Genomic DNA, 57,671 nt, shown 5'->3' with positions numbered 1-57,671 from the left:
CTCACTGATCACGATCGTTGTCTCGTATGCGAAATCGTTCTCCATCAATTTCAGTGCATCGAGCTCATTGTCACGATAAAACGGATCCGGGATCAGGCCTTTCTCCAAAAGGGTGCCGTAAACGGTAGACGGTACCTTCGTTTCAATTGGAGTTTCCGGAATATCGTAAACATTTTTTCCGAGGACAGTTAATGTCCAATTGTCTTTCAGACATATTGTATGCATTACAGTATGTCCCCCTTTCTTCATAGTTTCTGCTTTTTCGCGTAGTTTCGCCACGCTTTTCACTTTATTTTTATCTTACTGCTTTTTTAACCAAAATGGTACAAAAAAGCTCTTGAAAAATAGGAAAAATCTCCAAATGCGAAACGATTTTAGAAAATTTCGGAAACAGTGAGACAAATTCTCAATCATCACTTTGACAGATCTGGAAAATGTGATAGAATAAAAATGTCGGCATCCTGAAAAAAAATGCCGGCAGTATTTTTCGAAAAGAAAGATGAGGAAAAAATTATGATACCAGAAAGATTAGCTGCTCTCCGCGAAAAAATGAGAGCATACGGCGTGGACGCTTATCTGGTTCCGACCGCCGATTATCATGAATCCGAATATGTAGGAACTTACTTTAAAGCAAGAACGTATATTACCGGTTTTACCGGTTCTGCCGGAACTGCTGTGATTACGCAGGACGAAGCGTGCCTCTGGACCGATGGCCGCTACTTCGTACAGGCAGCCAAAGAACTTGCCGGAACCGGCGTTACCTTAATGAAAATGGGCCAGGAAGGCGTTCCGACGGTAGAGGAATACCTGGCGGCAAATACAAAAGAGGGCATGACCATTGGTTTTGACGGCCGCGTTGTCAATGAAATGCTCGGCGAAGCACTGGAGAAAACACTTCCGGAGCGTTTTCTTTCCTATCGAAGCGACCTGATCGGTGAGATCTGGTCGGACCGCCCGGCACTTTCCGCAGAACCCGTGTGGATCCTTGATGCAAAATATACCGGTGAATCCGCTGCGGAGCGTCTTGCAAAAGTACGCGAAAAGATGAAAGAGAACGGTGCCGAAGTGCATATTCTGACTGCACTGGATGATATCGCCTGGATGCTGAATATCCGTGGAAACGATATTCCATGCAACCCGGTTGTCCTCTCCTATCTCGTACTGACAGAAACCGAGAGTCATCTGTTCATTCAGGAAGAAACCTTAAATGAGAAAGTAAAACAGTATCTTGCTGATCTTGACATTTCCCTTCATCCATACGATGCTGTTTATGATTTTGTTTCCGGCATCACAGGAAAAACCATTCTTCTGGAGAAAGCCAAAGTCAACTACACGATCTGCCAGAGTGTCATGGGCAGCAATACGATTGTCAATGTCATGAACCCGGCTTCTTCTTTAAAAGCAGTCAAAACACCGGTTGAGATGGAAAACATCCGAAAAGCCCACATCAAAGACGGCGTTGCCGTTACCCGTTTCGTATACTGGTTAAAGAAGAATATCGGTAAGATCCCAATGAATGAGGTTTCCGTTGCTGAAAAACTGGAATCCTTCCGGAAGGAGCAGGAAGGCTTTATTGAGCCAAGCTTCGGAACGATTTCCGCTTACGGCCCGAATGCTGCTATGTGCCATTATCAGGCAACGAAAGACGATTTCTCTGTTCTGCAGCCAAAAGGCATGTACCTGGTGGACTCCGGCGGACAGTATTATGAGGGAACGACCGATATTACCAGAACAATCGTAGTTGGACCGCTGACCGAGGAAGAAAAAGAACATTTCACCATCACTGCGATGGGAACCCTTCGTCTTGGAAATGCAAAATTCCTCCACGGCTGCATCGGTATCAACCTTGATTACCTTGCAAGACAGGCATTCTGGGAGAGAGGTCTTGACTTCAATCACGGAACCGGCCACGGCGTCGGCTATCTCTTAAATGTCCATGAGCGTCCAAACGGTTTCCGCTGGAAAATGGTTCCGGAGCGCATGGAAAATGCCGTTCTCGAGGAAGGTATGCTGACCTCCGACGAACCAGGTATCTATATTGAAGGAAGCCACGGTATCCGTACCGAGAACCTGATGCTCTGCCGCAAAGCAGAAAAGAACATGTATGGCCAGTTCATGCGCTTTGAGTTCGTTACCATGGTTCCGATCGACCTCGACGGTATCGATACGCAGTATATGACGGAGAAAGATGTCGAGCTGCTGAATAATTACCACAAAGAAGTGTATGAGAAGATTTCTCCTTATCTGGAAGGGGACGAAAAAGAGTGGCTGAAAGAAGCTACCCGCCCGATTTCCAAATAAGTTCTTTCTATAACATCAAAAAACCGATGTTCTGTGCGTGTTATTTTCACAGAACATCGGTTTTTCTCATTTCTTTTCCTTATAATACTTTCGATAAAAATTCTCTCAGGCGCGGGTGCTGCGGATTTGCGAAGAATTCCTGCGGCGTATTCTCCTCCTGAATATTTCCCTCGTTGATAAAGACGACGCGGGTTGCCACCTCTCTGGCAAAACCCATCTCGTGTGTAACAACGACCATGGTCATGCCCGATTCGGCAAGCTCTTTCATAATTTCCAGAACCTCTCCTACCATCTCCGGATCGAGTGCAGAAGTCGGTTCGTCAAACAGCATGACATCCGGATTCATCGCAAGGGCGCGCGCGATGGCGATTCGCTGCTTCTGTCCGCCGGAAAGGCTTCCCGGATAGGCATCTGCTTTATCCGGCAGTCCGACACGGGTCAGAAGCTCCATCGCTTTTTTCTCTGCTTCTTCCGGTGTCATTAGTTTTAATGTCACCGGAGCGAGCAAGATATTTTCCTTAACGGTTTTGTGCGGAAACAGATTGAACTGCTGGAATACCATTCCGATCTTCTGACGCACATGGTCAATGTCAGTTTCCGGCGCCGTGATGTCAACGCCCTCGAAGTAAATTTTTCCGCCGGTTGGAATTTCCAGACGGTTTAAGGAGCGCAGAAACGTCGATTTTCCGGAACCGGAAGGACCGATAACGGCGACAACTTCTCCCTGACGGATCTCTGTGCTGATTCCGTCTAAAACTTTATTATCCTCGAAGCTCTTCTGCAGATTTTCAACTTTAATTAATACTTTTTCGTTAGTGGTCACTCTTACGCAGTCTCCTTTCCAGTTTGCCCATGAAATAGGTCAGAATCATAACAAGAATCAGATAAAAGATCGCTGCGGAGAGAAGCGGAACCAGCGCATCGTACGTACGGCTCTGTACCAGGGTTGCTGCTTTTGTAATATCGATGGTTCCAATATAGCCGATGATGGCGGTCTCTTTCAACAGCACGATCATCTCGTTGATCAGCGCCGGAAGAACATTTTTAAACGCCTGCGGAATGATAATCAGACGCATGGTCTGTGCCGAATTTAAACCAAGGCTTCGTCCCGCTTCCGTCTGTCCTTTATCCACAGACATGATTCCGGAACGGAAGATCTCGGCAACGTACGCACCGGAGTTAATACCGAATGCAATTCCGCCGATCACGATATTGTTCAGGTTTACGGTTGCAAAAATAACGGAATAGAAAAACAGAATCTGAATCATGGACGGCGTTCCGCGGATAATCGTCAGATAGACGCGTGCCACAATGTTCAGAAGTTTTAATTTACCGGTCTGCTCGTGTGTCGAACGGATCAGCGCGATGAGAAGTCCGAGCACAACACCGATGCACAGTGCAATTACTGTGACAAGCAGCGTCGTCTTCAGACCGGTCAGCCACCACTCTGTAGCACCGTTGTCTACAAAGTAGCGGTTAAACTGATGCTGTAAATTTTCCATAGAATACATCTCTCCTTTGTGGTTTCATTTCCTGCAAAAAGAGCGGCTGCACCATTTTGCCTGGCGGACAGCCGCTCTTTTTCCTCTTATTAGATTACTTTCTTACAATAACAACCTGCGTTGCATTTGCGTAAGTATCGGTGAAATCAACACTCTCCTCACGCTCCGGAGTAACGGTCATTCCGGCTGCGCCGAAATCTGCTTTTCCACTGTTGACAGATGCAAGGATGGTTTCAAATGACATATCCTCGATTTTCAGCTCATAACCAAGCTTGTCGCAGATTGCTTTGGAAATGTCGGCATCGATACCAACGATATCATTTCCCTCTTTGTACTCCCACGGCTCGAACTCTGCGTTGGTTGCCATGGTAAGCGTTCCCTTGGAGTGGTCTGCGTCTGCCGGGGATTCATACGGATGCTGTCCGACTTCATCACCAATGTAGTTGCTCATGATTTCATCCAGCGTTCCGTCCTCTTTCAGCTCTGCCAATGCAGTGTTGAACTCGTCTCGCAGGGTATTGCCCTTTTTAAAGCACATGGCATATTCTTCGGTATCAAAAATGCCTTCTACAATTTTCAGATCATCGTTTGCTGCAACGAATTTTTCTGCCGGCAGGGAATCGATGACAACACAGTCAATCTTTCCGTTTTTCAGTGCCTGAATAGCATCGGCGCCTTTGTTGTAACGCTGCATCTGGGAATCTGCATTAACGGCATCGCTCGCCTGAGAATCACCTGTTGTTCCGGTCTGTACACCAATCTTCAGATCTGCCAGATCCTCTACGGATGTTACTTCTACTTTCTTTGCGGTAGATGCAGAACTTCCGCATCCTGCCATCGAAACAGCAAACAAAACGGACATTGCAAGTGCTGTTGCTTTTTTTGCAAAATTCATTTTCATAATAATCTCCTTCTCTCCTCGTGTAATGTATATTTATTCACTTTCCCTTATTATAACAGCATCTTTCCGAAATGCAAGGAAAAACGGAAAAAAAAAGCAACAGAAATACAAAAGACAGCCCGGGGGTTCTTCCATGGCTGTCTTTCCGTTTTTGTATTCAGTCCGTATTTTTTCCGTCTGCTGCTGTGCAGCGCAGGATCCGCTGAATGCTCTTTTCCGATAAAGCATATTCCTCTACGAGTTCGGAAACTCTGCTTCCATTTTGATGTTTCTCGCAAATTTCCCGGTTTCTTTTTTCATAATGATTCTTTTTAAGATTTTCTTCATCGCCGTCTTTTTCTTGCAGACCACGCTTTGTAAAAACAGAGTGTCACCATCCTGTTCCAGCACAACGAAACAATCCAGATCCGTTGCATAAAATACCTGTTCAAAACCAGCTGATAAAAATTGCTGCAAGGGCAATCCATTCAGCAAGATCTATCACATTCAAACCAGATAGTTACTCACATACACAATACCTCTTTCCAGACTCCCCGGACTTCCGCGGAATGCCCACGCTGCGGCATCACTCGCCAGAAGAACGGCACAGGAAAGCTGCACCAGAAGCATCCGGTATTTTTTCTTTTTCTGATCCATATCCCTGCTCAAAACCATACAGAGGGCCGCAATATTTGTTTTGTCCTTCCTAAAACGGCAGAAGAAAACCCTCTCATACCGCCTTTCTCTGCGTATATGAGAGGGTTCCTGTTCTTACGCCTGTCCCAGTACGTGGTCGGAAATTCTTCCGTAGACGGAGATCAGGTAGAGGCCGCAGATGCCGACAACCGCGTAGATGATGCGGCTCAGCCACGTCATGTTTCCGAAGATCAGGGCGACGAGGTCGAGGCGAAAGAATCCGATCAAGCCCCAGTTGACGGCTCCGATGATTGCAACGGTGAGTGCGGTGTAATCCAGTCCTTTCATGTAAAGAAACCTCCTTTTTCCGGATTTTGTATCGTCTTTTTATCTCTTCCGGTTTCTTTATAAAGAATTTCCCAAAAGGATGCAGATTATGCATTTTCTTTGATTTTTCGGGCAGAAAAATGGAGACCATTTCCAGGCCTCCATTCGTGCAATTTTGTTTTCTTTATTCAGACAGCAGCTTCTGCAGCAGCTCTCCTGCTGCTGCCGGGTTGGCTTTGCCTTTCATTTCTTTCATGACCTGGCCGACCAGAAATCCAAGGACTTTTGTCTTTCCGGATTTGTACTGCTCTACCGGGCCAGGGTTGTTTTCCAGAACTTTTCTCGCGGTTTCTTCCAGAAGGCCGGTGTCGTTTACGGTTTTCAGTCCGTGCTCCTCGACGTATGCTTCCGGATCGACATCCTCTGCAAAGATCTGCTCAAATACCTCTTTTGCCACCTGGTTGTTGACCGATCCGGCTTCTGCCAGTTCGATCAGGGATGCCAGATGCTTCGGTGAAAACTGCAGATCCTCCGGCTCCTGGCCGTTCTCCTTTAAGAGACGTAAGGTCTCGCCCATCAGCCAGTTTGCCACTTTTTTCGGTTTGCCGCAGAGCGCCGTCGTCTCCTCAAAGAGATCGGACAGCTTCTTGGAACCGGTCAGAATGCCCGCATCGTACTGCGGCAGTCCGTACTGCTCCACATAGCGTGCCTGTTTTTCCGGCTGGAATTCCGGCATGGATTTCACAATGCGGTCGATCCACTCGTCGGAAATGTGCACCGGCGGCAGATCCGGGTCCGGGAAGTAGCGGTAATCCTTCGCATCCTCTTTCGAACGCATCGCGTAGGAATACTCTTTGTTGTCGTCCCAGCGGCGGGTCTCCTGGACAACGGCTTTTCCTTCCTCGATCAGCTCGATCTGTCTTGCACGCTCTCCCTCGATCGCTCTTCCGATGGCCTTAAAGGAGTTCAGGTTCTTCATCTCGGTACGTGTTCCGAATTTCTCACTTCCGACCTCACGGACCGAAAGGTTGACATCGGCACGCATCGAGCCCTCCTGCAGTTTGCAGTCGGATGCGCCGAGATACTGAATCATCATACGCAGTTTTTCCAGATAAGCGATAACTTCCTCCGCGGATCTCATATCCGGCTCGGAGACGATCTCGATCAGCGGAACGCCGCTTCGGTTGTAATCGACGAGAGAACAGTCCTCCCACTCATCGTGAATCAGCTTTCCTGCATCTTCCTCCATATGGATCTCGTGGATGCCAATTTTCTTCTTTCCCGCTGCGGTGTCGATCTCCACATATCCATCGTGGCAGATCGGCAGATACAGCTGGGAAATCTGATAGTTCTGCGGGTTGTCCGGGTAGAAATAGTTCTTCCGGTCGAATTTGCAGAGCTGGTTGATTTTGCAGTTTGCAGCCAGTCCGACGCGCAGGGCGTAATCGACAACCTTCTTATTTAATACCGGAAGGGATCCCGGCATACCGGTGCAGACCGGGCAGGTGTGGGTGTTCGGCGCACCGCCGAATGCGGTAGAGCAGCCGCAGAAAATTTTTGTTCGCGTCGCAAGCTCCACATGTACTTCAAGTCCGATGACGGTTTCATACTGTTTTGACATTGTTTTGCTTCCTCCTTACCGTTTTTCTGGCTGCCCGAATGCACCGCGTGCCTGCTCATAGGTGTACGCTGCACGGAACAGTTTTTTCTCTGAGAAACAGTCTCCGATAAGCTGCATGCCGATCGGAAGACCCTTGTCATCCATGCCGCACGGAACGGTGATGCCCGGAAGACCGGCGAGGTTGACGGATACGGTGTAAATATCGCCCAGATACATCTGCAGCGGATCGGAAAGCGATTCTCCAAGGCGCGGTGCCGTCGATGGTGCTGCCGGGCTTAAAATCATATCGTATTTCTCAAATGCGCGGTCAAACTCCTGTTTAATCAGGGCTTTCGTGCGCAGCGCTTTCAGATAATACGCATCGTAGTAACCGGAGCTCAACACGAAGCTTCCCAGCATAATCCGTCGTTTCACCTCCGGACCGAAGCCCTCGGAACGGCTCTTCTTATACATATCGTGGAGTCCTTCGTACTCTTTGGCACGGAAGCCGTATTTCACACCGTCGAATCGTTCCAGGTTGGAGCTTGCCTCGGCGGATGCAATGACGTAGTAAGCCGGAATCGCATAATCAATGAGGTCGAGATCGAAATACTCTACTTCTGCTCCGCGTGCCTTCAGGACATCGGCAGCCTTTAAAATGGATTCCTTTACCTGCGGATCCAAACCTTCGCCGAAATAGCTGTTCGGAATACCGATTTTCAGATCGGAGACATCTTCTTTTAAAGCGCTCATGAAATCGTAATCATCGCGTTTCATTGATGTCGCATCTTTTGCATCATACGAAGCAACGGTCTGCAGCAGTGCTGCACAGTCTGTCACATCCTTTGCGACCGGTCCGATCTGGTCGAGGGAGGAACCGTAAGCGATCAGTCCATAACGGGAAACGGTGCCGTACGTCGGTTTCATGCCGGTTACGCCGCAGAAGGAACTTGGCTGACGGATCGATCCGCCAGTATCGGAGCCGAGTGCCATCGGTACTTCTCCTGCTGCAACGGCTGCACAGGAACCGCCGGAGGAACCGCCTGGAACGTGTTCGGTGTTCCACGGGTTTTTCGTCACGCCGTACGCAGAAGTCTCTGTCGTACTTCCCATCGCAAACTCATCCATGTTCGTCTTTCCAATGATAACGGCTCCCGCCTCTTCAAGCCGTGTAATAACCTCCGCATCGTACGTCGGAACGAAATTCTGCAGGATCTTTGACGCACACGTCGTCGCAAGACCCTTCGTACAGATGTTGTCCTTGATCGCGATCGGAACGCCGGCCAGCGGACCGGTGAGCTCTCCTGCGTCAATTTTCTTCTGCACTTCTGCTGCGCGTGCTCTCGCACCCTCTTCATCCACAAGAAGGAAGGCGTGAATCGCATCCTCAGACGCTCTGACTGCCGCAAGGGACGCTTCCACAGCGTCCGATACGGTGATCTTTCCTTCTTTGATCGCGGCAGAAAGCTGTACTGCTGTCATATCTTTGATTTCCATATCGAATCTCCTCCTGCTATTCTACCGTTTTCGGAACCTTGTACTGGCCCTCTTTGACTTCCGGTGCATTGGCAAGCATTGCATCGCGGTCGTCGCCATTGGTTACTTCATCCTCGCGGAATACATTTCCCATCTCGAAAATGTGGGTCATCGGCTCGACCTTGCTGGTGTCGAGCTCGTTTAATTTATCTACATAATCCAGCATTTTCTGCATATCCTGCCGTGCGGATTCTTTTTCCTCATCCTTTAATTCCAGCTTTGCCAGGATGCCGACATATTCCATCGTTTCATCTGAAATCACATTTGCCATTTCACTCATTCTCCTTTTTTATTTTCCAGCAGGATCCGCTTACGGCTCCAGTCTTGTAAGATCACGCGGGAACAGCGTTGTCTCGCGGACGTTGTCCTCACCGATCAGCTTCATGGTCAGACGCTCCAGACCGATGCCAAGACCTCCGTGCGGCGGCATACCGTGTTTGAAAGCACTCAAGTACTGCTCCATGCCCTCTTCTGTCATGCCGCGGGCTGCGATCTTTTCAGAGAGCATCTTGTAATCGTGGATACGCTGGCCTCCGGTTGTAATCTCCAGACCGTGGAACAGCAGGTCGAAGCTCTTTGTGTATCTCTTATCCTCCGGGTCGTCCATCGCATAGAACGGTCTCTTTTTCGACGGATATTCGGTGACAAATACGAAGTCTGCATCGTACTCCTCTTTGAAATACTGGCCGATCAGAAGCTCCTCCTCCGGCTCAAGGTCGAACGGGTTGCGGATCTTTCGGTTGTATTTCTCGGCTACCAGCTCTTTCGCTTTCGTGAACGGTACAGTTGGGATTTCTTCTGTCTTTGGAAGCATAACTTTCAGGATCTCCAGCTCTTTTGCGTAATCCTTTTTAAGAAGCTCCACCATGTACTGTAAAAATCCGGTTTCCATTGCCATGATGTCGGTGTAATCCTCGATGTAGCCCATCTCAAAGTCAAGGCTGGTATATTCGTTCAGATGACGTTTCGTGTTATGTTTCTCTGCACGGAAAACCGGTCCGACTTCAAAGACACGGTCAAACACGCCGACGAGCATCTGTTTGTAGAACTGCGGGCTCTGTGCCAGGACAGCCGGGCGGTGGAAATATTCCAGCTTGAAGATGTTTGCGCCGCCCTCAGCGCCTTTCGCGCCGATCTTCGGTGTATGGATTTCGGTGAATCCCTGGGAATGAAGGAAATCACGGAACGCCCGTACCACGCCTTCCTGGATGCGGAATTTTGCACGCTCTCTGACGTTTCGAAGAGCGATCGGCCGCATGTTCAGCATTGCTTCAAGGGAGGTGTTCATTTTCCATTTGTTGACTGCGAGCGGCATTGGCTCGGTCGGCTCGGAAAGAACGGTGATGGTCTGCAGCCTGACTTCGACGCCGCCCGGTGCGCGGTCCTCTTTTTTGACCGTTCCGGTTACGGCAACTGCCGATTCCTCTTTCAGATCTTTCAGCGGGAAGTTAACGCTTCCTTCTTCGTACACACACTGAACGAGTCCCTCGCTCTTTCTTAAGATGACAAAGGCAACCTCGCCCATGTCACGGATGATGTGTACGGCTCCTTCGAGTTTTACTTCTGTGCCTTCCGGTGTCTCCAGCAGAGTTTTTACGGAGATGTCTTCTTTTTTCTTTACGCCTGTCATAAATTCCATGTCTTGTTCTCCTCTCTTTCTCGCCTGTCCCGGATTGCTTTTCAAATAAAAAAGTCCCGGAACAGTTTTTTAACTACTGTTCCGGGACGGGATATTTTATGTTCCCGCGGTACCACCCGCATTGCGTTTTTCTCTCCGGTTTTCCGGGGGAAAACGCCCACTCATTTATACTTAACGCGTATCACGGATCTGCCTACTTGATTTCCTGTTCGGATCTCATGTTCAGCAGACCGGCTCCGGAATGTTCCCCATTGTATGTTTCCTCCATGCTGATGCTCTCAGTCGGTGACATCGGCTTCCTGTCAGATTCCGCATACGGAGTTTCCTTCACTGCCTTTTTCATACTGTGCATTATAGCACAGCAGTTTTGCATTTGTAAACACCTAATTTTTACGGATTTTATATAAATTCTAATACATTTTTCGTGAATTTTATCTATATAAAATTATTTTTTCGTGTGTTTATAAAATTGCGCAGAAATTTCGTTTTATTGGTATTTCGCACACAATTTACAGTTTTTTGATTCTCTCCACTGCCTCTACTGTATTCTCATACGTACCGAATGCAGTCAGACGGAAGTAGCCTTCTCCGCTCGGGCCGAAGCCTGATCCTGGTGTTCCGACTACGTTTGCGTCTGCAAGCAGGTGATCAAAGAACTCCCAGGAAGTCATATTTCCCGGTGTTTTCAGCCAGATATACGGAGCGTTGACACCGCCGGATACGGTGTAGCCTGCGCCCTTTAATCCGTCGTAGATGACTTTTGCGTTCTTCATGTAGTAAGCAACCTGCTCTTTTAACTGTGCTTTTCCTTCCGGAGAGTAAACAGCCTCGCCGGCTCTCTGGATGATGTACGGAGCTCCGTTGTATTTCGTTCCGTGACGGCGTGCCCACAGGCTGTGCAGAGTCACATCGCCGGATTTGATGTCTTTCGGGATAACGGTGAATCCAAGACGCATACCGGTAAAGCCTGCGTTCTTGGAGAAGCTGCGCATTTCGATGGCACATGTTCTTGCACCCTCGCACTCATAGATGGAATGCGGAATGTCTTTTTCTGAGATATATGCCTCGTATGCAGCATCATACAGGATGATGGCTCCTACTTTATTTGCATAATCAACCCATTTCTGCAGCTCGGCTTTGGAAACCATAGCGCCGGTCGGGTTGTTCGGGAAGCACAGATAAATCAGATCCGGGGTTTCTTTCGGGAGCTCCGGGGTGAAGTTGTTTTCTGCGGTACACGGCATGTAAATCACATTCGTGAAACGCTCGGTTGCTGCGTCGTAGTCACCGGCACGGCCTGCCATTACGTTGGAGTCTACATAAACCGGATAAACCGGGTCGCATACAGCGATCTTGTTGTCCAGGCTGAAGATCTCCTGAATGTTGCTGCAATCGCATTTTGCGCCGTCCGATACAAAAATTTCATCAGATGAGATATCGCATCCTCTGTCCTGATAATCATTTTTTGCGATGGTATCGCGAAGGAAAGCATATCCAAGATCTGGTGCATATCCGTGGAAGGTCTCTGCGTGTCCCATCTCATCCACTGCTCCGTGCAGCTTTTCAATGATCGCCGGTGCGATCGGCTGGGTTACGTCGCCGATTCCAAGACGGATGATTTTCGCATCCGGATTTGCCTCGATGTAAGCTGCAACTTTTTTTGCAATGGTGGAAAACAGATAGCTTCCCGGCAATTTCAGATAATTGTCATTGATTTTGAACATTATTATGTCGCTCCTTTTCACTTTTTCTTACTCTGTCAAAAGCGTCAGCACCATCTGTGCCGTTTCAACCAGATTGGTGCCGCTGTCCATGCTGCATTTCTGCATGTAGCGATGGGCCTCCGACTCGGTCATGTGATTTCGTTCGATCAGAAGGCTTTTTGCACGATCGATGATGTGCTGTTCCTCGGCGCTGCGCACCTTGGGCTTTGCCCGCTCTTTCTTTCTGCGCCGTGCCGCACTCTGCAGCATCATCTCCAGTGTATTGACCAGCTCGTACACGGAAAGCGGCATCGTAACCGCCATGATTCCGGTTCCCTCCACCGCACTTAATGCGCGGCTCGATGCAATCAGAAGCATCTGGAAGCCGGACGGCATACACTCATTCAGATCCGTAAAAAACATATCCGGGAGCTTGTAGCCGCAGATGACGATACCGCCGTTTAAGTTGTTCATCTCTCCGAGCGCCGCTGCCGCTGTCGAACAGACAGCATCGATTTCATATCCTCTTTTTGCCAGAATATCCCGGATGCGCTTTCCATCTTCTATTTTGGGAAGTACTATCACTATGCTGCTCATGCATTTTCAGGCCCCTTCGTCGTCTAAATACGGTACAGATATTTCTCGGTCTCCCAGTCGGATACCTGGCGGAGATACTCATGCCACTCTTCTTCTTTGGCATTGATATATCCATCCACAAATTCCTGGCCGAGTACCTGACACAGAAAATCGTCTTTCTTTAACTCTGCGACCGCTTCTCCAAGGCTTCCCGGGAGAAGGGTGATCTGCATCGCGTTTCGTTCTTCTTCTGTCAGATCGGAAATATTGCGGTCCACCGGGGACGGCGGAACGATTTTCTGTTTGATACCGTCAAGTCCTGCTGCCATGCAGACAGCAAGTGCCAGGTACGGATTGGCTGCCGAATCCGGGCATCGAAGCTCAATGGCCATGATACCGTCTCCCGTCAACGGAATGCGGATCAGCGGGCTTCTGTTCTTTGCAGACCATGCCACGTAGATCGGTGCACCGTATCCCGGTGTCAGACGTTTGTAGGAATTTACAAGCGGGTTGGTAATCGCTGCGATTCCGCTGATGTGTTTCATCAGTCCGCCCATAAAGTAATATGCCTCTTTGCTGAGCCCGTATTCATCGGATTTGTCGGCAAACACATCTTTTCCCTCCTGAAACAGGGAGAAGGAAAGATGAAGACCCGATCCGTGAACTCCGGTTTTTGGTTTTGGCATAAAGGTTGCGTGAAGGCCATGACGTTTTGCAATCGTACGGATAGCAAATTTGGCAGTCATCAGCTGATCTGCCGTCCGAAGTGCTGCAGCCGGACAGAAATCCAGTTCGTGCTGGCCTGCCGCTACCTCGTGGAAGGAAGACTCAACGTCGATTCCCATTTCTTCGAGGGTCAGCACCATATCGCGCCGCGCGTTTTCTCCCAGGTCCAGCGGTCCCAGATCCAGATAACCGCCTTTGTCGTGCGTTACACTCGTTGCTCCGCCGTCCTCATCGGTGTGGAACAGGAAAAATTCACACTCCGGTGAGATTTCAAACTCATAGCCCATCGCTTTCGCTTCGAAAATTACCTTCTGAAGGATGGTTCGGGAACTCTTTGCATAAAGATTCCCCTCTCTATCATACACATCACAGATCAATCTTGCAACCTTTCCTTGCTGCGGACGCCACGGAAGTATTGCAAAGGTGTCGAGATCCGGGTGCAGAAACATGTCTGCTTCCTCGATGGTGACAAATCCTTCGAACGAAGAGCCATCGAAAACGCACTGATTATTCAGGGCTTTTTCCAGCTGTCCGGCGGTGATGGCCATATTTTTCATCATTCCAAACATATCGGTAAACTGCAGGCGGATAAATTCAACATCTTCTTCCTCCGCCATCTGAAGGATCACTTCCTTCGTATACTTTGCCATATCGATTCTCTCCTTTATCAAAGACGATTCTAAACGAAAAGGGTGCTTTCACGCGGCAGGGCAGAAAGACACCTTGCGTAAAAACACCCTTGTTTTGGGCATATTATAGCAGTTTTTCGCGTGTTTTGTCAAGAAAAACTTAGAGATTCGTGTATCCCATCAGGGATTCATCGACTGTCTTTGCTGCCTCGCGTCCCTCACGGATCGCCCATACGACCAGGGACTGGCCGCGGTGCATATCGCCTGCGGTGAAGACATTTTCTTTTGTTGTCTGGTATTTTCCGTCATCTGTCTTCACGTTGGTGCGCTGGTTGACTTCCACTTTAAATGCATCGGTCACATATTTCTGGGATCCTAAAAAGCCTGCTGCAATAAGAACGAGATCTGCCGGGAGAATCTCTTCGGTTCCCTCAACCGGAACCATCATCATGCGGTCGGATTTCTCATCTTTTTTCGGTGTCAGTTTTACGGTCTTGATCTGGCAGACTTCACCTTTTTTGTTTTTGATAAATTCCGTTACGGTTGTCTGGTAAATCCGCGGATCATGGCCGAATACGGCGATTGCCTCTTCCTGGCCGTAATCCGTCTTGCAGATCTTCGGCCACTCCGGCCACGGATTGTTCTCGGCACGCTGATCCGGTGCTTTCGGCATCATCTCAAGCTGTGTCACAGATTTGGCACCGAGACGGATGGAAGTTCCGACACAGTCATTACCGGTGTCGCCGCCTCCGATGACAACAACGTGTTTGCCCTTTGCATCGATGTAGGCATGATCCTCAAACTTGGAATCCAGAAGACTCTTCGTTACGGAAGTCAGGAAATCGACAGCAAAGTAGATGCCCTTTGCATCTCTTCCCTCTGCCTTGATATCTCTTGGATTTGCCGCACCGCAGCAGAGCAGGACACGGTCAAATTCTTTTAAGAGTTTGTCAGCTTTTACATCTTTTCCGATATCAGCATTCGTCACAAACTCAATGCCCTCGGCCTTCATCAGATCCACACGGCGGTCGATGACGCTCTTATCGAGTTTCATGTTCGGAATACCGTAGCGCAAAAGTCCGCCCACGCGGTCGCGGCGTTCAAAGACCGTAACAGAATGGCCGCGGCGGTTGAGCTGCATCGCTGCTGCAAGGCCGGAAGGACCGCTTCCTACAACGGCAACGCGTTTTCCGGTGCGCACTTTCGGCGGGTGCGGCGTAATCAGGCCGGTTGCCCATGCGTTTTCGATGATCGCGCGTTCATTTTCCTTCGTGCAGACCGGGTCTCCGTTTACGTTGCATGTACAGGCTGCTTCGCAGAGTGCCGGGCAGACGCGGGAGGTAAATTCCGGAAAACAGTTTGTCTTGGTGAGGCGGCGGTATGCCTGCTCATAGTTTCCAAGATACACAAGGTCATTCCACTCCGGAACGAGGTTCTGCAGCGGACAGCCGGAGGCCATTCCCGCAATCATGGTTCCCGCCTGGCAGAACGGTACACCGCATGCCATACAGCGGGCAGCCTGCATCTGCTGCTCCTTTTTCGGGAGCTGCAGATGAAATTCCTTAAAGTTTTTGATACGCTCAAGCGGGGCAACGGTGTTTCCCGTCTTGCGCTGATATTCCATAAATCCAGTTGGCTTACCCATAATTCTTCTTCCTCCTACTTACGCATGCTTTCGTAAAATGCTTCAATCTGTGCCTGTTCGCTGCTAAGACCCTTGTCTTCCATCTGGGCACTCAGCATCATCATGCGCTTATAGTCATTCGGAATGATCTTCTTGAATTTCGGCAGATATTCGTCAAAGTGTGTGAGAATTTCTTTACCTTTTTCAGAGCCGGTGTGTGTGACGTGTTTTTCAATCATGTTTTTCAGCTCTGCAATATCGTATTTGCTTTCTACCAGTTCAATCGAAATCATTTCCTTGTTCAAATTGCGGTACAGGTTGCTCTTTTCATCCAGGACATAAGCGATACCGCCGCTCATGCCGGCTGCAAAGTTCTTTCCGGTTGCGCCGAGGACAACGACACGGCCGCCGGTCATATACTCGCATCCATGCTCACCGACACCCTCGACAACGGCGTAAGCACCGGAGTTTCTGACACAGAAACGCTCTCCTGCGATACCGTTGATGTACGCCTCACCGCTCGTTGCGCCGTAGAGGGCAACGTTTCCGACGATGATGTTTTCTTCCGGTTTATACTTTCTTGCTTTCGGCGGGTAGACAACCAGTTTTCCGCCGGAGAGGCCTTTTCCGAAGTAATCGTTCGAATCGCCCTCAAGTTCCAGGGTCAGTCCTTTTGGAATAAATGCTCCGAAGCTCTGTCCGCCGGCACCCTTGCACTGTACGGTGTACGTATCCGGCTCCAGAGAGGTGCCGAATTTTCTGGTGATCTCGGCACCAAGAATCGTTCCCACGGTACGATCGGTGTTGGTGATCTCGACTTTGACGGTCTTCTTCTCTTTCTTATCCATTGCCGGACCGAATTTCTTTAAGAGTACCTTCTCATCCAGGGTTGCGCCAAGTTTGAAGTCGTAAACATCTTTCGGATCGAACGTTACCTTCTCGCCTGCTTTTGCAAACGGATTGTTCAGGATCTGGCTTAAGTCTACGCGGTCTGCGTGCTCGTTTGTCACTTTATCATTTCTCTTTAAGAGGTCGGAACGGCCGACCATCTCGTCAACGGTGCGGAAGCCAAGTTTTGCCATGTATTCCCGCATCTCTTCTGCGATGAAGCGCATGAAGTTGATGACGTACTCCGGTTTGCCGCGGAAACGTTTGCGCAGCTCCGGGTTCTGGGTTGCAATACCCATCGGGCAGGTATCGAGGTTGCAGACACGCATCATAACGCATCCCATCGTTACAAGCGGTGCGGTCGCAAAACCGAATTCCTCGGCGCCAAGGAGTGCTGCAATCACAACGTCACGGCCGCTCATCAGCTTACCATCGGTCTCGATCATGACACGGTTGCGGAGGCCGTTTTTGATCAGCGTCTGATGGGTCTCGGCAAGGCCTAACTCCCATGGAAGTCCTGCATTGTGGATGGAACTTCTCGGTGCTGCTCCCGTTCCTCCATCATATCCGGAAATCAGGATAACCTGTGCTCCGGCTTTTGCAACACCGGCTGCGACAGTACCAACACCTGCTTCGGATACCAGTTTAACGGAGATTCTTGCATTCACATTCGAATTTTTCAGGTCATAAATCAGCTGTGCAAGGTCCTCGATGGAGTAGATGTCGTGGTGCGGCGGCGGGGAAATCAGGGATACACCCGGTGTGGAGTGACGTGTTTTTGCAATCCACGGGTAAACCTTTCCGGCCGGTAAGTGGCCGCCCTCGCCCGGTTTTGCACCCTGGGCCATCTTGATCTGGATCTCTTTTGCACTGACAAGGTATTTGCTGGTAACGCCGAATCTTCCCGATGCTACCTGTTTGATCGCGGAGCATCTCTCCGGGGATTCGAGACGGTCATCACTCTCACCGCCCTCACCAGTGTTGGATTTTCCATGCAGACGGTTCATGGCAATTGCCAGTGTCTCATGTGCCTCCTGGGAAATAGAACCGTAGGACATCGCACCTGTTTTGAATCGTTTTACGATAGAATCTACGCTCTCAACTTCTTCGAGCGGAACGCCCTGTTCCGGATAATCGAAGTCCATCAGGCTCCGCAGATAGCCGCTCTCCTCGCTGTCGACCATTGCTGTGTACTCTTTGAACATCTTGTAGTCGCCGCGTCTTGTGGACTCCTGCAGTGTATGAATGGTGCGCGGATTGTAGCGGTGCTCCTCGCCCTGGCTTCTCGATTTATGACGGCCGATACTGTCCAGTGTCAGATCGGTAGACAGCTCCAGCGGATCGAATGCCTGGGAATGACGCTCATCGACATCTTTTGCAATGTCTTCCAGGGTAATACCGCCGACACGGCTGACCGTACCGGTGAAGTATTTGTCGATGACATCTGCTGAGATACCGATGGCCTCGAAGATCTGGGAACCCTGATACGACTGGATCGTGGAGATACCCATCTTCGCTGCGATTTTTACGATACCAGAGATGACCGCGTGGTTGTAATCTTCAACGGCTGCGTAGTAATCTTTCTTGATCATGCCCTCTTCGATCAGCTCATGGATCGTGTCGAGTGCCAGATACGGGTTGATTGCGCAGGCACCGTAGCCGAGCAGTGTTGCGAAATGGTGCACCTCGCGCGGCTCGCCGGACTCCAGAATAATCGCAAGAGAAGTTCTCTTTTTCGTTTTTACCAGATGCTGATGAACCGCAGATACAGCCAGGAGGGATGGAATCGCCACATGGTTCTCATCGACGCCGCGGTCAGAGAGAATCAGGATGTTGGCTCCTGCCCGGTGTGCACGGTCAACCTCGACGAAAAGGCGGTCCATCGCACGGTCAAGCGGTGCGCTCTTGTAGTAGGTGATCGGAACGGTCACTGCCTTGAAGCCTTCGACTTTCATGTTCTTGATCTTCAGCATATCGGTATTGGTCAGGATCGGATTGTTGATCTTTAATACCTGGCAGTTCTTCGGCTCCTCCTCAAGCAGGTTTCCGTCACGTCCGACGTAAACGCTTGTGGAAGTTACGATCTCCTCACGGATGCAGTCGATCGGCGGGTTCGTTACCTGTGCGAAGAGCTGTTTGAAATAGTTGAACAGCGGCTGATGCTCATGGGAGAGAACGGCAAGCGGGGTATCGATACCCATCGAAGCGGTTGCCTCGACACCGTTTAATGCCATCTTTCCGATGGAGGAACGGTACTCCTCGTAGGTGTAGCCGAACGCTTTCTGCAGGCGCATCCGCTCTTCTTTCGTGTACTCTTCGACCGGCAGATTCGGGATTTTGATATTCTTTAACTGTACCAGATAACTGTCGAGCCATTCGCCGTACGGCTGTTTCTTTGCGTAATATTCTTTGACTTCCTCATCGTTTAAGACTTTTCCCTGTACGGTGTTGACGAGAAGCATCTTGCCCGGATGGAGACGCTCTTTTAAGACGATTTTTTCTTCCGGAACTTCCAGAACACCGACCTCAGAGGAGAGGATCAGAAATCCATCGTTAGTGATGTAGTAACGGGAAGGACGAAGACCGTTGCGGTCGAGCACTGCTCCCATCACATCTCCGTCGGAGAACAGGATCGATGCCGGTCCGTCCCACGGCTCCATCATCGTTGCATAATACTGATAGAAATCACGTTTCTCCTGGGAAATCGTATCGTTGTTTGCCCACGGCTCCGGGATCGTGATCATGACAGCCAGCGGAAGATCCATACCGCTCATGGTCAGGAACTCGAGTGTGTTGTCGAGCATTGCAGAGTCAGAACCCTGGGTGTTGACAACCGGCAGAACCTTGTGCAGTTCATCCTGCAGCATCGGGGAGGACATCGTCTCCTCACGGGCCAGCATCTTGTCGGCGTTTCCGCGGATGGTGTTGATCTCGCCGTTGTGTACGATGAAACGGTTCGGATGGGCTCTCTCCCAGCTTGGGTTCGTGTTCGTGCTGAACCGGGAATGCACCATGGCGATTGCAGATTCATAATCGACATCCTGCAGATCGCGGAAGAAGGTGCGGAGCTGTCCTACGAGGAACATACCTTTGTATACGATGGTACGGCTGGAAAGGGATGGCACGTAGGTGTTGTCGTTGCTCTGTTCGAAAACACGGCGTACGACGTACAGACGACGGTCGAAAGCGATTCCCTTTTCCACATCCTCCGGTTTTTTGATGAATGCCTGCATGATGTAAGGCATACACTCTCTTGCCTTATGGCCGAGAACTTCCGGAACGGTCGGCACGGTTCTCCATCCAAGGAGTTCCAGTCCCTCTTTTTCCACGATGATCTCAAACATCTTTTTTGCCTGGTTCCGTTTCAGCTCATTTTGTGGGAAGAAGAATACGCCGACGCCGTATTCCCGTTCTCCGCCTAATGAAAAACCGAGGGTCGAACAGGCTTTGGAAAAGAATTTGTGCGATATCTGCAACAAGATTCCTACTCCGTCTCCTGTTTTACCCTCGGCGTCTTTGCCGGCTCTATGCTCAAGATTTTCTACGATTTTTAATGCGTTTTCTACGGTCGCATGGGATTTTTCACCTTTGATATTCACGACGGCTCCGATACCGCAGTTGTCGTGTTCAAAGGAAGAACGGTATAGCCCTTCTTCTCCCATGACACGCTCTTTGCTCTGTGTCATACGGCTTCCCTTCCTTTACTTTCCTTATTTTCGGTTATCCTTTGTCTTTTCTGAAAAGAATGGAGGGGAATCTTTTGTTCCCCGCCGTTCTTTCTGGATTGCCCTTACTATACTCTATTTTTTTCGTCCTGTAAAGAGCAAATTTAATTTTTATATAATTTTTTATATTTTTTCTTAACTTTCTTAGGTTATTACTGCATTTTACCTAATTTTTCATACCATTTATCGATTATTTTGCCGCATGGTACTCGGCTGCTGCTGCGATCAGGCCGCGGAACAGCGGATGCGGACGGTTCGGACGGGATTTGAACTCCGGATGTGCCTGCGTTGCGATGTAGAACGGATGATCTGAAAGCTCTACCATCTCAACGATTCTTCCGTCCGGAGAAACACCGGAGAGAACCATGCCGTTTTCGGTCAGTGCTTTCCGGAAATCGTTGTTTACTTCATAGCGGTGGCGGTGACGCTCGGAAATCTCTTTCTCACCGTACAGCTCCTGTGCTTTCGATCCGTCTGCCAGGACGCATGGATATGCGCCGAGACGTAACGTACCGCCGATATCCTCGATTCCATCCTGATCCGGCATCAGTGCGATCACCGGGTGCATGGTGTTCGGGTTCATCTCGATGCTGTGTGCGTCGTGGTAACCGAGAACGTTTCTTGCATATTCAACAATCGTCAGCTGCATGCCGAGGCAGAGGCCGAGGAACGGAATCTTGTTCTCTCTTGCATATCGAATCGCTGTGATCATGCCTTCGATACCGCGGTTTCCGAATCCGCCCGGTACCAGAACACCGTCCACATCGCTCAGATACTCTGCCACGTTCTCCTCGGTTACCAGCTCGGAATCCACCCATTTCAGGTGTACGTTTGCATGGCTTGCAATTCCGCCGTGTTTTAATGCCTCAACAACGCTCAGGTATGCATCATGCAGCTGGGTATACTTTCCGACGAGCGCAATCGTCACCTCTTTGTTCGGATGGCGGAGTGCTTCTACCATATGGGTCCAGTCGGACAGATCCGGTTCCGGGCATGGAAGGTGAAGGCTCTCGCAGACAACCTGCGCCAGGTTCTCTTTCTCCATGGCAAGCGGAGCTTCATACAGATACTCCACGTCCAGGTTCTGCAGAACATGGCTTGACGGAACGTTGCAGAACAGAGCAATTTTATCTTTGATCTCGGTGGTCAGCGGATGCTCGGACCGACATACGATGACATCCGGCTGAATACCGATTCCCTGCAGCTCTTTTACGCTCGCCTGCGTCGGTTTTGTTTTCATTTCACCGGAAGCTTTCAGATATGGAATCAGGGTAACGTGGATCAGAATGGCGTTCTCGTGTCCGACGTCATGCTGGAACTGGCGGATTGCCTCCAAAAACGGCTGGCTCTCGATATCGCCGACGGTTCCGCCGACCTCAATGATGGCAATACGCTCCTCATCTACTTCTTTTCCGCGGTAGAAACGGCTCTTGATTTCGTTTGTAATGTGCGGAATGACCTGTACGGTGCCTCCGCCGAAATCACCGTGGCGTTCTTTCTGCAGAACAGACCAGTATACTTTTCCGGTCGTCACGTTGGAATTTTTATCCAGGCTCTCGTCGATGAAACGCTCGTAGTGGCCGAGATCGAGGTCTGTCTCTGTGCCGTCATCGGTAACGAAAACCTCGCCGTGCTGAATCGGGTTCATCGTACCCGGGTCAACGTTGATGTACGGGTCAAATTTCTGCATCGTCACTTTGTATCCTCGGGCTTTTAAAAGCCGTCCAAGGGACGCCGCCGTGATTCCCTTTCCAAGGCCGGAGACTACTCCGCCTGTCACAAAGACATATTTTACTGCCATATTGATTTCCTCCTGCTTTTCTCTTCTGATATTTTCTTTTCCGTCACAAGTTTCTCTAAAAGGAAATGTCGCCTGCCGGCGACATCTCTATGATGAAAGCCAGTTACTCCGCGCCTGCGTCGCTCCCGTAACTGCTGACAACATTCGTAATCCGGGCTATCGCCCTACTTACTCATGTCGTCTTGCCCGGCCAATATCTATGAATTCGCTCATGCAAGCATGGCTCATCCATAGCTGCTGTCCGGGGCTTTCATTCAAAATCAAAAACGATTATAACACATCTCGAATTTCCTGCAACTTTTTTTTACTATTTTTTATTATTTTCGACATTTTCCACGAAATCCTAAATTTCTGCACCATATTTTATACATATCACGATTTTCTTGACATCATCCACAAAAATGAGTATGATAATCAATGTTTTTAAAACATGCAGGTCTACAACTGAAAAAAGGAGAATACCTATGCAGCCATCGTCAAACAATTGTTATGATACCGGTCTCCGGGAGGAATGTGGTGTTTTCGGCATTTACGATCTGGATGGTGCCGACGTCAGTCCTTCGATCTACTATGGCCTTTCCGCCCTGCAGCACAGAGGACAGGAGTCCTGCGGAATTGCCGTCTCTGACACCAGCGGTCCAAAGGGCCATGTGAAATCCTACAAAGGCCTTGGCCTTGTCAACGAAGTTTTCAAAGAATCCAAATTAGAAGAGCTGTCCGGCAATATCGGCATCGGCCATGTCCGGTACTCTACCACCGGTTCCACTACCGTAGAGAATGCACAGCCGCTCGTTCTGAATTATCTGAAAGGCTCCCTTTCCCTTTCGCACAACGGAAATCTGGTCAACGCTATGGAACTGCGCGAGCAGATGGAAAACACCGGCGCAATTTTTCACACTTCGATTGACTCTGAAATCATCGCCTACGGCATTGCGCGGGAACGCGTTCATTCCAAAACGGTAGAAGAAGCGATTCTGCGCACGGTAAAAGAAATCCGCGGCGCCTATGCCCTTGTCATCATGAGCCCGAGAAAACTCATCGGCGTGCGCGACCCATATGGCTTAAAACCGCTCTGCATCGGAAAGCGGGACAACGCCTGGGTTCTCGCCTCGGAAAGCTGCGCCCTCACTTCGATCGGCGCCGAATTCGTCCGCGATGTCGCTCCGGGAGAAATTGTAACGTTTGACAAAACCGGAAATCTGAAATCCGAATTTATGCCGGTTGACGTAAAAAAAGCGCATTGTATTTTTGAATATATTTATTTTGCCCGCCTCGACAGCAAAATAGACAATATCAGTGTCTACGAGGCCAGAATCCGCGGCGGTGCAACTCTCGCAAAGACCTACCCGGTTGACGCAGACCTCGTCTGTGGTGTCCCGGACTCCGGACTTGCCTCCGCAAAGGGCTATTCCGAAGAATCCGGCATCCCGTTCGGTCTTGCGTTCCACAAAAACAGCTATGTCGGCCGTACCTTCATCAAGCCGACCCAGAAGGAACGGGAATCCAGCGTCAAAATCAAGCTGAGCGTTCTCGAATCTGTTGTAAAAGGAAAACGGATCGTGCTCGTCGACGACTCCATTGTCCGTGGAACAACGATTTCCAACCTGATCACGATGCTTCGCAAAGCCGGCGCGACCGAAGTCCATGTCCGTATCAGCTCTCCGCCGTTCCTGTATCCGTGCTATTTCGGCACCGATGTTCCTTCGAACAAACAGCTGATCGCAAGCTCTCACTCCACGGAGGAGATCCGCCAGCAGATCGGAGCCGACTCTCTTGGCTACATGCCGATCGAGGAACTCCAGAACATGGTCGGCGATCTGCCGATCTGCCGTGCATGCTTCGACAGCCATTACCCAATGGAAGTACCGAAACAGGATATCAGCGCTCTTCTCGAAAGCTGATTCTATTTCGTCCCCCTTACCGCGCAGACACTGCGTCAGGTAAGGGGGCTTTTTTGTTTCATGCATACTTTGACGTAATGTTTGCATACAATAGCATCAAAAACAAAGGATCTCTTCATGGATCTTACAGACATCATTTATTCCAACGATTACATCAACATTCTGATCCAGAATTACGTGGCACAGTCCGAGCGGTACCAGATGCTGTTTCCGGAATCAAGTGCTCTTCTTACGCTGAACCCGCAGTATTCCGTTCTCTTTCTCGAGCGGAGTCTGCTGCCGGAAAATCTCTTCGGCGCAGTTCCCTTTACCGGGCTTCCAAAACTTTTTACGCCGCTCTCCACGCTCTCACTGGAAGTCTCCGGGATTGTCCAGACGCAGAATCTCTACGGCGGCGGATATACAGGCAAAAATGTAATCTTCGGTTTTCTGGACACCGGCATTGATTACCGCCACCCCGCATTTCTGCATGCCAACGGACAGAGCCGGATTCTCGCCGTCTGGGATCAGACGGACTGGACGGGAACGCCGCCGGCGCAGTTTCCTTACGGCAGTCTCTATACCAAGTCCGATCTCGACGCGGCACTTGAAAGCGGCGATCCACTCTCCCTTGTTCCAGTCACCGATCCCGACGGGCACGGCACGTATGTCGCAGGCGTGGCCGGCGGTACTCCGGATGCCTCCGCCGGATTTCTCGGCGTCGCACCGGAGGCAGATTTTGCCGTTGTTAAATTAAAACCCGCCAAACAGAATCTGAAAGATTTTTATCTTGTGTCCTCCAATGCTCCCGTCTTCGAGGAAGATGACCTGCTCTCCGCCATGCACTTTCTGAATGAAACCGCAGCTGCGGAAGGAAAACCGCTCGTCCTCTGTCTGGCACTCGGGACGAATCAGGGCAGCCACTCCGGCACGCTCCCCGTTTCTCTGACCTTGGCGCGCTACGGCAACACGCCTGGTGTGATCCCCGTCTGCGCGACCGGCAACGAAGGAAATGCATCACACCATTATTATGGCTCTGTATCCGAAACTTACACCCCGAAAAATGTAGAGTTTCTCGTTTCTGAAGGAAACCGCGGTTTCACCCTGGAACTCTGGGGACAGGCTCCACAGCTTTTTTCTGTCGGTTTCCGCTCTCCCGGCGGCGAGACGATTCCGCGGATTCCCGTCTCTTTGAATCAGGAACAGCGGATCACCTTCGTTCTGGAGCGCACCGTGATCTACGTCAACTACGAAGTGGTCCAGGCCACGACCGGCAGCCAGCTCATTCTGATCCGCATGCTGGATCCGACCCCCGGTATCTGGACGCTTCAGGTTTACCGCGCTTTTCCATCGCCGCCGGATTTCCACATCTGGCTCCCGATCACCGGATTTTCCACCTCCGATGTGACATTTCTGGAACCGGATCCATACACGACACTGACGACACCTTCTGCCACGGTTCCTGTTCTTTCTCCCTCCACGTATCAGGCAGCAAACAACAGTTTTTCCCCGGAATCCGGCCGCGGCTTTACCCGGCTTGGTGAAATCAAGCCCGACTTTGCTGCTCCCGGCGTCTCCGTTACCGGACCGGGACCGGCCGGCTCCTATGTAAGCTTCAGCGGTTCGAGTGCGTCCGCCGCCATTACATCCGGCGCCGCTGCTCTTTTTCTGCAATGGGGCATCCAGCGCACTCCCGCCCGCTATTTCACGGCACAGGAGGTAAAAAACTACCTGATCCGCGGTGCAGACCGAACTGATACTATTACGTATCCGAGCAGAGAATGGGGATATGGCCGATTACAGTTATATCAAAGCTTCACAAGCCTTATGACAAACTGATTTTCCCGCTCACAGGTTTGCTTCTATGGTATATCCGTTTGTTGATGCAAACTTTTAATGTGCAACTGCCTTGTTTTTGATTGTTTTCCGTTGTATCATTACGTATTATCATTATATTTATAAAACTAAAAGGGGGATTCCTGACTATGAATTACGAACGCTTGAACGATCTTCGCCTTCTTGGACTTACGATTGCCTACTACCGAAGAGCAAAAGGAATGACGCAGGCCGAACTTGCCGAGGCGGTACATATCAGTCGTACCCATATGAGCAACATCGAAGCGCCAAATACAAAAACCTCTATTTCGTTGAATCTTCTGTTCGATATCGCTGAGGCACTTGACATTCCGGTGAAAGAGCTTTTTGATTTTCAGGGACGCAGTCTGTAGGGTCTTTGAATTTTTCTCTTTAAGAGTAACCCCGCCCGGCAGTTTTTCATATCATGAATTGTAAGCAAAATGATTCCTTTGGAGGAACAAACATGAGTGATTTAGCTGCTACAAACTGTGGATGCGGATGTGACAACGGCTGTGGCTGCGATAATGGATGCGGTGTTTCCAACAACAACCTGTTCGGAAACAATGGCTGCAGTATTATCTGGATTCTGCTTCTCCTCTCCTGCTGCGGCGGATGTGGATGCGGAAACAACAACAATGGCTGCAATTCCGACTGCTGGCTCGTTCTGATTCTTCTGTTCTGCTGCGGCGGATGGAACAACAACGGCTGTGGATGCGGCAACAGCAATAACTGCGGATGCGGCTGCTGACCTTTTTTCAGTCCTCCCAGATGTTCGGGCAGAAAAAGCCCCGGGTGCGGATCAACCGCCCCGGGGCTTTTTTTCACCAGAATTCTCTTTCAACGAAACCGTTTCGGTTTCCGTGCTTCTCTTTCCCGCTTTTCCATCTCTTCTCTTTTTTCTTTTTTTCTCATACATTCCAGATCTATTTCATAAAAGGCATTCCCTTCGAGTACCTGTTTTCTTTTTGCTGTTTCTTTTCCATCCATTTTCCGGCGGTCTCCTTTTTCTTTCTTCCTCTTATCATATGTTTTTTCCCGCCTTCTGTCATTTTTTCCGGCCTGGAACATAAGATAAAGAGAAATAAAAAGACAAATGCAGGAATGCTGCCAGGAAGGATCTTAATTTGAATCAGGAACAGGAACAAAATGTGGAACAGATGACACCGCTGGACCAGATGATCGCACAGGATCAGCTTCAGATGCTGAAGGCTGCCATTCCCTACGCCTCCTTCGGCCTGCAGCCCTCCCTTGCGATTTTGAGCAAATGGCTCGAGCTCCAGCGGACCATTCAGCTTTTTTCCCGTCCGGCCGACCTTTCCATGATGTCTGTTGATGCCCCGCACGTCTCTCCGCTTGAGATGCTGCAGGATATTTCCCGTTTTGCCGCCGGTCCGCAGCGGGATCTTCTCTCCCAGATGTTTCAGACCATGCAGATGGTCCAGATGCTTCAGAATATAAATCCCGGAAATGAGGAGGATCTGCTATGAGTTCGGATGATAAGCAAAACGACTGGTCGCAGGACCCCTCTCTTTCCGGAATTGACTTTGCCCGGCTTCAGGCACTGCAGCAGATGGCCTCTCAGAGCCGCGGAAAATCCCAGGCGGAAATGATGCCGTTTCTTCTCTCCCTGATGCAGGGAAATCAGGGCGGCGCACAGTTTTCCGCCTCCGAGGCGGACCTGATCATCTCTGCCATCAAAGCCGGAAAATCCAAACAGGAAGCGGCAAAAATTGACCAGATGGTACGCCTCTTCCGCTCCGCTGCTTCCGGGAAAAAACGCTGAAAAACTACAAACCAAAAAACGCTGCCGGTCTGGAATCCCAAACCGGTCAGCGTTTTTATTCTGTGCTTTTTCCTGCCTAGTTCTGCATGGAAAGCACGTTTTTATTTTTTACCAGGTAATCAATCAGAGAAACAACGGTCAGAATCAGTGCAACCCAGATCAGCACGGTATTCAGCACGGAAAGTGCCGGAATGTCGGCGATCAGAAGAATGATCATAATCATCTGGCTGATTGTTTTCGATTTTCCCCACCAGCTTGCTGCGATGACAATTCCATTGTCCGAAGCAACCAGGCGGAAACCGCTGATGATAAATTCTCTTGCGATGATAATAATAACCATCCACGCCGGAAGCTTGTCCAGCTCTACAAAGCAGATCAGTGCAGAGCATACCAGCAGCTTATCTGCCAGCGGATCCATAAACTTTCCGAAATCGGTAATCAGATTGTCACGTCTTGCAATGTAGCCGTCCAGAGTATCCGTGATGCTGGCAGCGGCAAAGATTACCAGTGCAATCCATTTGGACGCGCTTCCGCCCACGCCAGACAGCAGGAAGAACACGAAAAACGGAATCATAATTACCCGCAGAATCGTTAATTTGTTTGGTAAATTCATTGGCTTATCTCTCCTATCAGATCATATTCCAGAGCGCCGGTAATTTTCACTCTTACGAAATCGCCGGATACGAGTGTTTCCGGTGTATTGACAAATACATAGCCGTCTACACCCGGTGCGTCCGCCTGGCTTCTGCCCACATAGGCATCCTCATCCGCCACTTTGCCCTCGATCATAACAAGAAGCTCCTGGCCGATCCTGCGCTCGCCGAGTTCTGCAGAGATATCCTGCTGCAGCTCCATCAGTTCTGCCTGACGGTCCAGTTTTACCTCCTCGTCGATCTGATGCTCCATCGTAGCAGCCGGTGTTCCCTCCTCCGGAGAGTAGGTGAATACGCCGAGACGGTCGAACTCCATGTCGTTGATAAACTCGAGGAGTTCTTTGTGCTGCTCTTTTGTCTCTCCCGGGAATCCTGTGATCAGCGTGGTGCGCAGTGTGATATCCGGCATCTCGCTTCTCAGGAAATCAATTTTGTCGATCAGCTCCTGTTTGGATGTTCTGCGACCCATGCGGCGCAGGATCTCATCGTTGGCATGCTGAATCGGCAGATCCAGGTAGTGACAGACTTTCGGCTCTTCCTTCATCGTCTGAACGAGTTCCGGATAGATGTCCTCCGGATAGCAGTACAGAATCCGGATCCAGTAGAGCTCCTGAATTTTGCAGAGCTCTTTTAACAGAAGGTGGAGAGACGGCTTTCCGTACAGATCGATACCATAAATGGTTGTCTCCTGCGCAACGAGAACGAGCTCTTTGACACCCTGTTCTGCCATCGTCTTCGCTTCTGCTATCAGTTCCTCCATCGGAACGGATCGGTACGGTCCGCGCAGCTTCGGAATGATGCAGTAGGTACAGTGCTTGTCACAGCCCTCTGCAATTTTCAGATATTCGTAATGGCCGCCTGTCGTTACAACGCGCTGTGCGTCAATTTTCGGCAGTCCTTTCAGATCGGCATACTCCTGGAAGCGGTCGCCGCCGAGGACATCCTGAATGGCATCCAGGATTTTGTCATAGCTGTTCGTTCCAAGTACGGCGTCAACCTCCGGAATCTCCTCAATGATTTCATCGCGGTAGCGCTCTGCCATACAGCCCGTTACCAGAAGAACCTTACAGCTTCCCGCTGTACGGTACTTCGCCATTTCAAGAATATTTTGAATGCTTTCTTCTTTGGCGTCGTGGATAAAGCAGCATGTGTTTATCACGATAACCTCTGCATCTTCCTCGGAATCGGTGATCTCGAAACCATGCTCTACCAGAAGACCCAGCATATGCTCGGAATCTACCAGGTTTTTATCGCATCCAAGGGAAATAAACAGAATTTTCATATTATTCAATTACTGGCTCCTCTTTTGTTTCCTCTTCCGCTTCAACTTCAGATTCCGGAAGGATTGTAACCTCTCCTTTGTACATCTCCTCTACGGCGATGGAGAGCGGTTTCATGCCTTTTTTCACTTTTACAAGCGGTTCAGCTCCGCCAATGATCTGTCTTGCACGTTTGCTTGTTGCAAGTACCAGAGAGTAACGGCTGCTGACAACCGGTGCCTCGTCCAGATCCTGGCCCTCGTTAATAGTTGCAATCAGTTCCTGATAAGATGGATGAATCATAATAAATGCTCCTTTCTATTTTTCCAGACTTTTTTTCATCTGTTCGATAAAGTCTTTCTGGTTGCTGCTCATGAAATGCTGGCTCTGAATGGTCTCATGCATCTGTTTTACGCAGGTTTCGAGGTCGTCGTTGATCAGGACATAATCGTACTGGTCCATGCCCTGTGCTTCCTCTTTTGCACGCTCCATTCTGCCTTTGATAACTTCTTCTGTTTCCGTTCCGCGTCCCCGTAGGCGTCGTTCCAGCTCCTCGGCGGTCGGCGGTGTGATGAACACAAGAAGGGTGTCCGGACGTTTTTCCTTGACCTGAAGTGCTCCCTGGATTTCAATCTCAAGCAGAACATCTTTTCCGGCATCCAGCTGCTCCTCTACGTATGCCTTCGGCGTTCCGTAGGAATGTTTTACGTAACGCGCATACTCGAGGAAGGCATCCTCTTCTACCATGCGGTCAAACTCTTCTTCTGTACGGAAAAAGTACGATACGCCGTCTTCCTCGCCCGGACGCGGGTCTCTTGTGGTGACGGAGATGGACAGCGCATAGTTGTCGTACTCCTCCATCAGGCGTTTCATCAGTGTTCCTTTTCCTGCTCCGGAAAAACCGGATACTACAGTAAGTATTCCTCTACTCATTTTCAGATTCCCCTCGCTCTTTTTCTGTTTCCCAGCCGCCGTTGAATCTACGGCTGATCGTTTCCGGCTGCAAAGCCGAAAGGATGATAAATTCTTCTCCGGTGATGAGCACTGCTTTCGTGCGTCTTCCCTGCGTCGCATCGATGATGCGGTTGCTTTCCTTTGCACGCTGCACCATACGCTTGACGGGCGCCGCCTCGGGACTCACCACTGCTATTATTTTATCCGAATTTACGACATTGCCGAATCCGATGTTGATCAGTTTTGCCACAATCCGTCCTTTCCTGTACCTTCTGAAGTCTTTTTCAGAAAATACATCTACCCATACAGATTTATTATAATTCATTCAGAAAGCCTAGTCAAATCTTTTTTTCTGTATTATAATGAAAATACTAGAATTTCAAACAAAGGAGATATTTTCTATGGCTTTTGATGGAATTACCATTGCAAATATTGCACAGGAACTGAATCAGACCATCGTCGGCGGAAAGATCAACAAGATCGCACAGCCGGAAAACGACGAGCTGATGATTACAATAAAAAACAACCGTACCGTTTACCGTCTTCTCCTCTCGGCAAGTGCTTCGCTTCCGCTGATCTACCTGACGGACAACAATAAGCCCGGCCCGATGACCGCACCAAATTTCTGTATGCTGCTCCGCAAACACATCGGCAGCGCCCGCATTCTCTCCGTTACCCAGCCGGGACTCGAGCGTATTCTTATTTTTGAGCTCGAGCATTTGAATGAACTCGGCGATATCTGCCGCAAGAAGCTGATTGTGGAGATCATGGGAAAACACAGCAACCTGATCTTCTGTCAGGAGGACAATACGATCCTTGACAGTATCAAACATATTTCCGCCAACATGAGTTCTGTCCGTGAGGTTCTTCCGGGCCGCACCTGGTTCATTCCGCACACGCAGGATAAGAAAGATCCGCTCACGATCACAGAAGAAGAATTTTTCGATTTCGTCTGCACGAAACCGATGGCTGCCGCAAAGGCAATCTACACTTCCCTTACCGGCTTCAGCCCGCTGATGGCGGAGGAAGTCTGCTGCCGCGCCGGCATCGACGGCGGATTTGCGGTCAATGCACTCGAAGAAAATGCGAAGCTTCATCTGTTCCGCACCTTCTCTTATCTGATTGAGGATATCAAAAACGGCGCATTTACGCCGAACATCGTATACCAGGGCGATGAGCCGAAAGAATTTTCCGCACTGAAACTGACGCAGTATCAGGATTTGCGTGAGGAAACATACGATTCGATCTCCGGTGTGCTGGAAACGTACTATGCCATGAAAAACCGCATCACCCGCATCCGTCAGAAATCTTCCGATCTGCGCCGTGTCGTCAATACCGCACTCGAACGGAATGTCAAAAAATACGACCTGCAGCAGAAACAGTTAAAAGACACCGACAAGAGGGAAAAATACCGGATTTACGGTGAGCTTTTAAATACGTACGGCTACAGCTGCCAGCCGGGCGATACTTCGCTGAAAGCCGTCAATTACTATAACGGCGAGGAAATCACGATTCCGCTCGACGGAACGCTCTCTGCCGGCGAAAATGCGAAAAAATACTTCGACCGCTACGGAAAGCTGAAGCGGACCCGTGAGGCACTCGAGGAACTTCTTGTCGAGACGAAAGAGGAAATCGACCATCTCGAATCCATCAGCACGGCGCTTGATATTGCGCTCGATGAGGCGGATCTGGTGCAGTTAAAAGAAGAGCTGATCGAGTACGGCTACATCCGCCGCAAGGGACCGACAGGGAAAAAGCAGAAAATCACCTCCCATCCGTTCCACTACCGCTCTTCCGAGGGCTTTGACATTTATGTCGGCAAGAACAACTTCCAGAACGAGGAACTTTCGTTTAAATTCGCCTCCGGCAACGACTGGTGGTTCCACGCGAAAGGCCAGCCGGGCAGCCATGTCATCGTAAAGACGAACGGTAAAGAGCTGCCGGATTCCGTCTACGAAGAGGCCGCTGCTCTCGCCGCCTATTACTCGAAAGGCAGACAGGCACCGAAGGTGGAAATCGACTACACCTTAAAGAAAAACCTGCGCAAACCAAACGGAAGCAAACCGGGCTTCGTTGTTTATTACACCAATTACTCCATGATGGCGGAGCCGAACATCCGCAATCTTCAGGAAGTACAGGACTAAATTCAGAATACAAAAGACTTTTCGCACATTCCTATCTGTTCCTCTTTGCGAAAAGTCTTTTTTTCGTAAAATTTAATACTTCCTTCATTTCTTTTTCGATGCTCTATGGTATACTTCTTAATATGGAAAAAGATTCCAGACGTGATCTTTTTCAAACAAACCACAGTGAGGCTGTCTCTTCTTTATCAGAACAGCCGGAGAGGAATATAACTGTTATGAACAAAACAATTCCCGAAATCATTCACCGCCGTGTTCCAACGACGCGTTATGAGGCAGACCCTTCCGAAGGCCTTTCCGCCGAGCAGGTTGCCGAGTACCGCGAGAACGGCTGGACCAACCGCGCGGTGGAGCCTCCGTCCAAGACAACGGCCGAGATCGTAAAGAGCAATGTCTGTACGTATTTCAACCTGATTTTTCTGATTATTGCCATCTTTCTGATCCTTGCCGGTTCGTTCCGGGATCTTACGTTTCTGCCGGTCATCATCGCGAACACGCTGATCGGTATTGTACAGGAGATCAAGGCGAAAAAGACGCTGGAAAAGCTGTCTGTTTTAAACGCGCCGAAGGCTACTGCAATCCGTGACGGGGCTGAGATAACACTCGCCGCGGAGGATCTCGTACTCGATGATATTGTTGTATTTACCGCAGGAAAACAGATCTGCGCTGATGCCGTCGTGCTTGAAGGTGAGGTACAGGTCAACGAATCGCTGCTTACCGGTGAATCCGATGAGATTACCAAGCGCCCGGGCGACGAGCTGATGTCCGGAAGTTTTATCGTCTCCGGAAGCTGCAAGAGCCGTCTGACCCAGGTCGGTGAAGATTCCTACATTTCCCGTCTGACCCTCGAGGCAAAGGCCATGAAAGAGGGCGAACAGTCCGAGATGATCCGCTCCCTCAACAAGCTGGTAAAGGTTGTCGGCATTCTGATCATTCCGATCGGTCTTCTGCTCTTCGGCCAGCAGTTTTTCGTCTCCCACGAAACGTTCCGTGAGAGCATTACCTCGATGGTGGCCGCCGTGCTCGGCATGATCCCAGAAGGTCTTTACCTGCTTGCAAGCGTTGCCCTTGCCGTCAGCGTTATGCGGCTGGCTTCGCAGAAGGTTCTCGTGCATGATATGAAATGTATCGAGACGCTGGCTCGCGTCAACGTGCTCTGTGTCGATAAGACGGGAACCATCACCGAGACAACTATGAAAGTACATGATCTGATTCTGGTCGGCTCCAGTTCAGTCCCTGATACAGAATCCGGCGAAAATGCTCCCGCACCGCAGAAAGAAGAGCTTTCCCTCGCGGTCGGTGATTTCGCATCTGCCATGTCAAACGACAACATTACTATGGCGGCACTGAAAGAATATTTTAAAGACAACAACGGCAAAACTGCCGTTTCGATGACTTCGTTCTCCTCGGAATTCAAGTATTCCAGTGTGACATTTTCGGATGTCTCCTACGTGCTCGGTGCCCCGGAGTTCGTTCTCCGCGATGATTTTGCACGCTATCAGAGTGAAATTGAAGCGTATACCTCAAAGGGATTCCGTCTCCTCGTCTTCGGCACATCCGAAACTGTACCGGATGGAAAAGCACTCTCCGGCCGTGTCACGCCGCTTGGCTACGTGCTTCTCTCCAATCCGATCCGAAAAGAAGCACCGGAAACGTTCCGCTACTTCGAAGATCAGGGTGTCCATGTCAAGGTCATCTCCGGTGATACTCCGGTAACGGTATCTGAGGTTGCCCGCCAGGCAGGGATTGCGCACGCAGAGGATTATATTGATGCTTCCACTCTAAAGACACCAGAAGAGCTCGAAGAAGCAATCCTGAAATACACCGTGTTCGGCCGTGTCACACCAGACCAAAAACGCCAGTTTGTCCAGGCTTTAAAGAAAAACGGCAAGACCGTTGCGATGACCGGCGATGGTGTCAACGATGTGCTCGCATTAAAGGATGCCGACTGCTCCGTTGCGATGGCATCCGGAAGTGACGCTGCCGCACAGGCTGCACAGCTCGTTCTGCTGGACAACGACTTTTCGAAGATGCCTTCTGTCGTACTGGAAGGCCGCCGCGTTGTCAACAACCTGCAGCGCTCGGGAACGCTGTTCCTGGTAAAGAACATTTTCTCGTTCCTGCTGTCCATCTTCTCACTGATCTCGATGGTGACGTATCCGCTGGAGCCGTCCCAGATCTCGCTGATCAGTATGTTTACGATCGGTATTCCAGGCTTCCTGCTCTCGCTAATGCCGAACAAAAACCGGATCGAGGGCCACTTTATCACGAACATTCTGACACGGGCCCTGCCTGCGGCGCTGACCGACTTTTTGATGGTCGCAACACTCGTCGTCTTCGGCCAGGAATTTGCGGTCGGCTCGGAAGATATTTCGACCGCTGCCACCGTACTGCTCGCCATTGTCGGTTTTATGATTCTCTACCGGATCAGCAAGCCGCTCAACTGGATGCGCTGGACGATCCTGATCGGCTCGATTATTGCCTTCATTTTCTGCAGTACCTATCTGAACCAGCTGTTCGCCATTTCTGATATGTCCAGAAAATGTATCATGCTGCTGGTCGTATTCTCTGTCGCAACAGAGCCGGTTCTGCGATATTTGAGCATCCTCGTGGATTCCATTTCCTCTTTTTACCGGAAGCAGAAAATTTTCTTCCTGCGAAAACGGGAAGCGAGAAAAGCAAAATAAAACGTAAAACCAAACATCAGAAATGCCGTACAGCGTTGGAAATTTTTCCTCCGCCTGTACGGCATTTTTTGATTTACCAATCACAGTTTCTTACTTTCTCATCTCCGGATCTTCCGCGTAATGCGTCCGCTCGCCGCCGATGTATTTCGGTCTTGTCCGCGCGCAGACAACGTGCGCATCTCCGATCGTTTTCTGCGATACCCGGACCGGAACGGCTACTGCCTTCAGCTGCATGCCGATCAGCACATCACCGATATCAATACCTGCATGCGCCTGCACATGCTCTACGGTGACAGCGTCCTCCAATCCATAGTATGCCGCCATCGCAAACGATCCGCCGCCATGCAGCCACGGTACCGCGCAGACCGGCTCGTAACCGTATTTTTCTGCCGCCGCACGCTCCAGAACAACCGCGCGGTTCAGATGCTCACAGCACTGCGCCGCCAGATACAGCCCGTGCTCCTTCGTACACGCATACAGCGCCTCAAACACCGCCTGCCCGATCTCCTGGCTGGAATCCGTTCCGAGCTTACTGTTGTGAATTTCACTCGAAGAACATCCCACTACCAGAATCTGTCCCGGTTTCATCTGCGCCGTCGTAATCAGCTCCTCTGCGACGGCACGTACTTCCTGTCTGATTGTTTCAAGATCCATTTTGTATCCCTCCTTGCTAAACAGCAATATTTATGCAAAAGGAGACTGACTCTTTTTCCAAGAATCAGCCTCCTTTCTTCAGCTTACATAATTATTATTTCTGAACGATATTCACAATTCTTCCCGGTACGTAAATTTCTTTTACGATATTTCCGGTCAGTTTGTCTGCAACTGCCTCTTTTGCAGCGGCGATTGCGGTCTCTTTATCTGCATCTTTGGCGATTTTGATCGTTCCGCGCATTTTGCCGTTGATCTGAACAGCGATCTCGGCTACTGCCTCTACGGTCTTCTCCTCGTCAAACTCCGGCCATGCGGTCTGATACAGACGGCCTTCGTATCCAAGGTCTGCCCACAGTTCCTCGGTCATATGCGGTGCAACCGGATTCAGCAGGATCAGAAGGGTTTCGAACTCTTTTCTCGTTACTTTTCCGGCTTTGTAGAACTCGTTGACCAGGGTCATCATGGCTGCGATCGCTGTGTTGTATTTCAGGGACTCATAGTCGCTGGATACTTTCTTGATGGTCTGGTGCATTTTGGACTCCAGCTCTTTGGAGTAGGAATCTCCGTCTACCAAGCTGTCCTGCAGTTTCCATACACGCTCGAGGAAACGACGGCATCCTTTTACGCCTTCCTGAGACCAGGATGCACTTAAGTCGAAGGCACCGATGAACATCTCGTACGTACGCAGGGTATCTGCACCGAACTCAGCTACGATATCATCCGGGTTGACAACGTTTCCACGGGATTTACTCATCTTCTCGCCGTTCTCGCCGAGGATCATTCCGTGGGAAGTACGTTTCTGATACGGTTCCGGGCAGGTAACTACGCCCTGATCGTACAGGAATTTATGCCAGAAACGGGAATACAGAAGGTGAAGGGTGGTGTGCTCCATTCCTCCGTTGTACCAGTCAACCGGCAGCCAGTATTTCATAGCTTCTTTGCTTGCCAGAGCCTCTTTGTTCTTCGGATCGGTATAGCGGATGTAATACCAGGAAGAACCAGCCCACTGCGGCATGGTATCGGTCTCACGTTTTGCAGGTCCTCCGCAGCACGGGCAGGTGGTGTTGACCCAGTCTGTCATGGCAGCCAGCGGAGACTCGCCGTTATCGGTCGGCATGTAGCTCTCTACATCCGGCAGCTCCAGCGGAAGGGATTCTTCCGGAACCGGAACGTAACCGCATTTGTCGCAGTGTACGATCGGAATTGGCTCACCCCAGTAACGCTGACGGGAGAATACCCAGTCACGCAGCTTATAGTTTGTTTTTGCTTTTCCAACGTGGTTCTCTTCGAGCCACTCAAGAATTTTCTTTTTTGCTTCCGCAACGGAAAGTCCGTTCAGGAAACCGGAGTTGACAAGAGTTCCCTCTGCAACGTCGGTGTAAACTTCGTTCTGTACGTCGCCGCCTGCAACAACCTCGATGATCGGCATGTTGAATTTCTTTGCGAACTCCCAGTCACGCTCATCGTGTGCCGGTACTGCCATGATGGCGCCGGTGCCGTAGCTCATCAGTACATAGTCGGAAATCCAGATCGGGATCTCTTTTCCATTAACCGGGTTGACTGCGGAAAGTCCGTCGATCATGACACCGGTCTTGTCTTTTGCAAGCTCGGAACGCTCGAAATCGGATTTTCTGGCTGCCATCTCACGGTATGCGCAGACCTCATCCCAGTTCTTGATCTCATCTTTGTACTGGTCGATGTACGGATGCTCCGGGGAGAGTACCATGTACGTAACACCGAACAGGGTATCCGGGCGTGTGGTGTAGATAGTCAGCTTCTCCGGTTTATCTTTCAGGGAGAAATCAACCTCCGCTCCGTGGGAACGTCCGATCCAGTTTTTCTGGGAAGTTTTGACACGCTCAATATAGTCAACGCCGTCCAGACCGTCGATCAGCTTGTCTGCATACTCGGTAATCTTCAGCATCCACTCGCTCTTTACTTTGCGGACAACCGGGCTTCCGCAGCGCTCGCACACGCCGTTTACAACTTCCTCGTTTGCAAGACCTACCTTACAGGAAGTACACCAGTTGATCGGCATTTCTTTCTTGTAAGCAAGACCTGCTTTGAAGAGTTTGAGGAAAATCCACTGGGTCCAGTGATAGTACTCCGGATCGGTGGTGTTGATCTCTCTGTCCCAGTCAAAGGAATATCCAAGGGACTGAAGCTGATCTTTGAAGTGATGTACGTTGCTTTTGGTAACGATCTTCGGATGGATGTGGTTCTTGATCGCATAGTTCTCAGTCGGAAGACCAAATGCATCCCATCCCATCGGATACAGTACGTTGTAGCCCTGCATTCTGCGCTTTCTGGCTACGATATCCAGTGCGGTGTACGGACGCGGATGGCCTACGTGAAGTCCCTGTCCTGACGGATACGGGAACTCAACGAGTGCATAGTATTTTGGTTTTGTATAATCATCTGTGGCGGCAAAGGCTTTCTCGTCCTGCCAGATCTTCTGCCACTTTTTCTCAATGTTCTGTGGCTCATATCTTTTACTCATGGGTAACCTCCTGCATGTTCAAGTTCAAAGTTCTTTTTTCTCACACTGCCGCATAGGACAGCATGCACATTTGAACATATAGCTGTATTCTATCACTCTTTCCCTGTTTTTACAATTTATTTTTTCCTATATCCTCCGTTTTTCTTCAAAAACAGCAGAAAAATCCGGTTTCCGGGCGAATTCTGCTCCCGAAACCGGATTTTCTCTGTTTTATCACACTATTTTATAAAGCTTTATTCTTCTGCTTTTTCAACCTTCGAAGCTCTTGCCTCAATCTCTTTTGCCTGGATATCGGACGGAGCCTGCTCATATCTCGCAAACTCATAGGAGAAATCACCGCTTCCGCCTGTCATGGAGCGGAGTGTTGTGCCGTATCCGTAGATCTCAAGTTCCGGAACATCAGCCTCGATAATCGTATGGCCCTTGTGATCCGGGTTCATGCCGAGCACACGGCCGCGGCGTTTGTTGAGATCGCCCATGATATCGCCGGTGTATTTATCGTCTACAGTGATCTTCATCGAAACGATCGGCTCAAGGAGAACCGGGGATGCTTCCATAAAGCCTTTCTTGAACGCCTGGATCGCTGCGGTCTTGAATGCCATCTCGGAGGAGTCTACCGGATGATAAGAACCATCATACAGAACGGCTTTGACGCCGACTACCGGATAAGCAGCCAGAGGGCCTTTCTGTACGGCTTCCTGGATACCTTTTTCAACAGCCGGGAAGTAGTTCTTCGGAACGGCGCCGCCGACAACTTCCTGCTCGAAAACGTATGGTTTCTCGAGATCTCCGGAAGCGGAGAAGCGCATTTTTACATGACCGTACTGGCCGTGGCCGCCGGACTGTTTTTTGTATTTTGCTTCTACATCCGAATTTTTGCGGATCGTCTCGCGGAAGGCTACCTTCGGACGGGACAGCTCTACTTCTACTTTGTAGCGCTCCAGCAGCTTGCTGACGATAATATCGATGTGCTGGTCGCCCATGCCGTACAGCAATGTCTGATGGTTTGCAGAATCATTGACTGCCTTCATAGTCAGGTCTTCCTGCATCATCTTGGCAAATGCCTGGGAGATCTTATCTACATCGGCTTTGTTCTTCGGTTTATATCGTTTTGCGGTGTACGGAGTCGAAACATCCGGTTTTCCGTAGCGGACCTGATTGTTCTTTGTCGCAAGGGAATCGCCGGTTCTTGCATCGCCGAGTTTTGCGATGGCACCGATATCTCCTGCATGAAGCTCCGGTACTTCGATCGGCTTGGAGCCTTCGAGAACGTACAGCTTGCTCAGTTTTTCTTCGGATTCCTGATCTACATTATAGAGCACATCATCGCTTTTAATAACGCCGGAGCAAACCTTAATCATTGAATATTTTCCAAGGAACGGATCCACGATCGTCTTGAAAATGGTCGCGCTCTTCGGTTTCGCAAAGTCGTAATTTGCCTCGAAAATTTCGTTCGTATTGAGATTTATGCCGGCACACGGACGGGTGGACGGATCCGGGAAGTATCCGCAGATATCATCAAGAAGGTTCGATACGCCCTGCAGATTGACCGGGGAGCCCATGCATACCGGAACGATGGTGCCGTCTCCTACGTTCATGGCAAGCGCTGCGGAAATCTCTGCTACCGAGAACTCTTCTCCGCCAAAGTAGCGGTCCATAAACTCTTCACTTGTTTCTGCCACGGATTCCATCAGGGTTTCACGGTACTTCTCCAGATATTCTACGGAGTAATCCGGAATCGGGCATTCTTCTTTTTTATCTTTTTCGATATATCTGCGGCCTTTGTTCTTTACAATATTGATATATCCTACAAATTTACCGTTTTCACGCAGAGGCATATGAAGCGGTGCGATTCGTTTTCCGTACAGTTCGGTGAGCTGCTCAACGACTTCTCGGTAGCTGACATCGTCCTGATCCATTTCCGTTACGAAGATCATACGCGGAAGATTGTATTTCTCGCAGAGTTCCCATGCTTTCTGGGTTCCGACCTGCACGCCGGCCTTTCCGGATACCACGATTACAGCGGCATCTGCTGCGGAAGCGGCTTCCTGTGCTTCTCCTACGAAATCAAACATTCCAGGAGTATCCAGAACATTGATCTTATTTTTTCCCCATACGACCGGGACAAGCGTTGTGGAAATAGAGCATTTGCGCTTGATTTCTTCTTTGTCAAAATCGCTGACGGTATTTCCGTCTGTCACTTTTCCGAGACGGTTTGTCATACCGGAAAGATAAGCCATAGCTTCGGTCAGACTTGTCTTTCCGGAGCCGCTGTGCCCCAGCAGCACCACATTTCTGATTCGGTCAGTTCTAAAAACGTCCATATGTAATACCTCCCATGTAAGTAAATTTGCAGATTGCAAGGCCGCTCTTATTCGCCTTTCTGCTTTTTATCAAGATTCACGTCTTCCGTTCCTCTTATCATAGTCACTATTCTACTAAAGTTTTTGCTTTTTTGCAAGTATATTATTCATATTTCACAATATATTTCTGAATTTTTAAATTTTATATGTATTTTAGCTGGTTATTCTGCCTTTCTTCCGCTTTTCTGTCTGGCTTTTCTGTGGAATCTGCCGGATTTTGCAAAACAAGCAAAATTGCTGCCTTTCAAAAATGCTTTGTCACTTTAAAGCAAGAAATCTTTGACATTTGATTTCAGATGCTTTACAATGTCTTTTATACGATTTACCTACGAAAATTGTCAGAAAGGACTACTTGAATTATGTGTGATACATCCGAAAAAATCTGTATCGGCTTTATCGGCCTTGGCCTCATCGGCGGCTCCATTGCAAAAACCCTCAGAAAGGTTCACCCGGAGTATAAACTGATGGCCTACTGCCGCACCAAAGCGACGATCGAAGAGGCAATTCAGGAAGGCGTGATTGATATCGCGCTGGAAGAACGGGACGACCGCTTTGCCGACTGTGACTATATCTTCTTATGTGCTCCTGTCAGCACCAACATCTCCTATCTTCCGTTCGTGAAAGGCATCGCAAAACCGGGCTGTATCATCACAGACGTCGGAAGTGTAAAAGGAGAAATCCATCAGGCGGTTGAGACCCTCGGCATGACGCACCAGTTTATCGGCGGCCATCCGATGGCAGGCTCCGAAAAGACGGGATATTCCAGCGCCACCGATTACCTGCTGGAAAATGCTTACTATATGATTACACCCGGACCAGATGTTGAGATCGCGACAGTTTCCGCTTTCGTTGATCTTGTCCAGTCCTTAAAGGCGATCCCGATGGTTTTAACATACGAAGAGCACGACTACATCACCGCAGGTGTCAGTCATCTGCCGCATATCGTTGCCGCTACCCTGGTCAATGCACTCGCATCCCTGGACACACCGGAAGAGCAGATGAAAACCGTTGCTGCAGGCGGCTTCAAGGACATCACCCGCATCGCTTCCTCCTCCCCGGAGGTATGGCAGCAGATCTGTCTCTCAAACCAGAAGCAGCTCTCGAATGTGCTGGATTCCTATATCCGCCTTCTCGTCCAGGCAAAATACCTGGTTGACAACAAAAAAGGCCACGAGCTCTACAATATGTTTGAAAGTTCCCGCGAATACCGGAATTCCATGGAAGATTCTTCCTATGGACCGACAAAGAAAGAATACGTCGTTTACTGCGACCTGCTCGATGAAGCCGGCGGAATCGCAGCCGTTACAACAATTCTTGCCATCAACCAGATCAATATTAAAAATATCGGCATTACGCATAACCGCGAGTTCGAAGAGGGTGCTCTCCGCATTGAATTTTATGAAGAGCAGGCAGGCATTCTTGCCCGGAAGGTCTTAAAAGACCATGGCTATACCATTCATATCCGCAATTAAAAGCGCGTATATCTTGACAGGAGGAAGTTACGTTATGCAGTTCCAGAAAGCAGTACGTCCTCTGCGCGGAGAAATCTCCGTGCCGGGCGATAAATCCATTTCCCACCGCGCCGTCATGTTCGGTGCCATTTCAGAGGGAACCACAGAAGTCACAAACTTTTTACAGGGTGCCGACTGTCTCTCCACCATCTCCTGCTTCCGCAGTATGGGCATTGAGATCGAGAACACGCCGGAGCGCATTCTCGTTCATGGAAAAGGCCTGCACGGGCTTTCGGCTCCGTCCGCCGTTCTCGACTGCGGAAACAGCGGAACAACGGCACGCCTGATCTCCGGCATTCTTGCCGGCCAGAACTTTTCCAGTACACTGACCGGTGACGCTTCCATTCAGAAACGGCCGATGGGACGCATCATCAATCCGCTGACCCAGATGGGCGCTTCCATCCGCAGTATTCCGGAAAACGGCTGCGCGCCGCTTGCGATCAACGGCCATCCGCTCCACGCCATCTCCTATCTTTCGCCGGTCGCATCCGCACAGGTCAAATCGTGTGTCCTGCTTGCCGGACTGTATGCTGACGGAAAAACAAGCGTTACCGAACCGGCTCTTTCCAGAAACCATACGGAGCTGATGCTGAAATTCTTCGGCGCCGACGTTGCCTCCGAAGGGCTGACCGCATCGGTTCTGCCGGACCCGGATCTCCATGGAAATCTCGTCCGTGTGCCGGGAGATATTTCCTCCGCCGCCTACTTCATCGCCGCCGCGCTGATGGTTCCAGGCTCTGAGGTGCTCCTGAAAAATGTCGGCATCAACCCGACCCGCGACGGTATGCTCCGCGTCTGCCGCGCCATGGGTGCTGACATCACACTTCTGAATGAGCAGAACTCCGGCGGAGAACCGGTTGCAGACCTTCTCGTGCGCTATACGCCGTCTCTTTCCGGCACCGTCATCGAGGGCGAACTGATCCCGACCCTGATCGATGAAATCCCGATCATCGCGGTTCTTGCCGCCACAGCGAACGGTACAACCGTGATCCGGAATGCGGAGGAGCTGAAAGTCAAAGAATCGAACCGTCTTGATATCATGGTAAACGAACTCACCGCGATGGGTGTTTCCCTGGAAGGCACGGACGACGGCATGATCATTGAGGGCGGAAAACCGTTCCACGGCGCCCAAATCGACAGCCGCCTCGACCACCGCATTGCGATGTCGTTTGCAATCGCTTCGCTTGCCGCAGAGACACCGACGGAAATCCTGCGCGCCGGCTGTGTGGATATCTCGTATCCGACATTCTACCAGGATCTGGCACGGCTGCAGGCATAAAAAACGTTTAAACAAAAAATGGATTGTGAAGATCATTTCCTCACAATCCATTTTTTTGCTTTTACCCTGTTCTTCCGGCCGTCCCAACCGTTTCTCCCTGCCGTACCCGCGTTTCGATTCCAAGCCGCGAATAATTCCAGATCCGTTTTTCCGGCACTGCGCTTCCCTTCTGTGCCAGAACGATCACTGTCGAACCACCGAAGGCAAAATAGCCTTTCTCTTCGCCGCGCTGTACACGTCTCGCCGCTCCGGCATTTTCATTGACAATCTTTCCGACCATCATCGCGCCGACCTCCATCTGCAGCAGTGTGCCGAAATTTGCGGACTGCAGCAGCGTGTAGGTTCTCGTATTTTCTTTATAGATCGGGCAAAAATCATTCGCCGCCGGATTGACCGTGTGGAGCACACCCTCAATCCGCCGTTCCGTCGAACAGACGCCGTCATCCACAAAGAGATACCGGTGATAATCGTCCACGGAAAGCCGAAACAGAAATAACGTTCCGCCCTCATACCGTTTTGCCAGCTTCCGGTCGCGCAGAAGCTGTTCCAGCGTATATTCTGTGTTCTTGATCTCAAACTTCCCGTTCTCATGAATCGGATAAACCGTAAGCCGCGCATCACACGGGCTGATAAAATCCTGCGGCGCATTGGAAAACGGACGTGCATCCATTTTCAGCTTCCGCACAAAGAAATCATTGAACGAGATAAACTGCTTTGCGGTACATTCCTTCAGTGAAATATGATTTTTCTTTACAAACGGTGCAACCAGCGGCACCGATAAGCGGCTGTCCAGAAAGCAGCCTGCCGCACGAGATACAAATGACTGAACCAGCGGCTGCATCGCGGCTCTTCCGGCGGCATGGCTGTACATCATGTGCAGAAAACGGTCCTGCAGATCATTTTCCTCGCGGATCAGATCAAGCTTTGGATGATTTTTCCCCTGTTTTCGGTAAGGATAAGCGCAGAGTCTCAAATCGTTCTTCCTCCCTTCCAGATCAGAAGTCCGCGGAGCACAGCCACTCCAACGACCGCTACCAGCACAGCAAGCTCTTTATTCGTCGGCTTGCGGAAGCGGAAATCCGTGATAAACAAAACGCCGACCGCCAGCACCAGCAGATGCAGCCAGATCAGAAAGTATCCGCGGCAGAGCGGTGCAAAGACGAACAGCAGCGGCAAAGCTACTGACATCGAGGTAATCGGCAGTCCCTGGTAATATTTCCGGTTCTCCGAAGTTTCATTCTGACGCTTCTCTTCCATCACGTTAAAATATCCCAGACGGATCACGCCCGCAAGACCGTAGAAAATAAGAATCGGAATGCTGTAAAAATGTGTCATGCCAAGCTCATAGCAGAGCACGATCGGAAAGACGCCGAAACAAACCACATCGCAGAGCGAATCGATCTGAATGCCGAACCGCTTTTCATCTTCGGTCCTGTTTTTCTTCGTCCGCGCAATTTTTCCATCGAACATATCGCACAGTCCGGAAAAAGCAAGACAAAAAATCGCCCAGTTAAAGTGCCCCCGCGTTGCAAGAAAAATGCCGCTGATGGACGATGCAAAGCTGATATATGTTAATATTACGGTATAATCATAGAACCCTATCATATGTAGTTCCCCCTCTTTTTTCTCTTTTCGTATTCCCGATCGTAAGCTGTGCGACGATGGTAAAGACTGCACTCACCAGCAGTTCCCCGTAGTAGCCGAGCCCTCTGGAAAGCACCATTGCCGGAAGAAGCAGCGTGCTTCCAAAGACCGGCGGGAAAATTTTCAGGAACAGTGTCTCGCTGATTCCCATTCCTCCCGGAAGCGGCAGCATGTCAACCGATACGGAAATGACCGCCTGCAGCAGCACAATGGTGATAAAGGAAATGCCTGATAAATGGAAGGCGTGGTATACAAACCATGTTGCTGCAAATAAAGCAAACCTCTGTGCAAAGGTAATCGCAAGGACATTGACCAGCACCATTTTGTGGGTGCCAAGATACGCTGCCGTATTCTGGTAGACTTCCATGGAAGCTTCCAGTTTTTTCAGGCGGCTTTCTTTTCGTTTCATCAAATGCAGTTTTTCCACGATTTTCAGTCCCAAAACCAGAATTGTCCGCGCAAGCGCCGGATGAAAAACCAGAATAAGCATGGCTGTGACACAGAAGACATTCAGACCGATTCCCAGATAGAAAACCGGAAGGATTTCCGTCAGATACCGGTGCAGGAAGCCCTGTCCGAACAGAACAAGCCCAAGTCCCACCACGACCAGCACCGCTTTGTAGGTGATCGTGACGATCATCAGAATCACCGTTGATACCGGAAGAGATATTTTCTCCTTTTTCATATAGTAAAGCTGCATCGGCTGGCCGCCGCTTGCGGACGGTGTGATACAGCTGAAAAAGAATCCGACGGAAGAAAACAGAAAACATGTCCGCTTCTTCACCGGAATCTGGAAGGAATGCATCATGTACCAGATGATGATCGATTCTCCCCAGATAAAAAACACGACACAGAACAGTCCCGGCAACAGCCACCGCACATCTGCCCGCCGCATTGCTTCCATCATTGCGCCAAGGTCTTCGCCGTGGAAAACACCGTATATCGTCAACGCAAAAATCACAACGAGAAAAACGGTATTCACGATCATTTTTTTCTTACTCTGCACGGCGTTTCCACCTCCTTCGTTCCAATATCATGCCATACCATGTACCAAGATGCGTGCGTCCCGCGATCTGCCACGTCACTTCTGCCAGAAGCGCTCCGCCAATCACATCTGCAATCACATGCTGCTTTGTTGTCAGCGTAGAGACAAACACGGCAAGTGCCGCCCAGAAAGAGAACCGCTGATACCAGCGCGGAATCTCCCGTCTGCTGCGGACTGCGATATAGCAGAACCAGCTGTTCAGGCAGTGAATCGATGGGAACAAATTGTCCGCCGCATCCATCTGGTAGAGCAAGGCAAGCATCTGATTCCAGAATCCCTGTTCCGGGATCGACGGCCTTACGTTCGTTGTCGGCAGCAGCAGATAAAATGCCATACAGACAAGCCGCGCCAGAACATCTGCTGCAAAGAACCGCCAGACAAATTCTTTCTCTCTGCTTGCGGCAATCAGATAATTTACAATCCAGACCAGATAACAGCCAAAATAAATCACGATCGTCCACGGGATCACCGGGATCTGCTGGTCCAGCACCGTTTCTATATTGTAATGTTTCCACGAACTGGTAAACGGCCGCGTTCCAAAATAAGCGATAAAATTCGCTGTCAGCGTCAGAATTAGCGGCAGGATACCATAGTATGGAAACTTTCTTCTCTCGTCTCTCTTCAAAATCCGTCCTCCCTTGTCTCAAACACGTATCAGTATACGCAAAAACATTCCCTGACACAACCCAGTTCCGCTCGTTTTCAGAAACCTTAATAAAATCTTCTGTTTTTCGGCAGGGAAAAAGAAAGATTTAGAAGATTCGCAGAGAAAAAAACGACCATATAGGGCTTCACGGGTGTTCCTATATGGTCGTTTTCTTTCAGCATCGTATTTTTGTCATAAACGAATTTTTTATTCAATCATCATGGCATCGCCGAAGGAGAAAAAGCGGTATTTTTCTCTTACAGCCTCTTCATAAGCTGCCATAATATGCTCTTTTCCAGCCAGTGCCGATACCAGCATCACCAGTGTGGACTCCGGCAGATGGAAATTGGTGATCAGTCCGTCGATCATCTTGAAGCAGTAACCCGGATAGATAAAGATCTCGGTCCAGCCGCTTCCGGCTTTTAAAATGCCGTCCTCGCCGGTTGCCGACTCCAGAGTACGGCAGCTCGTTGTTCCGACTGCGATCACACGGCCGCCTGCTGCTTTCGTATCGTTGATCAGTTTTGCCTGATCTTCTTCTACCACATAGAACTCAGAGTGCATGTGATGCTGGGTGACATCCTCCACTTTCACCGGACGGAAGGTGCCAAGGCCGACATGCAGGGTTACATGGGCGATCTTTACACCGGCATCCTGTACCTGCTGCAGAAGCTCTTTTGTAAAGTGCAGTCCTGCGGTCGGAGCGGCTGCGCTTCCCTCGTGTTTCGCGTATACCGTCTGGTAGCGGTTCTTGTCCTGCAGTTTGTGTGTGATATACGGCGGCAGCGGCATCTCGCCAAGCTGGTCGAGGATCTCCTCGAAAATGCCGTCGTAATGGAACTGGATCAGACGGTTTCCCTCATCGACAATATCTACAACCTCTCCGGTCAGAATGCCGTCGCCGAAGGAGATCACCGTGCCGACCTTACATTTTTTGCCCGGTTTTACGAGGGTCTCCCAGATATCATTTTCTCTTCTTTTTAACAGAAGGATTTCGATTGCTGCATCGGTGCCGACTTTCGAACCGTAGAGACGCGCCGGAATTACTTTGGTATCGTTGATCACAAGGCAGTCGCCCGGTTTTAAGTATTTCAGAATATCACGGAAATGGCCATGCTCATATTCACCGGTTTCTTTATTCAGATGCATCAGGCGGGAGGCGCTGCGATCTTCGAGCGGATCCTGCGCAATCAGTTCTTTTGGCAGATCATAGTAAAAATCTGAAGTTTTCATTGGTTTCCTCCATTCTATTGCAAATCGGCACAAAAGGCCGATGTCAGGTAAAATACTGTGCTGCGCCCGTTCTTTCGGGCTCAACGAACCTTATTATACCATTGCATCCGCCTTCTGACAAGAAATTTAAAAACTCATTTCCTGGATTTTCACTTATTCAATAACCGCCATGCTTCCTACGCGGTCGCCGCTTCTGCTTTTCATTACGACAATCTTTCTCTCAATTCGCTCTTTCAGTTCCGGCACATGGGAGATAATTCCAACCATACAGTTTCCACCGGCCAGTCCCTCCAGTGCTTTCACAGCCTGATTCAGGGATTCCTCGTCAAGAGAGCCAAACCCTTCGTCCACAAACATCGCATCGAGCTGGATTCCGCCTGCGTGCGACTGAATCTCATCGGAAAGGCCAAGGGCCAGAGAGAGGGAGGCCTGAAATGATTCGCCGCCGGAGAGGGTACGCACGCTGCGCTCCGTTCCATTATAATGATCAATGACATTCAGATCCAGACCAGTTTTGACCTTCAGATTTTTTCCAGAGGCTTCCTGACGCTTCAATTCATACTGACCATCACTCATCGTCATGAAACGCAGGTTGGCTTTTCGCAGAATCTGGTCGAAATACGTCATTTGAACGTACGTTTCCAGTTCGATTTTCAATTTCTGACTCATGCCGCCGCACGCCGTATCCGAAAGCGCCCGCACCCATTTGTATTCTTCCTCCAATGCCTGCATCTGGTTCTGCTGATTCTGTACATTTTCGTACGTCTTACGGTTTGTATTTGCCGCATGATACTGTTCGTTGTATTTCTGTTCCAGCTGCTGTTTCTGTTCTGTCAGCTCCGCTATTTTTTCCTGCAGCTCTGTTTCGGAAGGAAGTGTCCGATCTGTCTCCTCATTTTCTTCCAGAGAGCGGATCGTCTCTAGTGCCGCGCGCACTTCGGTAAGCCGTTCTTTCACTGTTTCATATGCTTCTTTTGCTTTCTTCTGCGCCTGTTCCAGCTGCTCTTTTTTTGCACTCCATACGGAAATATTTGTTCGGAGCTGTGTTTCGTCTTTTCCTTCCAGCTTTTCTTTTTTTTCTCCGATCTTTTCCAGCAGCGCTTTTTCCGCCTCTTTTCCTTTCGCCTCCAGCAGTTCCTTCGCATGGATTGCTTTTTCCCGCTGCTCTGCCCGCTCAGTTTCTGCTGGAATCATCTGTTTCAGAGCTTTCCATTCGCTCTGTCTTTCCAGCATTCGTTCCTTATAGAGAATGATTCTGTTCTTTTTCTCTTCCAGACGCTTTTCACAGTAAGCTGCTGCCACAGCAGCTGGCTGTTCTTCCATGTCCACTTCCTCACAGATCGCTTTTTGTGCGTCTTCCATTTTCTGTTTCAGCTGATCCAGAAGTGTCTGCTTTTCTCCGCCCAGCCGTCCAAGCTCTGCCTGTTTTTCTGCCATCACCTGTTTCAGTTTTTCCCGCTGCTTCTGTTCCTGTTGCTGACGTTTCTCATATGCCGCATATTCTTCCCGTCGTGTTTTCTGACGCTTTTCTTCTGCCGCAAGCTGCTTTTCTGTTTCATCCGCAGCCTGTGCAAACTGCTCTTCCGAAAGCTGTGTCAGACGTTCCTGCTCTTTTTTGCATTCCTGATCTGCTGTTTCTGCCGGAGCAGCGGTTCCCCGGGCAATCCGCTGCGTCAGCTCTTCCCTTGCCGTTTCAGCCTGTCTTTTACAGTTTCCTGCCGCTTCGCTTAATGCCGCAGTCACTTCGTTCTGCTTCTGCAGTTTTTCTTTTTGCTGATCCAGTGTTTCTTTATCCGGCACATGTTCCGCCTTTCTCGCCAGCACTGGATGATGCACGGATCCGCAGACCGGACATGGGATTCCCTCTGTCAGATTTTCTGCCAGGATTCCCGCCTGCGCATCCAGAAACAGCTGTTCCAGTTCCTGACACGTTTCCCGCACATCATTTCTGATTTCCAGACTTTTTCGATACGCTTCCTGCTTTTCTTTCCATTCCTTCTGCGCTGCCGTCCATTTTCGCAGTAGCTGCGAAAATTCGGTCCGCGCCCGGCGATATTCTTCCTCCGCAAATGCAGCATCCTGTCTTTCTTTCAGAAATACCGTCGTTGCTTCCATCCGGGATGCCAGCTCGGTGTCCTGCTGTGTCAGGCCTTCCAGTTCTGCTGCCAGAAGCCCCGTCTTCTTCTCGGACTCCTGAACTTTTTCGCGGCATCCCCGGATTGCCATAATCTGCTCCTGCGCCCGCGTTTCATTCTGCTGTACCCTCGCCAAAACCGCATCCACGCCGGAAAGATCTTCTTCCCGTTTTCTTTTCTCAAGCAGCTGCGCTTTCGCCTGTTCCTGCTCTGCTTTCAGTCTGTCCTTCTCTTCCGCTGCCGTCTGCAGTTCTTTCTGCTTTTCCAAAAGCTCTGCCTGTTCCTGCTTCATCTTCTTCAGCAGTTCCAGGCTTTCCTGTTCTGCGCGGATCTGCTCCTCCAGTTCTTTGCAGATGGAAGCCTCCCGTTCTGCCCGTTCGCTTTTCTGCTGTTTTTCCGCTTCCTCTGGAACCAGTCCCGCCAGTTTCTTTTCCTTCTGTGCTTTTTCCTCCCGCCGCTTCTGGCTCTCTTTTACCTTGCCGAGCAGCTGGGTTTTCTGCTCCATCTCTGTTTCCACCGCTTTCCGCTCCTGCTCAAGATCCGAAAGTCTTTTCTGATCCATCTCGATGCAACGTGCCAGCAGTTCCATCCCCCGCATCACCTGACCGTCGAAATTTGCCTTTTTCAACTGCGCAAATTCCTCTTTGAACACCGCATCCTCCGGGCAGACGATATTGTCGAGATACTGGAGAATACTCCTCCGCTTTTCACTATACGTATTGCTTCGCTCTTTCGCGGCATCCCGCAGACGATTCTGCAGCTCCTGATAAATTTCCGTATGAAACATTTTCCGGAAAATTTCACTTCGATCTGCCGTTTCTGCCAGGAGAAGTTTCTGGAAATCCCCCTGCGCGATCATGGCAATCTGTCGAAACTGCTTCTGATCCAGTCCGAGAAGTTCCGTTACAGCTTTTGTCACTTCCGTACTTTTCGTCACCGGCTGTCTCCCATCCGGAAAAATCAGTTCTGCATTTGCTCTTTCTCTCGTCATTCCCTGACCGCGCTCCTTCGGCCGATCATACTCCGGATTCCGCTTTACCATATAATCTTTTCCCTGATGCGCAAAGGTAAGCTCCACAAAAGTGCGCACTTCCGGCGCGGCATACTTGCTGCGGAACATCTCCCCCGTCCGGATTTCACCGCTTGCCTCGCCGTAGAGCGCAAAGGTAATCGCATCAAAAATTGTTGTTTTTCCTGCACCGGTATCACCTGTAATCAGATACAGGCCGCCGCTGCCCAGTTTTGTAAAATCCAGTTCTGTCCGGTCCGCATATGGTCCGAATGCACTGATAATCAATTTCTTTGGCTTCATCTTTTTATCCCCCTAAGCAATGCTTTCACAAATGCTTTCTGCTGTTCCGTCATGCTCTGGTTATTCTGCAGTTCATAAAATTCCTGAAACAGCTCCAGTTCCGATTTTTCCTCGATACGTTCCGCCGCCGTTACCTCCGCATTGGAACGCGTTCTTTTATTGTCATATTCCAAACGCATCAAATTGGGATAAATCGTCCGAAGCTTCGCCATGCCGTCCGGAACATCCTCCTCATCCGTCAGGGTTACCATCAGATAATCCGTACGGTCGCTGTTTTCATAGAACGTTTTTGCTGTCACTTCCAGATACGTTCCACGGATTTTTCGAAGATCGTGGAGCGGTTTCAATGGAATCGTGCGAAGTTCGACGGTTCCTTTTTCTTTCAGCTCTACAATGGTAATCGACTTCTCCTGTCCAGCCTCGGAAAACGAATATTTGAGTGGTGAACCACAGTAGCGCACGGTCTCGCGGCCAACCTTCTGCGGACTATGGATATGGCCGAGCGCCACGTAATCAAACGCATCAAAAAGCTCCACCGGAATCTGATCCACATCACCTACCTGCAGTTCCTCTGCCTCGCACCGCAGCGCGCCTGTCACAAACTGATGCGCTAAAAGGATATTCCGCTCTCCTGGATCTATTTGGGTCTGCTCCAGTGCCGCCCTCACGCCATCTGCCGTGGACTGAATCTCCTCCGCGCGTTCCGGCAGGGCATGGCGTACGGTTGACGGGCGCAGAAACGGAAGAAGATGAATCCACACCGTTCCATATGCATCCTGTAACGCGAACTTTTCTATTCTTCCATCATATACCTTCGACAAATAGATTCCGCTCTTCCCCATCAGATTCGACCCAAATGCCAGCCGCTCCGCCGAGTCATGATTGCCGCTGATGATAAAAACCGGAACTTCCTGCTCCGAAAGGCTGGTTAAAAAGGCATCCAACACCTGCACTGCCTCCGCCGTTGGAATCGTCCGGTCATATACATCTCCGGAAATCAGAACTCCATCCGGTTTTTCCCGCATAACCGCCTGCAGGATCTGTGTCAACATATATTTCTGGTCCTCGATCATGGAAAACTCATGCACGCGTTTTCCAATGTGAAGATCCGATAAATGAAACAACTTCACAAAAACTATCCCCTTTCTGCAGCAAAAACTCTGTTTTTCCTATGTTCTCTGCTCATTATACTATACCCAACCAGAAAAAGAAATCATCCGCCAGGAAAACGAAAAAAAGACTCCTGTTCACACAGGAGCCTCCAACCATAGCGAGAGGGGGATTCGAACCCTCGACACCGCGGGTATGAACCGCGTGCTCTAGCCAACTGAGCTATCTCGCCATATGTAATTTTTGATAAATATGGGACCTATAGGGCTCGAACCTATGACCCTCTGCTTGTAAGGCAGATGCTCTCCCAGCTGAGCTAAGATCCCATATCCTGTTTTTCATCAGCGCTTATGTCCCGCTGACATTTATAGATTTTAGCACTGTTCTTTTAATTTGTCAACGGTAATTTTTAAAATTTTTCAAATTTTTTCTTTTATTCCTACAATAGCGTCGATTATGGTACGAACATGCCCAATTCAGGAAAAAGGCTGCCTGCTTTCTCAGCAGACAGCCTTCTTCTCATCCATGTCAAACTTCCACGATCTCCCGCACACACAGATCATCTACCGTCGTATGTAAGATCTCGGCAAGTGCAAACAGATTTTCAATGTTCGGCATCTTTTTTCCTTTCTCCCAGTTCCAGACACTCTGAACCCCGGCGAGCCCCATCTTCTTCTGAATGTCCGGTCGGTTCATCCCCAATCTTTCACGCCGGCTACGGATATTTTCGCCCGTTTTCTTCATGTTCAAGTTTGCATAGATCTGTTCCGATTCTTTCATATCTTTGCCCTCCCTAATTTCTTTTCTTATACCCATATTTTACACTCCGGGTTAAAATCATAAAAGGTCAGGACAGAAAAAATTTTCGTTCAGGTTAGCCCCCCTTCTTTTTTCCTTTTACCCCTTTTTATATACTGTTTCAGGTACTTTTTTATCATTTTAGATTATATGTGTTTTTGTTCTCCCTAACTTTTGTTTTCTTTTCTGGACACATATTTTTTCGGGTTAAATTTTTAAAAATGTCACTTACTTCCGTAAATCGTCCCGAGTTCATACCCTCTTTTTCTGTCAAGGTCGAGGCTCTTCAGTAAAAAGAGCGTATCATGTTCATCGCAGTCCGTCTGGCTTTCCCGGAAGAAGGACAGATTTTCCTCTATACGTTCATCCAGATTGCTGATGCTCTTTCGCAGTTCCTGATAGAGACTTTTGGTAACCATTTCTTTGTAATGGCCCGGCACCTGGTTCAGCACCCACTCGTGGAGATGGATCATGTTGTGCAGTACAAGTTTTTCGTCTTCCAGCCCTTCCGGTGTTATGACAAAGCATCCTGTGCCAGGGTAAAACTGAGCCTTGCTGCTTCCTTTCTTTTTACAAAGTTTCAGTTTGAACAGATCATATGAAAAATAAGTCAGCTCATCCGGCAGCGGAATCGTCTCCGGTTCCCAGGTTCCGTCCTCACGCTGTGCTTCCGCTGCGACGAATGGCCCGCAGATGCTTTCCCGTTCCATCCGCATATCGTCAAAGAACTCCTCAAACTCACCCATCCGCATGGAAATCGTTATTCTGTCCCGGATTTCCTGATCCACTTTTTCCGGGCTGCCTGTTTTCACCGGACGTGTCTTGTACAACTGGTCAAGTCTGACTCCATAAAGCCGTGCCAGATTCAACGCATTATCAATGCTTGGAAGTTTCGGATGTGTTTTGCTCTCCCAACTGCATACCGTCTGCTCTGCCGAAAGTCCAATCGCGTCTCTCACCTGTTTTAACTTCAGGTTATTCTCAATTCTAAGTTTTTTCAGATTTTTTGCTGTTTCTATGGAATCAATCCCAACATTATTATAAGCATCCATCTAAAATTCTCCTCGTTATTCTCCAAATTATTTCTAAAAAATGTATCCTCGTTACTGTTCATTCAGCAGTGAACCGTAACTGTCCCCCGACAGTTGAATCCTTTTTCTCATCCTGGGCTTGCATTTTTTCTCTGGAAAGTGTAATATCATAGATGTAACTAAAAGGAAACTGAGTGGCTTCTGCCTACGCAAAGCAACTACTACCCTAAGCTACAACCCCCCAAAAAGCTCAGGTCCAGAGTTAACCTTACTTTCATAACTCTGGTTCCCCTGAGCTTTTTCTTTTATCAGATCTCCGCCAGAAAAAATTCCTTATTTCCCGCGTGCTTCATCCATCTTCTTCAGAATACTCTTTGCAAGATTCATCGTCTGCCCACCGCACATTTTACCGAAGAGTTTTCCGCAGGCTTCCACGGCCTCCGCCTCTTCCTTCACGCAGTCCGCATAGATTCTTTTTGCGATCACCGGGGCAATCAGCTTCCATTCTGCCGTTCCAAACTCCTCTGGCAGAATACCTTCATCGCGCATTTTATACAGCTCTTTTTCCACGCGCTCCCGCGTCACCATCCGCTCAACAGTTGCAAACGCCATCTTTTTCGCCGCTTCCTGCTCCGATGTGATCGGTGCTTTCTGTGCTTTCATCTCTGAAAATTTTTCATTCACAATCTTCAGCACAAACGGCGCTCTCGAGTCCGGATTATTCAGTTTCGACATATTCTTGACGATAATGCCTTCCTCGCAGTCCCCATCCGTATACTTCGTAATCCGCATGAAACTCCGACAGTGATCCCAGTCCACGAAAGGTCCGTCATACAGCACATGTATATACGGAACTCCTACCTCAGCCGCCAGCGCCTTTACCTGCTTCTGCGGCAGATAACCGTCCGCTTTCAGATCGTAGACATCGTACATGATCCAGATATTCAGATATTTCTCCGGATACGGTACACGATGACGCGTCATCCATTCCCCAAAAAATACATAATCGGGATACTTCTGAAACTTCTCCGCGTCCAGTGTATCCACATAGTCGAGAAATTTTGATGTCGCGTCGACATCCTTTGTCCTCACGATCTGCTGCTTTCTGGAGAACGCCGCAAGCTTTCCTGTTTCCGGGTCATACCGTACGCTGGCATTGCTTCCATCGATTTTAATCTGAATCACAATGTGATCCCCGGGCTCGAAAGCCCAGGTGTTCTTGTTTTTGTGCATCTCATTTTCCTGCACGATTCGCTTGATATCCATAAATTTCTTCTGCTCCATAAAATAATACCCCTTTCCTTTCTAATTCTCATGGGTACACTCATAGATCGTACCCAGCTCATAACCCATTCTGCGGTCGAGATCCAGGCTCTTCAGGTAGAAGAGCGTATCATGCTCGTTGCAGTCCGATGCACTGATTCGGAAGAAGAAAAGATTGTCCATGATCTTCTCATCCAGATCCGCAATCTCATCCTTCAGTTTCTGATAAAGGCAGACAGTAACGAGTTCCTTGTACCGGGATGGCAGGCGCATAATTAATCTCTCCCACTCGATGAGATACCTGGCCGTTCTCATCTCTTTCACCATGTAAAATTCTATCATACCTCATCTGCCCAGTCATTCGTCCCGCAGTATAACTGCCGCGTTCTCTTTTACGCAAAACCGGGATGGTATCCTGCAGATGAAGCAGAATACCATCCCGGTTTTCCTCTATTGACAAATATACATGCTCAAGTTTCTTCAAACAGTTCTTTTATTCCTTTAGCAAATAATCATTGTTTAATACTTTCATAGATAACGGTCCTTCCACAATTCTGGAATACACTGGTTCCAATGGGCGTATTACAATTCCTTCTTTATTCATACCAGATGTATACTTTCCCTTTGCTCTTTCTAAAAGTTCTTCGATACTATCATACTCAAACAAATCTCTTTCTTCTTCCACCGGAACCATTTTTAGGTTCAGAATTCCGCACAGTTCTTTCATCTTCGCAAGAGACAGTCTTCTGTGTGGTTTCAGATCTATCATGGTAAATACATACCATTCCGGTTTTTTCAGCTTTAATCTGTTCTTTTGAATACCAGCACCGCAGAATTCACCCTGAATTGCGAGATCTGACAGATTATTCTCCTTTATTCTATCGGGTATCCCATTTTCATGTGCATATTTCCACATCGCACATTTTCCGTCATCTGCATATTCAAAATTTCTTCCGCATACACCAAAATGATCGTCTTTCCGATACATCGTAACACTGGTTCCGTCCATCTTTGTACTGATGTAATATCCATTTATCTTTTTAAATTCGTCGATCAATTCTGGATAAGACTGTACTCTCAGCTCATCTGTTTTTGGAATTCCGTCTGGAAACTCCCCTATAATCGTACCACTGCTGGTGACTCTTTCCTCTACTTCCCACTTTCTGATTCCAAGCAGCTCTGTAACCTCATCACTAATCTTATACGTTCCTTCCGGCAATATAGATAAAGGCTGAACCAGGCCCTGAGAAATCTGGCCTCTAAATTTCATAGTTCTCAGCCGAAAACCTTCTCCCAGAAGTTCGTTCTTCTCATAGCTGCTGCTTCGCAGAAATTCAAACTGCTCACAAATCGGAAGAAACGAATCTGCTTCCATATATACACAGCAATCTCCAACCCGAAACTGTCCCTTATTCGCAACACACTTCCATCCCAGGACATGCACACACTCTATTCTGTCTGCTCCTTCAATTGGAGTTATGTGATGTACATACTGCACAGATGCCAATTTTCGCTTTCCCATTTGCATATTCCGCTTCAAACTGAGCAAAGCTCAGCAGGTTGATTAATTACTATTGGTTATTCTGCGATCCCTGCCAGGAAATTCAAGGCGATATGCCTTAGATGTCATTCGACTTAAGCAGGCATCTGCGTAGGTGGAATCCCCAAAAAGCTGATACCATCCGGATACTGGAATCTGTGAGATAATAATAGTTGCCTTGCGGCAGTCTCTGGACTCGATGATTTCAAATAAATCGCGGCATTTCTCGATGTCCAGATCCATTAAGCCGAAATCATCTATCACCATGAGATCATAAGCTGCCATTTCATTCGAATACTC

Annotated in this window: 50 protein-coding genes and 2 tRNA genes (1 of these 52 running past the window's edge); 11 read left to right on the top strand and 41 right to left on the bottom strand. The window is 49.4% G+C overall.

Annotation, left to right across the window (positions count from 1 at the left end):
* Positions 1-225, bottom strand: partial view of a beta-mannosidase gene (locus DWX26_RS12765; protein WP_158580612.1) — the beginning only. Its footprint begins 2,505 nt before the window's first position; the window shows 225 of its 2,730 coding nt (coding positions 1-225); its start codon is at positions 223-225; its stop codon lies off the left edge, out of view.
* Between the two features lie 288 nt (positions 226-513).
* On the opposite strand from DWX26_RS12765, the gene DWX26_RS12760 reads away from it, so the two are divergent.
* Positions 514-2,301: an aminopeptidase P family protein gene (locus DWX26_RS12760; protein ID WP_118601567.1), complete on the top strand. Its 1,788-nt coding sequence runs from the start codon at positions 514-516 to the stop codon at positions 2,299-2,301.
* A gap of 79 nt (positions 2,302-2,380) precedes the next feature.
* Here the strand turns inward: DWX26_RS12760 and DWX26_RS12755 are convergent, their stop codons facing one another.
* The 16 genes from DWX26_RS12755 to DWX26_RS12680 form a co-directional block, all read right to left on the bottom strand.
* The gene (locus DWX26_RS12755; RefSeq protein ID WP_055217779.1) at positions 2,381-3,124 is read right to left on the bottom strand and encodes an amino acid ABC transporter ATP-binding protein; all 744 of its coding nucleotides are present in this window, start codon (positions 3,122-3,124) and stop codon (positions 2,381-2,383) included.
* Positions 3,114-3,803 carry an amino acid ABC transporter permease gene (locus DWX26_RS12750; RefSeq protein WP_055217777.1) on the bottom strand — a complete coding sequence of 230 codons (690 nt, stop codon included), beginning with the start codon at positions 3,801-3,803 and terminating at the stop codon, positions 3,114-3,116. Before DWX26_RS12750 ends, DWX26_RS12755 begins: the two co-directional genes overlap by 11 nt.
* A 94-nt stretch (positions 3,804-3,897) precedes the next feature.
* Positions 3,898-4,704, bottom strand: a complete 807-nt coding sequence (locus DWX26_RS12745) for a transporter substrate-binding domain-containing protein (RefSeq protein WP_118601560.1) — start codon at positions 4,702-4,704, stop codon at positions 3,898-3,900.
* Positions 4,705-5,190: 486 nt separating this feature from the next.
* Complete coding sequence (locus DWX26_RS16780; RefSeq protein WP_156327598.1) at positions 5,191-5,340, bottom strand: hypothetical protein; 150 nt, start codon at positions 5,338-5,340, stop codon at positions 5,191-5,193.
* Positions 5,341-5,454: 114 nt separating this feature from the next.
* Positions 5,455-5,667 (bottom strand): DUF378 domain-containing protein, encoded by a 213-nt coding sequence (locus tag DWX26_RS12730; RefSeq protein WP_055228257.1) that lies wholly within the window; start codon positions 5,665-5,667, stop codon positions 5,455-5,457.
* Between the two features lie 163 nt (positions 5,668-5,830).
* Positions 5,831-7,267, bottom strand: a complete 1,437-nt coding sequence (gatB, locus tag DWX26_RS12725) for an Asp-tRNA(Asn)/Glu-tRNA(Gln) amidotransferase subunit GatB (protein ID WP_055217758.1) — start codon at positions 7,265-7,267, stop codon at positions 5,831-5,833.
* 15 nt (positions 7,268-7,282) lie between these two features.
* A complete protein-coding gene (gene gatA / locus DWX26_RS12720) occupies positions 7,283-8,743 on the bottom strand; it encodes an Asp-tRNA(Asn)/Glu-tRNA(Gln) amidotransferase subunit GatA (RefSeq protein ID WP_118601557.1) in 1,461 nt (486 codons plus the stop codon).
* Between the two features lie 16 nt (positions 8,744-8,759).
* Positions 8,760-9,053 carry an Asp-tRNA(Asn)/Glu-tRNA(Gln) amidotransferase subunit GatC gene (gene gatC, locus DWX26_RS12715; RefSeq protein ID WP_022462350.1) on the bottom strand — a complete coding sequence of 98 codons (294 nt, stop codon included), beginning with the start codon at positions 9,051-9,053 and terminating at the stop codon, positions 8,760-8,762.
* A 39-nt stretch (positions 9,054-9,092) separates the two neighbouring features.
* On the bottom strand, positions 9,093-10,421 hold the full coding sequence (aspS, locus tag DWX26_RS12710; protein ID WP_055265997.1) for an aspartate--tRNA(Asn) ligase: 1,329 nt from the start codon (positions 10,419-10,421) through the stop codon (positions 9,093-9,095).
* A gap of 193 nt (positions 10,422-10,614) precedes the next feature.
* Entirely contained in the window at positions 10,615-10,764 is a 150-nt protein-coding gene (locus DWX26_RS16775) for a hypothetical protein (protein ID WP_158555021.1), read from the bottom strand.
* A 166-nt stretch (positions 10,765-10,930) separates the two neighbouring features.
* A complete protein-coding gene (locus DWX26_RS12705; protein ID WP_055228252.1) occupies positions 10,931-12,145 on the bottom strand; it encodes an LL-diaminopimelate aminotransferase in 1,215 nt (404 codons plus the stop codon).
* Between the two features lie 27 nt (positions 12,146-12,172).
* Positions 12,173-12,721 (bottom strand): ANTAR domain-containing response regulator, encoded by a 549-nt coding sequence (locus tag DWX26_RS12700; RefSeq protein ID WP_022462354.1) that lies wholly within the window; start codon positions 12,719-12,721, stop codon positions 12,173-12,175.
* Between the two features lie 23 nt (positions 12,722-12,744).
* Positions 12,745-14,076 (bottom strand): type I glutamate--ammonia ligase, encoded by a 1,332-nt coding sequence (gene glnA, locus DWX26_RS12695; RefSeq protein WP_118601556.1) that lies wholly within the window; start codon positions 14,074-14,076, stop codon positions 12,745-12,747.
* A 139-nt stretch (positions 14,077-14,215) separates the two neighbouring features.
* Positions 14,216-15,700, bottom strand: a complete 1,485-nt coding sequence (locus tag DWX26_RS12690) for a glutamate synthase subunit beta (RefSeq protein WP_118601555.1) — start codon at positions 15,698-15,700, stop codon at positions 14,216-14,218.
* Positions 15,701-15,714: 14 nt separating this feature from the next.
* Positions 15,715-20,253 (bottom strand): glutamate synthase large subunit, encoded by a 4,539-nt coding sequence (gltB, locus tag DWX26_RS12685; protein WP_118601554.1) that lies wholly within the window; start codon positions 20,251-20,253, stop codon positions 15,715-15,717.
* A 229-nt stretch (positions 20,254-20,482) separates the two neighbouring features.
* On the bottom strand, positions 20,483-22,093 hold the full coding sequence (locus DWX26_RS12680; RefSeq protein WP_118601553.1) for a CTP synthase: 1,611 nt from the start codon (positions 22,091-22,093) through the stop codon (positions 20,483-20,485).
* Between the two features lie 464 nt (positions 22,094-22,557).
* Between DWX26_RS12680 and purF the strand changes: the two genes are divergently transcribed.
* The 4 genes from purF (at position 22,558) to DWX26_RS12660 (ending at position 26,578) form a co-directional block, all read left to right on the top strand.
* Positions 22,558-23,994, top strand: a complete 1,437-nt coding sequence (purF, locus tag DWX26_RS12675) for an amidophosphoribosyltransferase (RefSeq protein WP_022462359.1) — start codon at positions 22,558-22,560, stop codon at positions 23,992-23,994.
* Positions 23,995-24,111: 117 nt separating this feature from the next.
* Positions 24,112-25,812 carry a S8 family peptidase gene (locus tag DWX26_RS12670; RefSeq protein ID WP_118601552.1) on the top strand — a complete coding sequence of 567 codons (1,701 nt, stop codon included), beginning with the start codon at positions 24,112-24,114 and terminating at the stop codon, positions 25,810-25,812.
* Positions 25,813-25,958: 146 nt separating this feature from the next.
* A complete protein-coding gene (locus tag DWX26_RS12665; protein WP_022462361.1) occupies positions 25,959-26,201 on the top strand; it encodes a helix-turn-helix transcriptional regulator in 243 nt (80 codons plus the stop codon).
* Positions 26,202-26,293: 92 nt separating this feature from the next.
* A complete protein-coding gene (locus DWX26_RS12660) occupies positions 26,294-26,578 on the top strand; it encodes a hypothetical protein (protein ID WP_055228247.1) in 285 nt (94 codons plus the stop codon).
* A gap of 89 nt (positions 26,579-26,667) precedes the next feature.
* Here the strand turns inward: DWX26_RS12660 and DWX26_RS16925 are convergent, their stop codons facing one another.
* Complete coding sequence (locus DWX26_RS16925; RefSeq protein WP_172680771.1) at positions 26,668-26,817, bottom strand: hypothetical protein; 150 nt, start codon at positions 26,815-26,817, stop codon at positions 26,668-26,670.
* A gap of 137 nt (positions 26,818-26,954) precedes the next feature.
* Here DWX26_RS16925 and DWX26_RS12655 point away from each other — a divergent pair, with 137 nt between their 5' ends.
* Both DWX26_RS12655 and DWX26_RS12650 read left to right on the top strand, forming a co-directional pair.
* On the top strand, positions 26,955-27,317 hold the full coding sequence (locus DWX26_RS12655; RefSeq protein ID WP_055217741.1) for a hypothetical protein: 363 nt from the start codon (positions 26,955-26,957) through the stop codon (positions 27,315-27,317).
* Positions 27,314-27,613 (top strand): hypothetical protein, encoded by a 300-nt coding sequence (locus DWX26_RS12650; protein ID WP_022461427.1) that lies wholly within the window; start codon positions 27,314-27,316, stop codon positions 27,611-27,613. The genes DWX26_RS12655 and DWX26_RS12650 overlap by 4 nt, the downstream gene beginning before the upstream one ends.
* Positions 27,614-27,689: 76 nt before the next feature.
* Here DWX26_RS12650 and pgsA read toward each other — a convergent pair whose 3' ends face one another.
* Genes pgsA through DWX26_RS12625 form a run of 5 tightly spaced genes read right to left on the bottom strand, consistent with a single transcriptional unit; the run spans position 27,690 to position 30,729 of the window.
* Positions 27,690-28,226, bottom strand: a complete 537-nt coding sequence (gene pgsA / locus DWX26_RS12645) for a CDP-diacylglycerol--glycerol-3-phosphate 3-phosphatidyltransferase (protein WP_055228244.1) — start codon at positions 28,224-28,226, stop codon at positions 27,690-27,692.
* Complete coding sequence (rimO, locus tag DWX26_RS12640; protein WP_118601551.1) at positions 28,223-29,548, bottom strand: 30S ribosomal protein S12 methylthiotransferase RimO; 1,326 nt, start codon at positions 29,546-29,548, stop codon at positions 28,223-28,225. The genes pgsA and rimO overlap by 4 nt, the downstream gene beginning before the upstream one ends.
* A 1-nt stretch (position 29,549) precedes the next feature.
* Positions 29,550-29,828, bottom strand: coding sequence for a DNA-directed RNA polymerase subunit omega (gene rpoZ / locus DWX26_RS12635; protein ID WP_022461424.1), 279 nt, complete (start codon positions 29,826-29,828; stop codon positions 29,550-29,552).
* 15 nt (positions 29,829-29,843) lie between these two features.
* A complete protein-coding gene (gene gmk, locus DWX26_RS12630; protein ID WP_022461423.1) occupies positions 29,844-30,458 on the bottom strand; it encodes a guanylate kinase in 615 nt (204 codons plus the stop codon).
* Positions 30,451-30,729: a DUF370 domain-containing protein gene (locus DWX26_RS12625; protein WP_055218332.1), complete on the bottom strand. Its 279-nt coding sequence runs from the start codon at positions 30,727-30,729 to the stop codon at positions 30,451-30,453. Before DWX26_RS12625 ends, gmk begins: the two co-directional genes overlap by 8 nt.
* A gap of 151 nt (positions 30,730-30,880) precedes the next feature.
* Here DWX26_RS12625 and DWX26_RS12620 point away from each other — a divergent pair, with 151 nt between their 5' ends.
* Both DWX26_RS12620 and DWX26_RS12615 read left to right on the top strand, forming a co-directional pair.
* A complete protein-coding gene (locus DWX26_RS12620) occupies positions 30,881-32,623 on the top strand; it encodes an Rqc2 family fibronectin-binding protein (RefSeq protein WP_022461421.1) in 1,743 nt (580 codons plus the stop codon).
* Between the two features lie 215 nt (positions 32,624-32,838).
* Positions 32,839-35,307, top strand: a complete 2,469-nt coding sequence (locus DWX26_RS12615) for a cation-translocating P-type ATPase (protein WP_118601550.1) — start codon at positions 32,839-32,841, stop codon at positions 35,305-35,307.
* A 90-nt stretch (positions 35,308-35,397) separates the two neighbouring features.
* Here the strand turns inward: DWX26_RS12615 and DWX26_RS12610 are convergent, their stop codons facing one another.
* The 3 genes from DWX26_RS12610 to DWX26_RS12600 all read right to left on the bottom strand — a co-directional run bounded on the left by DWX26_RS12610 (position 35,398) and on the right by DWX26_RS12600 (position 40,785).
* Complete coding sequence (locus tag DWX26_RS12610; RefSeq protein ID WP_118601549.1) at positions 35,398-35,961, bottom strand: TIGR01440 family protein; 564 nt, start codon at positions 35,959-35,961, stop codon at positions 35,398-35,400.
* Between the two features lie 94 nt (positions 35,962-36,055).
* Positions 36,056-38,461 carry a leucine--tRNA ligase gene (gene leuS, locus DWX26_RS12605; protein ID WP_055265982.1) on the bottom strand — a complete coding sequence of 802 codons (2,406 nt, stop codon included), beginning with the start codon at positions 38,459-38,461 and terminating at the stop codon, positions 36,056-36,058.
* 233 nt (positions 38,462-38,694) lie between these two features.
* Positions 38,695-40,785: an elongation factor G gene (locus DWX26_RS12600; RefSeq protein WP_022461417.1), complete on the bottom strand. Its 2,091-nt coding sequence runs from the start codon at positions 40,783-40,785 to the stop codon at positions 38,695-38,697.
* A 398-nt stretch (positions 40,786-41,183) separates the two neighbouring features.
* On the opposite strand from DWX26_RS12600, the gene DWX26_RS12595 reads away from it, so the two are divergent.
* Complete coding sequence (locus DWX26_RS12595; protein WP_055217730.1) at positions 41,184-42,296, top strand: prephenate dehydrogenase; 1,113 nt, start codon at positions 41,184-41,186, stop codon at positions 42,294-42,296.
* Positions 42,297-42,330: 34 nt separating this feature from the next.
* Positions 42,331-43,614, top strand: coding sequence for a 3-phosphoshikimate 1-carboxyvinyltransferase (aroA, locus tag DWX26_RS12590; RefSeq protein WP_118601548.1), 1,284 nt, complete (start codon positions 42,331-42,333; stop codon positions 43,612-43,614).
* A gap of 61 nt (positions 43,615-43,675) precedes the next feature.
* Here the strand turns inward: aroA and DWX26_RS12585 are convergent, their stop codons facing one another.
* From DWX26_RS12585 to DWX26_RS17265, 15 genes are all read right to left on the bottom strand, one after another.
* Positions 43,676-44,587, bottom strand: coding sequence for a phosphatidylserine decarboxylase (locus tag DWX26_RS12585; RefSeq protein WP_243001889.1), 912 nt, complete (start codon positions 44,585-44,587; stop codon positions 43,676-43,678).
* Entirely contained in the window at positions 44,584-45,219 is a 636-nt protein-coding gene (locus DWX26_RS12580) for a CDP-alcohol phosphatidyltransferase family protein (RefSeq protein ID WP_022461413.1), read from the bottom strand. The genes DWX26_RS12585 and DWX26_RS12580 overlap by 4 nt, the downstream gene beginning before the upstream one ends.
* Positions 45,203-46,264, bottom strand: a complete 1,062-nt coding sequence (locus DWX26_RS12575) for a lysylphosphatidylglycerol synthase transmembrane domain-containing protein (protein WP_118601547.1) — start codon at positions 46,262-46,264, stop codon at positions 45,203-45,205. The genes DWX26_RS12580 and DWX26_RS12575 overlap by 17 nt, the downstream gene beginning before the upstream one ends.
* Positions 46,254-46,928: a phosphatase PAP2 family protein gene (locus DWX26_RS12570; protein WP_055217726.1), complete on the bottom strand. Its 675-nt coding sequence runs from the start codon at positions 46,926-46,928 to the stop codon at positions 46,254-46,256. The genes DWX26_RS12575 and DWX26_RS12570 overlap by 11 nt, the downstream gene beginning before the upstream one ends.
* 228 nt (positions 46,929-47,156) lie before the next feature.
* On the bottom strand, positions 47,157-48,182 hold the full coding sequence (gene queA / locus DWX26_RS12565; RefSeq protein WP_055217725.1) for a tRNA preQ1(34) S-adenosylmethionine ribosyltransferase-isomerase QueA: 1,026 nt from the start codon (positions 48,180-48,182) through the stop codon (positions 47,157-47,159).
* Positions 48,183-48,335: 153 nt separating this feature from the next.
* Positions 48,336-51,629 carry an AAA family ATPase gene (locus DWX26_RS12560; RefSeq protein WP_118601546.1) on the bottom strand — a complete coding sequence of 1,098 codons (3,294 nt, stop codon included), beginning with the start codon at positions 51,627-51,629 and terminating at the stop codon, positions 48,336-48,338.
* Positions 51,626-52,759, bottom strand: coding sequence for an exonuclease SbcCD subunit D (locus tag DWX26_RS12555; RefSeq protein ID WP_118594503.1), 1,134 nt, complete (start codon positions 52,757-52,759; stop codon positions 51,626-51,628). The genes DWX26_RS12560 and DWX26_RS12555 overlap by 4 nt, the downstream gene beginning before the upstream one ends.
* Before the next feature lie 138 nt (positions 52,760-52,897).
* A tRNA-Met gene (locus DWX26_RS12550) sits at positions 52,898-52,971 on the bottom strand.
* 21 nt (positions 52,972-52,992) lie between these two features.
* Positions 52,993-53,065: transfer RNA gene (locus DWX26_RS12545), tRNA-Val, on the bottom strand.
* 202 nt (positions 53,066-53,267) lie between these two features.
* Entirely contained in the window at positions 53,268-53,519 is a 252-nt protein-coding gene (locus DWX26_RS12540) for a helix-turn-helix domain-containing protein (protein ID WP_158578725.1), read from the bottom strand.
* A 242-nt stretch (positions 53,520-53,761) separates the two neighbouring features.
* Positions 53,762-54,589 carry a helix-turn-helix transcriptional regulator gene (locus DWX26_RS12535; RefSeq protein WP_118601545.1) on the bottom strand — a complete coding sequence of 276 codons (828 nt, stop codon included), beginning with the start codon at positions 54,587-54,589 and terminating at the stop codon, positions 53,762-53,764.
* A 312-nt stretch (positions 54,590-54,901) separates the two neighbouring features.
* A complete protein-coding gene (locus DWX26_RS12530) occupies positions 54,902-55,852 on the bottom strand; it encodes an RNA ligase family protein (RefSeq protein WP_118594506.1) in 951 nt (316 codons plus the stop codon).
* A gap of 21 nt (positions 55,853-55,873) precedes the next feature.
* Positions 55,874-56,173: a hypothetical protein gene (locus tag DWX26_RS12525; protein ID WP_119188929.1), complete on the bottom strand. Its 300-nt coding sequence runs from the start codon at positions 56,171-56,173 to the stop codon at positions 55,874-55,876.
* Between the two features lie 151 nt (positions 56,174-56,324).
* Positions 56,325-57,353 carry an RNA ligase family protein gene (locus tag DWX26_RS12520; protein ID WP_118601544.1) on the bottom strand — a complete coding sequence of 343 codons (1,029 nt, stop codon included), beginning with the start codon at positions 57,351-57,353 and terminating at the stop codon, positions 56,325-56,327.
* A 42-nt stretch (positions 57,354-57,395) separates the two neighbouring features.
* Positions 57,396-57,671, bottom strand: a 276-nt coding sequence (locus DWX26_RS17265) for an ATP-binding protein (protein WP_173816487.1), incomplete at its 5' end; no start/stop codon positions are given.

The organism is Blautia sp. AF19-1 (assembly GCF_003479155.1).
GTDB lineage: Bacteria > Bacillota > Clostridia > Lachnospirales > Lachnospiraceae > Fusicatenibacter > Fusicatenibacter saccharivorans.
This window is presented reverse-complemented; position numbering and strand designations above follow the sequence as displayed.

Excerpts from the sequence above, each read along its gene's own strand:
- DWX26_RS12760 (WP_118601567.1), top strand. The coding sequence starts at position 514 with ATGATACCAGAAAGATTAGCTGCTCTCCGCGAAAAAATGAGAGCATAC.
- DWX26_RS12750 (WP_055217777.1), bottom strand. The coding sequence starts at position 3,803 with ATGGAAAATTTACAGCATCAGTTTAACCGCTACTTTGTAGACAACGGT.
- DWX26_RS12745 (WP_118601560.1), bottom strand. The coding sequence starts at position 4,704 with ATGAAAATGAATTTTGCAAAAAAAGCAACAGCACTTGCAATGTCCGTT.
- DWX26_RS16780 (WP_156327598.1), bottom strand. The coding sequence starts at position 5,340 with ATGGATCAGAAAAAGAAAAAATACCGGATGCTTCTGGTGCAGCTTTCC.
- DWX26_RS12730 (WP_055228257.1), bottom strand. The coding sequence starts at position 5,667 with ATGAAAGGACTGGATTACACCGCACTCACCGTTGCAATCATCGGAGCC.
- gatB (WP_055217758.1), bottom strand. The coding sequence starts at position 7,267 with ATGTCAAAACAGTATGAAACCGTCATCGGACTTGAAGTACATGTGGAG.
- gatA (WP_118601557.1), bottom strand. The coding sequence starts at position 8,743 with ATGGAAATCAAAGATATGACAGCAGTACAGCTTTCTGCCGCGATCAAA.
- gatC (WP_022462350.1), bottom strand. The coding sequence starts at position 9,053 with ATGGCAAATGTGATTTCAGATGAAACGATGGAATATGTCGGCATCCTG.
- aspS (WP_055265997.1), bottom strand. The coding sequence starts at position 10,421 with ATGGAATTTATGACAGGCGTAAAGAAAAAAGAAGACATCTCCGTAAAA.
- DWX26_RS16775 (WP_158555021.1), bottom strand. The coding sequence starts at position 10,764 with ATGAAAAAGGCAGTGAAGGAAACTCCGTATGCGGAATCTGACAGGAAG.
- DWX26_RS12705 (WP_055228252.1), bottom strand. The coding sequence starts at position 12,145 with ATGTTCAAAATCAATGACAATTATCTGAAATTGCCGGGAAGCTATCTG.
- DWX26_RS12700 (WP_022462354.1), bottom strand. The coding sequence starts at position 12,721 with ATGAGCAGCATAGTGATAGTACTTCCCAAAATAGAAGATGGAAAGCGC.
- glnA (WP_118601556.1), bottom strand. The coding sequence starts at position 14,076 with ATGGCAAAGTATACGAAGGAAGTGATCCTTCAGATGGCGGAGGAAGAA.
- DWX26_RS12690 (WP_118601555.1), bottom strand. The coding sequence starts at position 15,700 with ATGGGTAAGCCAACTGGATTTATGGAATATCAGCGCAAGACGGGAAAC.
- gltB (WP_118601554.1), bottom strand. The coding sequence starts at position 20,253 with ATGACACAGAGCAAAGAGCGTGTCATGGGAGAAGAAGGGCTATACCGT.
- DWX26_RS12680 (WP_118601553.1), bottom strand. The coding sequence starts at position 22,093 with ATGGCAGTAAAATATGTCTTTGTGACAGGCGGAGTAGTCTCCGGCCTT.
- purF (WP_022462359.1), top strand. The coding sequence starts at position 22,558 with ATGCAGCCATCGTCAAACAATTGTTATGATACCGGTCTCCGGGAGGAA.
- DWX26_RS12670 (WP_118601552.1), top strand. The coding sequence starts at position 24,112 with ATGGATCTTACAGACATCATTTATTCCAACGATTACATCAACATTCTG.
- DWX26_RS12665 (WP_022462361.1), top strand. The coding sequence starts at position 25,959 with ATGAATTACGAACGCTTGAACGATCTTCGCCTTCTTGGACTTACGATT.
- DWX26_RS12660 (WP_055228247.1), top strand. The coding sequence starts at position 26,294 with ATGAGTGATTTAGCTGCTACAAACTGTGGATGCGGATGTGACAACGGC.
- DWX26_RS16925 (WP_172680771.1), bottom strand. The coding sequence starts at position 26,817 with ATGGATGGAAAAGAAACAGCAAAAAGAAAACAGGTACTCGAAGGGAAT.
- DWX26_RS12650 (WP_022461427.1), top strand. The coding sequence starts at position 27,314 with ATGAGTTCGGATGATAAGCAAAACGACTGGTCGCAGGACCCCTCTCTT.
- pgsA (WP_055228244.1), bottom strand. The coding sequence starts at position 28,226 with ATGAATTTACCAAACAAATTAACGATTCTGCGGGTAATTATGATTCCG.
- rimO (WP_118601551.1), bottom strand. The coding sequence starts at position 29,548 with ATGAAAATTCTGTTTATTTCCCTTGGATGCGATAAAAACCTGGTAGAT.
- rpoZ (WP_022461424.1), bottom strand. The coding sequence starts at position 29,828 with ATGATTCATCCATCTTATCAGGAACTGATTGCAACTATTAACGAGGGC.
- gmk (WP_022461423.1), bottom strand. The coding sequence starts at position 30,458 with ATGAGTAGAGGAATACTTACTGTAGTATCCGGTTTTTCCGGAGCAGGA.
- DWX26_RS12620 (WP_022461421.1), top strand. The coding sequence starts at position 30,881 with ATGGCTTTTGATGGAATTACCATTGCAAATATTGCACAGGAACTGAAT.
- DWX26_RS12615 (WP_118601550.1), top strand. The coding sequence starts at position 32,839 with ATGAACAAAACAATTCCCGAAATCATTCACCGCCGTGTTCCAACGACG.
- DWX26_RS12610 (WP_118601549.1), bottom strand. The coding sequence starts at position 35,961 with ATGGATCTTGAAACAATCAGACAGGAAGTACGTGCCGTCGCAGAGGAG.
- leuS (WP_055265982.1), bottom strand. The coding sequence starts at position 38,461 with ATGAGTAAAAGATATGAGCCACAGAACATTGAGAAAAAGTGGCAGAAG.
- DWX26_RS12600 (WP_022461417.1), bottom strand. The coding sequence starts at position 40,785 with ATGGACGTTTTTAGAACTGACCGAATCAGAAATGTGGTGCTGCTGGGG.
- DWX26_RS12595 (WP_055217730.1), top strand. The coding sequence starts at position 41,184 with ATGTGTGATACATCCGAAAAAATCTGTATCGGCTTTATCGGCCTTGGC.
- aroA (WP_118601548.1), top strand. The coding sequence starts at position 42,331 with ATGCAGTTCCAGAAAGCAGTACGTCCTCTGCGCGGAGAAATCTCCGTG.
- DWX26_RS12580 (WP_022461413.1), bottom strand. The coding sequence starts at position 45,219 with ATGATAGGGTTCTATGATTATACCGTAATATTAACATATATCAGCTTT.
- queA (WP_055217725.1), bottom strand. The coding sequence starts at position 48,182 with ATGAAAACTTCAGATTTTTACTATGATCTGCCAAAAGAACTGATTGCG.
- DWX26_RS12560 (WP_118601546.1), bottom strand. The coding sequence starts at position 51,629 with ATGAAGCCAAAGAAATTGATTATCAGTGCATTCGGACCATATGCGGAC.
- DWX26_RS12540 (WP_158578725.1), bottom strand. The coding sequence starts at position 53,519 with ATGAAAGAATCGGAACAGATCTATGCAAACTTGAACATGAAGAAAACG.
- DWX26_RS12535 (WP_118601545.1), bottom strand. The coding sequence starts at position 54,589 with ATGGATGCTTATAATAATGTTGGGATTGATTCCATAGAAACAGCAAAA.
- DWX26_RS12530 (WP_118594506.1), bottom strand. The coding sequence starts at position 55,852 with ATGGAGCAGAAGAAATTTATGGATATCAAGCGAATCGTGCAGGAAAAT.
- DWX26_RS12525 (WP_119188929.1), bottom strand. The coding sequence starts at position 56,173 with ATGATAGAATTTTACATGGTGAAAGAGATGAGAACGGCCAGGTATCTC.
- DWX26_RS12520 (WP_118601544.1), bottom strand. The coding sequence starts at position 57,353 with ATGGGAAAGCGAAAATTGGCATCTGTGCAGTATGTACATCACATAACT.